General features: G+C 65.0%; 63 protein-coding genes (1 of these 63 cut by a window edge). 41 read left to right on the forward strand and 22 right to left on the reverse strand.

All coding sequences use genetic code 11. The features are described 5' to 3' along the window. The first annotated feature begins 27 nt into the window (after window positions 1–27). Genes PMI02_RS00145 through PMI02_RS00160 form a run of 4 tightly spaced genes read left to right on the forward strand, consistent with a single transcriptional unit; the run spans window position 28 to window position 3117 of the window. Window positions 28–633 (forward strand): CoA pyrophosphatase, encoded by a 606-nt coding sequence (locus tag PMI02_RS00145; RefSeq protein WP_036501613.1) that lies wholly within the window; start codon window positions 28–30, stop codon window positions 631–633. Beyond that, window positions 626–1798, forward strand: a complete 1173-nt coding sequence (locus PMI02_RS00150) for a CCA tRNA nucleotidyltransferase (RefSeq protein ID WP_007677003.1) — start codon at window positions 626–628, stop codon at window positions 1796–1798. The genes PMI02_RS00145 and PMI02_RS00150 overlap by 8 nt, the downstream gene beginning before the upstream one ends. Next, on the forward strand, window positions 1795–2427 hold the full coding sequence (locus PMI02_RS00155) for a TIGR02281 family clan AA aspartic protease (RefSeq protein WP_007677006.1): 633 nt from the start codon (window positions 1795–1797) through the stop codon (window positions 2425–2427). The genes PMI02_RS00150 and PMI02_RS00155 overlap by 4 nt, the downstream gene beginning before the upstream one ends. Window positions 2428–2469: 42 nt before the next feature. Next, window positions 2470–3117: a TIGR02281 family clan AA aspartic protease gene (locus tag PMI02_RS00160; protein WP_007677008.1), complete on the forward strand. Its 648-nt coding sequence runs from the start codon at window positions 2470–2472 to the stop codon at window positions 3115–3117. A 122-nt stretch (window positions 3118–3239) separates the two neighbouring features. On the opposite strand, the gene parC is transcribed toward PMI02_RS00160, so the two are convergent. After that, window positions 3240–5534, reverse strand: coding sequence for a DNA topoisomerase IV subunit A (parC, locus tag PMI02_RS00165; protein ID WP_036501576.1), 2295 nt, complete (start codon window positions 5532–5534; stop codon window positions 3240–3242). A gap of 101 nt (window positions 5535–5635) precedes the next feature. On the opposite strand from parC, the gene PMI02_RS00170 reads away from it, so the two are divergent. After that, entirely contained in the window at window positions 5636–6184 is a 549-nt protein-coding gene (locus tag PMI02_RS00170; RefSeq protein ID WP_007677013.1) for a type 1 glutamine amidotransferase domain-containing protein, read from the forward strand. Between the two features lie 37 nt (window positions 6185–6221). Here PMI02_RS00170 and PMI02_RS00175 read toward each other — a convergent pair whose 3' ends face one another. Genes PMI02_RS00175 through PMI02_RS00185 form a run of 3 tightly spaced genes read right to left on the reverse strand, consistent with a single transcriptional unit; the run spans window position 6222 to window position 8691 of the window. Beyond that, window positions 6222–6560, reverse strand: a complete 339-nt coding sequence (locus PMI02_RS00175) for a 2Fe-2S iron-sulfur cluster-binding protein (protein ID WP_007677014.1) — start codon at window positions 6558–6560, stop codon at window positions 6222–6224. Then, the gene (locus PMI02_RS00180) at window positions 6557–7636 is read right to left on the reverse strand and encodes a cysteine desulfurase family protein (protein ID WP_007677015.1); all 1080 of its coding nucleotides are present in this window, start codon (window positions 7634–7636) and stop codon (window positions 6557–6559) included. Before PMI02_RS00180 ends, PMI02_RS00175 begins: the two co-directional genes overlap by 4 nt. After that, complete coding sequence (locus PMI02_RS00185; RefSeq protein ID WP_007677017.1) at window positions 7633–8691, reverse strand: cysteine desulfurase family protein; 1059 nt, start codon at window positions 8689–8691, stop codon at window positions 7633–7635. Before PMI02_RS00185 ends, PMI02_RS00180 begins: the two co-directional genes overlap by 4 nt. A 113-nt stretch (window positions 8692–8804) precedes the next feature. Here PMI02_RS00185 and PMI02_RS00190 point away from each other — a divergent pair, with 113 nt between their 5' ends. Next, the gene (locus tag PMI02_RS00190) at window positions 8805–9461 is read left to right on the forward strand and encodes an alpha/beta hydrolase (protein WP_007677018.1); all 657 of its coding nucleotides are present in this window, start codon (window positions 8805–8807) and stop codon (window positions 9459–9461) included. Window positions 9462–9498: 37 nt separating this feature from the next. On the opposite strand, the gene PMI02_RS00195 is transcribed toward PMI02_RS00190, so the two are convergent. After that, entirely contained in the window at window positions 9499–9711 is a 213-nt protein-coding gene (locus PMI02_RS00195) for a hypothetical protein (protein ID WP_007677020.1), read from the reverse strand. A gap of 65 nt (window positions 9712–9776) precedes the next feature. Between PMI02_RS00195 and PMI02_RS00200 the strand changes: the two genes are divergently transcribed. After that, entirely contained in the window at window positions 9777–11621 is a 1845-nt protein-coding gene (locus PMI02_RS00200) for a DUF885 family protein (protein WP_036501578.1), read from the forward strand. A gap of 53 nt (window positions 11622–11674) precedes the next feature. On the opposite strand, the gene PMI02_RS00205 is transcribed toward PMI02_RS00200, so the two are convergent. Continuing rightward, window positions 11675–12028, reverse strand: coding sequence for a hypothetical protein (locus PMI02_RS00205; protein ID WP_007677027.1), 354 nt, complete (start codon window positions 12026–12028; stop codon window positions 11675–11677). 289 nt (window positions 12029–12317) lie between these two features. After that, entirely contained in the window at window positions 12318–13919 is a 1602-nt protein-coding gene (locus PMI02_RS00210; RefSeq protein ID WP_007677030.1) for a phosphoenolpyruvate carboxykinase, read from the reverse strand. Window positions 13920–14235: 316 nt separating this feature from the next. Between PMI02_RS00210 and PMI02_RS00215 the strand changes: the two genes are divergently transcribed. The 7 genes from PMI02_RS00215 to PMI02_RS00245 all read left to right on the forward strand — a co-directional run bounded on the left by PMI02_RS00215 (window position 14236) and on the right by PMI02_RS00245 (window position 19639). Further along, window positions 14236–15015, forward strand: coding sequence for a response regulator transcription factor (locus tag PMI02_RS00215; protein WP_007677033.1), 780 nt, complete (start codon window positions 14236–14238; stop codon window positions 15013–15015). Beyond that, a complete protein-coding gene (locus PMI02_RS00220; RefSeq protein WP_007677035.1) occupies window positions 15008–16606 on the forward strand; it encodes an ATP-binding protein in 1599 nt (532 codons plus the stop codon). Before PMI02_RS00215 ends, PMI02_RS00220 begins: the two co-directional genes overlap by 8 nt. Further along, the gene (locus PMI02_RS00225; protein WP_007677038.1) at window positions 16603–17034 is read left to right on the forward strand and encodes an HPr kinase/phosphorylase; all 432 of its coding nucleotides are present in this window, start codon (window positions 16603–16605) and stop codon (window positions 17032–17034) included. Before PMI02_RS00220 ends, PMI02_RS00225 begins: the two co-directional genes overlap by 4 nt. Before the next feature lie 68 nt (window positions 17035–17102). After that, a complete protein-coding gene (rapZ, locus tag PMI02_RS00230; RefSeq protein ID WP_086000095.1) occupies window positions 17103–18059 on the forward strand; it encodes an RNase adapter RapZ in 957 nt (318 codons plus the stop codon). 48 nt (window positions 18060–18107) lie between these two features. Further along, window positions 18108–18512 (forward strand): PTS sugar transporter subunit IIA, encoded by a 405-nt coding sequence (locus tag PMI02_RS00235; RefSeq protein ID WP_007677042.1) that lies wholly within the window; start codon window positions 18108–18110, stop codon window positions 18510–18512. Next, complete coding sequence (locus PMI02_RS00240; protein WP_007677045.1) at window positions 18509–18787, forward strand: HPr family phosphocarrier protein; 279 nt, start codon at window positions 18509–18511, stop codon at window positions 18785–18787. The genes PMI02_RS00235 and PMI02_RS00240 overlap by 4 nt, the downstream gene beginning before the upstream one ends. Before the next feature lie 18 nt (window positions 18788–18805). Next, window positions 18806–19639, forward strand: a complete 834-nt coding sequence (locus PMI02_RS00245; RefSeq protein ID WP_007677053.1) for an RNA methyltransferase — start codon at window positions 18806–18808, stop codon at window positions 19637–19639. Window positions 19640–20092: 453 nt separating this feature from the next. Here PMI02_RS00245 and rmuC read toward each other — a convergent pair whose 3' ends face one another. The 3 genes from rmuC to recR form a co-directional block, all read right to left on the reverse strand. After that, a complete protein-coding gene (gene rmuC / locus PMI02_RS00250; RefSeq protein ID WP_036501584.1) occupies window positions 20093–21643 on the reverse strand; it encodes a DNA recombination protein RmuC in 1551 nt (516 codons plus the stop codon). 79 nt (window positions 21644–21722) lie between these two features. Beyond that, a complete protein-coding gene (gene def / locus PMI02_RS00255) occupies window positions 21723–22292 on the reverse strand; it encodes a peptide deformylase (protein WP_007677057.1) in 570 nt (189 codons plus the stop codon). 63 nt (window positions 22293–22355) lie between these two features. Next, complete coding sequence (gene recR, locus PMI02_RS00260; RefSeq protein WP_007677059.1) at window positions 22356–22952, reverse strand: recombination mediator RecR; 597 nt, start codon at window positions 22950–22952, stop codon at window positions 22356–22358. Between the two features lie 60 nt (window positions 22953–23012). On the opposite strand from recR, the gene fmt reads away from it, so the two are divergent. After that, the gene (gene fmt, locus PMI02_RS00265) at window positions 23013–23921 is read left to right on the forward strand and encodes a methionyl-tRNA formyltransferase (protein WP_007677061.1); all 909 of its coding nucleotides are present in this window, start codon (window positions 23013–23015) and stop codon (window positions 23919–23921) included. Window positions 23922–23924: 3 nt separating this feature from the next. Here the strand turns inward: fmt and PMI02_RS00270 are convergent, their stop codons facing one another. Continuing rightward, window positions 23925–24449 (reverse strand): cupin domain-containing protein, encoded by a 525-nt coding sequence (locus PMI02_RS00270; RefSeq protein ID WP_007677069.1) that lies wholly within the window; start codon window positions 24447–24449, stop codon window positions 23925–23927. Between the two features lie 99 nt (window positions 24450–24548). Between PMI02_RS00270 and truA the strand changes: the two genes are divergently transcribed. Both truA and PMI02_RS26805 read left to right on the forward strand, forming a co-directional pair. After that, window positions 24549–25295 carry a tRNA pseudouridine(38-40) synthase TruA gene (truA, locus tag PMI02_RS00275; RefSeq protein WP_007677070.1) on the forward strand — a complete coding sequence of 249 codons (747 nt, stop codon included), beginning with the start codon at window positions 24549–24551 and terminating at the stop codon, window positions 25293–25295. Between the two features lie 262 nt (window positions 25296–25557). Next, complete coding sequence (locus PMI02_RS26805) at window positions 25558–25713, forward strand: hypothetical protein (protein ID WP_157222298.1); 156 nt, start codon at window positions 25558–25560, stop codon at window positions 25711–25713. Window positions 25714–25733: 20 nt separating this feature from the next. Here PMI02_RS26805 and PMI02_RS28140 read toward each other — a convergent pair whose 3' ends face one another. The 5 genes from PMI02_RS28140 to PMI02_RS00295 all read right to left on the reverse strand — a co-directional run bounded on the left by PMI02_RS28140 (window position 25734) and on the right by PMI02_RS00295 (window position 28865). Continuing rightward, window positions 25734–25865, reverse strand: a complete 132-nt coding sequence (locus PMI02_RS28140) for a hypothetical protein (protein ID WP_007677072.1) — start codon at window positions 25863–25865, stop codon at window positions 25734–25736. Window positions 25866–26012: 147 nt separating this feature from the next. Continuing rightward, a complete protein-coding gene (locus PMI02_RS00280; RefSeq protein ID WP_007677074.1) occupies window positions 26013–26321 on the reverse strand; it encodes a DUF1508 domain-containing protein in 309 nt (102 codons plus the stop codon). Between the two features lie 31 nt (window positions 26322–26352). Then, window positions 26353–26577, reverse strand: a complete 225-nt coding sequence (locus PMI02_RS00285; protein WP_007677077.1) for a hypothetical protein — start codon at window positions 26575–26577, stop codon at window positions 26353–26355. 376 nt (window positions 26578–26953) lie between these two features. Beyond that, window positions 26954–27949, reverse strand: coding sequence for a cobaltochelatase subunit CobS (gene cobS, locus PMI02_RS00290; protein ID WP_007677080.1), 996 nt, complete (start codon window positions 27947–27949; stop codon window positions 26954–26956). A 196-nt stretch (window positions 27950–28145) separates the two neighbouring features. Further along, window positions 28146–28865 carry a winged helix-turn-helix transcriptional regulator gene (locus PMI02_RS00295; RefSeq protein WP_007677083.1) on the reverse strand — a complete coding sequence of 240 codons (720 nt, stop codon included), beginning with the start codon at window positions 28863–28865 and terminating at the stop codon, window positions 28146–28148. A 78-nt stretch (window positions 28866–28943) separates the two neighbouring features. On the opposite strand from PMI02_RS00295, the gene PMI02_RS00300 reads away from it, so the two are divergent. The 10 genes from PMI02_RS00300 (at window position 28944) to PMI02_RS00345 (ending at window position 34470) form a co-directional block, all read left to right on the forward strand. Then, on the forward strand, window positions 28944–29372 hold the full coding sequence (locus tag PMI02_RS00300; RefSeq protein ID WP_007677086.1) for a VOC family protein: 429 nt from the start codon (window positions 28944–28946) through the stop codon (window positions 29370–29372). A 31-nt stretch (window positions 29373–29403) separates the two neighbouring features. Next, complete coding sequence (locus PMI02_RS00305) at window positions 29404–30084, forward strand: glutathione S-transferase family protein (RefSeq protein ID WP_007677088.1); 681 nt, start codon at window positions 29404–29406, stop codon at window positions 30082–30084. A gap of 3 nt (window positions 30085–30087) precedes the next feature. Beyond that, the gene (locus PMI02_RS00310) at window positions 30088–30459 is read left to right on the forward strand and encodes a DUF1428 domain-containing protein (protein ID WP_007677089.1); all 372 of its coding nucleotides are present in this window, start codon (window positions 30088–30090) and stop codon (window positions 30457–30459) included. Window positions 30460–30461: 2 nt separating this feature from the next. After that, window positions 30462–31277: a VOC family protein gene (locus PMI02_RS00315; protein ID WP_007677090.1), complete on the forward strand. Its 816-nt coding sequence runs from the start codon at window positions 30462–30464 to the stop codon at window positions 31275–31277. Window positions 31278–31364: 87 nt separating this feature from the next. Beyond that, a complete protein-coding gene (locus tag PMI02_RS00320; RefSeq protein WP_007677092.1) occupies window positions 31365–31991 on the forward strand; it encodes a glutathione S-transferase family protein in 627 nt (208 codons plus the stop codon). Beyond that, window positions 31988–32476, forward strand: coding sequence for a VOC family protein (locus PMI02_RS00325; RefSeq protein WP_007677094.1), 489 nt, complete (start codon window positions 31988–31990; stop codon window positions 32474–32476). The genes PMI02_RS00320 and PMI02_RS00325 overlap by 4 nt, the downstream gene beginning before the upstream one ends. A 7-nt stretch (window positions 32477–32483) precedes the next feature. Further along, a complete protein-coding gene (locus PMI02_RS00330) occupies window positions 32484–32882 on the forward strand; it encodes a VOC family protein (protein ID WP_007677096.1) in 399 nt (132 codons plus the stop codon). Then, the gene (locus PMI02_RS00335) at window positions 32879–33532 is read left to right on the forward strand and encodes a glutathione S-transferase family protein (RefSeq protein WP_007677098.1); all 654 of its coding nucleotides are present in this window, start codon (window positions 32879–32881) and stop codon (window positions 33530–33532) included. The genes PMI02_RS00330 and PMI02_RS00335 overlap by 4 nt, the downstream gene beginning before the upstream one ends. Window positions 33533–33544: 12 nt before the next feature. Continuing rightward, complete coding sequence (locus PMI02_RS00340; RefSeq protein ID WP_007677100.1) at window positions 33545–33994, forward strand: SRPBCC family protein; 450 nt, start codon at window positions 33545–33547, stop codon at window positions 33992–33994. Then, entirely contained in the window at window positions 33991–34470 is a 480-nt protein-coding gene (locus tag PMI02_RS00345; RefSeq protein WP_007677101.1) for a GFA family protein, read from the forward strand. Before PMI02_RS00340 ends, PMI02_RS00345 begins: the two co-directional genes overlap by 4 nt. 1 nt (window position 34471) lies before the next feature. Here the strand turns inward: PMI02_RS00345 and PMI02_RS00350 are convergent, their stop codons facing one another. Continuing rightward, on the reverse strand, window positions 34472–35062 hold the full coding sequence (locus PMI02_RS00350) for a J domain-containing protein (protein WP_036501622.1): 591 nt from the start codon (window positions 35060–35062) through the stop codon (window positions 34472–34474). Window positions 35063–35102: 40 nt separating this feature from the next. Here PMI02_RS00350 and PMI02_RS00355 point away from each other — a divergent pair, with 40 nt between their 5' ends. From PMI02_RS00355 to PMI02_RS00400, 11 genes are all read left to right on the forward strand, one after another. Beyond that, entirely contained in the window at window positions 35103–35375 is a 273-nt protein-coding gene (locus PMI02_RS00355; protein WP_193372866.1) for a BolA family transcriptional regulator, read from the forward strand. A 308-nt stretch (window positions 35376–35683) separates the two neighbouring features. Then, window positions 35684–36337 (forward strand): ATP phosphoribosyltransferase, encoded by a 654-nt coding sequence (hisG, locus tag PMI02_RS00360; RefSeq protein ID WP_007677110.1) that lies wholly within the window; start codon window positions 35684–35686, stop codon window positions 36335–36337. Continuing rightward, window positions 36337–37626, forward strand: a complete 1290-nt coding sequence (hisD, locus tag PMI02_RS00365) for a histidinol dehydrogenase (RefSeq protein WP_007677113.1) — start codon at window positions 36337–36339, stop codon at window positions 37624–37626. Before hisG ends, hisD begins: the two co-directional genes overlap by 1 nt. Further along, window positions 37626–38069 carry a transcription antitermination factor NusB gene (gene nusB / locus PMI02_RS00370; RefSeq protein WP_007677116.1) on the forward strand — a complete coding sequence of 148 codons (444 nt, stop codon included), beginning with the start codon at window positions 37626–37628 and terminating at the stop codon, window positions 38067–38069. Before hisD ends, nusB begins: the two co-directional genes overlap by 1 nt. A gap of 42 nt (window positions 38070–38111) precedes the next feature. Further along, a complete protein-coding gene (thiL, locus tag PMI02_RS00375; RefSeq protein WP_007677118.1) occupies window positions 38112–39071 on the forward strand; it encodes a thiamine-phosphate kinase in 960 nt (319 codons plus the stop codon). Window positions 39072–39300: 229 nt separating this feature from the next. Beyond that, window positions 39301–41400: a sodium-translocating pyrophosphatase gene (locus PMI02_RS00380; protein ID WP_007677120.1), complete on the forward strand. Its 2100-nt coding sequence runs from the start codon at window positions 39301–39303 to the stop codon at window positions 41398–41400. A gap of 133 nt (window positions 41401–41533) precedes the next feature. Further along, window positions 41534–42703: a GNAT family N-acetyltransferase gene (locus PMI02_RS00385; RefSeq protein WP_238538927.1), complete on the forward strand. Its 1170-nt coding sequence runs from the start codon at window positions 41534–41536 to the stop codon at window positions 42701–42703. Next, window positions 42700–43563 (forward strand): hypothetical protein, encoded by an 864-nt coding sequence (locus PMI02_RS00390; RefSeq protein ID WP_007677124.1) that lies wholly within the window; start codon window positions 42700–42702, stop codon window positions 43561–43563. Before PMI02_RS00385 ends, PMI02_RS00390 begins: the two co-directional genes overlap by 4 nt. A 161-nt stretch (window positions 43564–43724) precedes the next feature. After that, window positions 43725–43877, forward strand: a complete 153-nt coding sequence (locus PMI02_RS26810) for a hypothetical protein (RefSeq protein ID WP_007677125.1) — start codon at window positions 43725–43727, stop codon at window positions 43875–43877. A gap of 708 nt (window positions 43878–44585) precedes the next feature. Continuing rightward, window positions 44586–45110: a hypothetical protein gene (locus PMI02_RS00395; RefSeq protein WP_007677126.1), complete on the forward strand. Its 525-nt coding sequence runs from the start codon at window positions 44586–44588 to the stop codon at window positions 45108–45110. 189 nt (window positions 45111–45299) lie between these two features. After that, window positions 45300–45491, forward strand: a complete 192-nt coding sequence (locus PMI02_RS00400; RefSeq protein ID WP_007677127.1) for a DUF6771 family protein — start codon at window positions 45300–45302, stop codon at window positions 45489–45491. Between the two features lie 120 nt (window positions 45492–45611). Here the strand turns inward: PMI02_RS00400 and PMI02_RS26815 are convergent, their stop codons facing one another. Next, window positions 45612–46043: a hypothetical protein gene (locus tag PMI02_RS26815; protein WP_157222299.1), complete on the reverse strand. Its 432-nt coding sequence runs from the start codon at window positions 46041–46043 to the stop codon at window positions 45612–45614. Window positions 46044–46398: 355 nt separating this feature from the next. Between PMI02_RS26815 and PMI02_RS00405 the strand changes: the two genes are divergently transcribed. Further along, window positions 46399–47133 (forward strand): hypothetical protein, encoded by a 735-nt coding sequence (locus PMI02_RS00405; RefSeq protein WP_007677128.1) that lies wholly within the window; start codon window positions 46399–46401, stop codon window positions 47131–47133. Window positions 47134–47201: 68 nt separating this feature from the next. On the opposite strand, the gene PMI02_RS00410 is transcribed toward PMI02_RS00405, so the two are convergent. Further along, window positions 47202–47723, reverse strand: coding sequence for a hypothetical protein (locus PMI02_RS00410; RefSeq protein WP_007677129.1), 522 nt, complete (start codon window positions 47721–47723; stop codon window positions 47202–47204). Beyond that, a complete protein-coding gene (locus tag PMI02_RS00415; RefSeq protein ID WP_007677130.1) occupies window positions 47720–48532 on the reverse strand; it encodes a hypothetical protein in 813 nt (270 codons plus the stop codon). Before PMI02_RS00415 ends, PMI02_RS00410 begins: the two co-directional genes overlap by 4 nt. A gap of 1180 nt (window positions 48533–49712) precedes the next feature. Here PMI02_RS00415 and PMI02_RS00420 point away from each other — a divergent pair. Next, a complete protein-coding gene (locus PMI02_RS00420; RefSeq protein WP_007677131.1) occupies window positions 49713–50387 on the forward strand; it encodes a recombinase family protein in 675 nt (224 codons plus the stop codon). Between the two features lie 310 nt (window positions 50388–50697). Here PMI02_RS00420 and PMI02_RS26820 read toward each other — a convergent pair whose 3' ends face one another. After that, on the reverse strand, window positions 50698–51033 hold the full coding sequence (locus tag PMI02_RS26820; protein ID WP_157222300.1) for a hypothetical protein: 336 nt from the start codon (window positions 51031–51033) through the stop codon (window positions 50698–50700). A 134-nt stretch (window positions 51034–51167) separates the two neighbouring features. On the opposite strand from PMI02_RS26820, the gene PMI02_RS26825 reads away from it, so the two are divergent. After that, complete coding sequence (locus tag PMI02_RS26825; protein ID WP_157222301.1) at window positions 51168–51452, forward strand: hypothetical protein; 285 nt, start codon at window positions 51168–51170, stop codon at window positions 51450–51452. 647 nt (window positions 51453–52099) lie between these two features. Here the strand turns inward: PMI02_RS26825 and PMI02_RS00425 are convergent. After that, window positions 52100–53851: the 3' portion of a hypothetical protein gene (locus PMI02_RS00425; RefSeq protein WP_157222302.1), read on the reverse strand. Its footprint extends 75 nt past the window's final position; the window shows 1752 of its 1827 coding nt (coding positions 76–1827); the start codon falls outside the window, past its right edge; it ends in the stop codon at window positions 52100–52102.

Consider the following 53851-nt stretch of genomic DNA (forward strand, 5'->3'; position numbering starts at 1 on the left):
CGCCAGCCGCTTCTCGCTGGTTCCTGCATGAGCGATTTGTTCGACGACGTCTCCCGCCGTTTCGAGGCCGGTCATGCCGCCGCGCCTCCGGCGCTCTGGCTCGATCCCCGCATCCACGAGGTCGAGAGCTTCAAGCCCGCTGCCGTGCTCATCGCCATCACTGAGCGAGCGGCGCCGGGCATGCTCCTGCTCCACCGCCCCTCGACGATGCGCGCCCACCCCGGCCAGATCGCCTTCCCCGGCGGGCGCATCGATCCGGGCGAAACCGCCGTAGAGGCCGCCCTGCGCGAAGCCCATGAGGAACTCGGCATCAAGGCCCAGGACGTGCGCGTGATCGGCACCAGCGACCTCTACCGCACCGGCAGCGGCTACGAGATCACCCCGGTGATCGCCGTCATCCCTGCCGATCTCGAAATCCACCCTAACCCCGCCGAAGTCGCGCAGTGGTTCGAGGCCCCGGTCGACTTCGTGCTCGACCGCGCCAATCAGATGACCCGCACCGTCGAGTACGAGGAGCGCCAGCACAGCTTCGTCGAGATCACCTGGAGCGACGGGCGGCAGGACCACGTCATCTGGGGCGTCACCGGCGCCATCCTGCACAACCTAGCCGGAAGGCTGGACTGGCATGGTTGAACGGCTCGAAGCCCCCTGGATGCAGCGCGAGGACCTCGCCGGCCTCGTCGCTGCGTTGGGGCCCGGCAAGGCCCGCCACGTCGGCGGCTCGGTGCGCGACACGTTGCTCGGCCTGCCGGTGAAGGACATCGACATGGCAACGGTGCTGCGGCCCGAGGCGGTGATCGAGCGCCTCAAGGCCGCCGGCATCCGCAGCGTGCCCACCGGCATCGAGCACGGCACCGTCACCGCCGTCCTGCCAGGCGGCCCGGTCGAGATCACCACACTGCGCCACGACGTCTCCACCGACGGGCGCCGCGCGACCGTCGCCTTCGCGGACGACTGGCGCGAGGATGCCGCCCGGCGCGACTTCACGATCAACGCGCTCTACGCCGACCCGCTCACCGGCGAGATCTTCGACTGGTTCGGCGGACGCGACGATCTCGATGCCCGCCGCGTGCGCTTCATCGGCGACGCCCGCCAGCGTATTCGCGAGGACCACCTGCGCATCCTGCGCTACTTCCGCTTCCAGGCCCGCTTCGGCTCGGTCCCGGCCGACGGGGAAGCGGAAAGCGCCTGCGCCGAACTCGCCGCAACGCTAAAGGGGCTGTCGCGCGAACGGGTGGGCATGGAGACGATGAACCTGCTCGGCCTGCCTGATCCCGGGCCAACGGTAATGCGCATGGCGCAGCTCGGCGTCTTGGCGGTGATCCTGCCCGAAGCCGATCCCGAGGGGCTGACGGCGCTTGTCACGGCCGAGACCTCGCAGCGGCACCAAGCCGACGCGATACGCCGCTTGGCCGCACTGCTCCCCGCTCAGCCCGCGCTCGCCGAGCATGTTGCATCGCGCTTCCGCCTTTCCGCCGCCCAGAAGAAGCGGCTGGCGACGGCGGCCGCACGCGACGGCGCTCCGGCCGACCCGCGCGCACTCGCCTACCGCATCGGCCGGGAACCGGCGCTCGACCGCCTGCTGATAGAGGGGGCGGATACTTCGCCGCTCAATGGCTGGGATGTCCCCCGGCTCCCACTCAAGGGCGGCGAGATCGTTGCACGCGGCGTCGGAGCCGGCCCGGAGGTCGCGCGGGTGCTCCGCACGGTCGAGGACGCCTGGATCGCCGAGGGGTTCCCGGGTGCCGCCCGCGTCGATGCCCTGCTCGACGAGGTGCTTTCGGAGGGCTCCGCTTGAACCTGGCCGAGCTGGGCGGGTTCCTGTTCGACCAGCCTCTGATGACGCTGACGATCATCGCCATCCTGCTGGCGGTCGGCGCGGGCATGCTCGCCGCCACCCGGCCCCGGCTGGGACAGGCGATGCGCAATGCCGGCTACCTTGGGCTCGTGGCCGCGCTGCTGCTGACGGTGGCGCAGCTCGCCGGGCACAACAGCCGCTCCGATGCGGCCCTGCTGCTCGACCGCACCCGGCCCGCCGAAATCGTCGGCAGCGAAACCGTCATCGCCATGCGCGCGGATGGCCACTTCTGGGTCGAGGCGCAACTCAACGGCACACCGGTCGAGTTCCTGATCGACACCGGGGCGACCTACACCGGCGTCTCCCGCCGCGTCGCCGAGCGCGTAGGCCTGCGGCCGGACGCGAACGATGCGGGCGTAATCCTCGAAACCGCCAACGGTCCGATCGTCGCCCGCATGGCCGAGGCCGATTCGCTGCGGTTCGGCGGCATCCAGGCCAATGCCCTCCCCGTCGCCATCGGCCCCGACGGCGAGGTCGACACCAACGTCATCGGCATGAACCTGCTCTCGCGGCTGGGCGCCTGGCGCGTCGAGGAGAACCGGCTGATCCTGGTGCCCCGGCAGGGCTGACAGTCAGCGATCCGAAAGCTGGATCGTGCTAGAACCCCGCTCATGGACCTCTCGCAAATCCTGAACTTCCTGGCCGGCCAGCCTCTGCTGGCGCTCGCCGTGGCGGGCATCACCGCCAGCATGCTCGGCGGACTGCTGCGCCGTCCCGCGCCGCTACTGGGCGGATTCGTGCGAGGCCTTGGCAATCTCGGCCTGCTGGCGGCGATGCTGCTGACGATCGCACAGGTCACGCGCCTGACCACCGGCGCCGACTTCGCCTTCCCGCAGCTCGGCATCGAGCGTCAGACGGTCGAGGGCGGTGAGACGCGCGTGCCGATGCAGCCCGATGGCCACTTCTGGATCAGCGCCACGGTCAACGGCGTGAAGCGCGACTTCCTCGTCGATACCGGCGCCACGCTGACGGCCATCTCGCCCGCCACTGCAGAGGCGGCCAAGCTGAAGGCGAACGCGCTCAGCCGCTCGGTGCTGATGCGCACCGCCAACGGCACCGTCGAGGCGCAGCTGGCGACCATCGACGAACTGCGCATTGGCAGCGTGGTGGCGCGCGAACTCGACGCCGTGGTCGCCCCGGGAATGGGCGACACGAACGTCATCGGCATGAACCTGCTCTCGCGCCTCGCCAGCTGGCGGGTGGAGGGCAGGACACTCATCCTGGTGCCGCATCACCCGCAGGAAGTGGACGAGACTTGAATGCCACGTCGTCCTGGCAAACGCTGGGACCGCCGATAATCTTGAAGCGAAAGGCTCGAGAGCGGTGCCTGGAAACCTGCCGGCGATCCCAGCTTTCGCTGGGATGACGGTTCGGCGACCGGTCAGCCTTGGAACTTGTTGTCGCGGGGGAAGCCGACCGGAGGCAGCCTGCCGGCGGCGCCGCGGGCGACTTTCCAGAGCGTCATGTCCTTCTCGGTGCGCGTGCGGGCGCTTTCGCCGCCCATCGTCCATGACAGCCCGTCCTCGAGCTTCAGTGTGATGACATCCGCCATGCCGCCGTCGCGGTAGCGCTGGAGCGTGACGCCCTGCCCCTTGGACATGACGGGGAGTTCCTCGAGGCTGAAGATCACCAGCTTGCGGTTGTCGCCGACAACCGCAACGTGGTCGTGCTCGGCCGGTATTTCACGCACGGTGACGAGGCGAGCGCCGGGCTTGGTGGTCATCACCGCGCGGCCCTTGCGGGTTTCGGCCAGCAATTCGTCCGTCTCCGCTGCGAAACCGCGCCCGATGTTCGAGGCAAGCAGCAGCTGCGTCTTCGGGCGATAGGGCATGGCGGCGACGATGTGCGCCTCGGTGTCGATATCGACCATCGTGCGGATCGGCTCGCCGAAGCCGCGCGCGCCGGGCAGCTTGTCGGCGCCGAGCGTGTAGAAGCGGCCGTTGTCGAGCGCGATGAATACCTTGTCGGTGGTCTGCGCGTGGAAGGCATAGCCGGGGCCGTCGCCTTCCTTGAACTTGAAGTCGCCGTCGAGCGGCACGTGCCCCTTGGCCGCCTTGACCCAGCCCTTGGCCGACAGGATCACCGTCACCGGTTCCTTCTCGATCATCGCGTCCATGCTGAACTCGACGGTCTTCGTCGCCTGCGCGATCGTGGTCCGGCGGCGGCCGAGCACGGTGTCCTCGGCGTAGTCCTTGCGCAGGTTCGAAAGGTCGCGCTTGATGCGGGTGCGCTGGCGGGCCGGGCTTTCGAGCAGCTTGTTGAGGTCGTCCTGCTCCTTGAGCAGGTCGGCGTGCTCCTTGCGAAGCTCCATTTCCTCGAGCTTGCGCAAGGAGCGCAGGCGCATGTTGAGGATCGCCTCGGCCTGGCGGTCCGTCAGGTCGAACTCGGCCATCATCACCGGCTTGGGCTGGTCCTCGGTCCGTATGATCTCGATGATACGGTCGAGATTGAGATAGGCGATGATGTAGCCGGACACGAGTTCCAGCCGCGCCGCGATCTTCTCGAGCCGGTGGCGGGTGCGGCGCAGCAGGATGTCGATCTGGCTGTAGAGCCATTCGGACAGCAGCAGCTTGAGCCCCAACACACCCGGGGTCCGGTGCGAATCCAGCACGTTGAGGTTGAGACTGAACCGGCTTTCGAGGTCGGTCAGCCGGTAGAGGCTTTCCTTGAGCAGTTCCGGATCCACGTTCCGGCTCTTGGGAATGAGGACGAGACGGATTTCCTCGTCGCTCTCGTCGCGCACGTCTTCCAGGATCGGCAGCTTGCGGTCGCCGATGAGCGCGGCGATCTGCTCGATCAGCTTGCCCTTCTGCAGCATGTAGGGGATTTCGGTGACGACGAGCTGCCACTGGCCGGCGGTCAGCTTCTCGATCCCAGTGTTTTCCCAGGTGCCGTCGGCATTACGCCCGGTGGAGAAGCGGCCGCGCACGCGGAAGGCACCCTTGCCGGTTTCATAGGCGTGGCTGATCGCGGCCGGACTATCGACCACGAAGCCGCCGGTCGCGAAGTCGGGGCCGTGGAAGACTTCCATCAGCTGGGCGTGCTCGACGGCGGGATTATCGATCAGCAGCAATGTTGCGTCGATAATCTCGGCTACATTGTGGCTGGGGATCGAGGTCGCCATGCCCACCGCGATGCCGATCGCACCGTTGGCGAGGAGGTTGGGGAAGATGCCGGGGAATATCTCCGGTTCCTCGTCCTCGCCGTTGTAGGTGGGCACCATGTCGACGGTGCCGTCGTCGAGCCCGGCCATGAGCTGGATGGCGGTCTTCGTCAGCCGCGCTTCGGTGTAGCGGTAGGCGGCGGCGTTATCGCCGTCGATGTTGCCGAAGTTGCCCTGCCCCTGCACCAGCGGATAGCGCAGCGAAAAATCCTGCGCGAGGCGGACCATCGCGTCGTAAACCGCGACGTCGCCATGCGGGTGGTACTTACCGATGACGTCACCGACGACGCGCGCGGACTTCTTGTAGGCATTGCCCGGATCCAGCTTGAGCAGCCGCATCGCCCACAGGAGGCGGCGGTGGACCGGCTTCAACCCGTCGCGCAAATCCGGCAGCGAGCGCGCCGTGATGGTGGACAGCGCATAGACGAGATAGCGCTCCGAGAGCGCTGCATCGAAGGGGGCGTCGACGATGGCGTCGAACGGATCGGATTCGTCGTCGGTCGTGGTCACCATGGCGGAACGCACTAGCAACACGATGGCCCGAGTGGAACTGCCGGAACCGAAGTTTTCCGCCGACCATTCCCGTAGCATCCACCAACCCCAGGAGAATTGGCATGGCAAATCGCGTGCTCATCATCGCAACCGACGGCTTCGAACAGTCTGAACTCACCGGCCCGCGTGACGCTTTGAACAAGGCCGGCATCGAAACCGTGGTCGCAAGCCCGGAGGCGGGCGAGATCAAGGGCTGGCAGCACACCGACTGGGGTGACCCTGTCAAAGTGGACCAGACTCTCGATGAGGTGGACGCAGAATCCTTCGACGCGCTGGTGCTACCGGGCGGGCAGATGAACCCCGACGTGCTGCGCATGAACGAAAAGGCCGTGGCGTTGGTGCGCAGCTTCGCGCAGGCAGGCAAGCCCGTCGCGGCAATCTGCCATGGCCCGTGGCTGCTGGTCGAGGCCGACCTTGTCCAAGGGCGCAGGGTCACCAGCTGGCCCTCGATCCGCACCGATCTTCGCAATGCGGGCGCGGACGTGGTCGACCAGGAAGTTGTCGTCGACGGCAATCTCATCACCAGCCGTAAACCGGACGACATCCCGGCGTTTTCGGAAGCGGTAATCAAGGCCGTGAAGGAACAGGTCGCCGCCGTCGCGGCTGCCTGAACGCCGCGTCGTCCCCGGCAGGTCCGGGGGCGACGGTTCAGCCGATCTGCATGTCGCGCACCACGCCCGGGATGCGCACCGCGAGCCCGTCGAGCGCCTCGGTCACCTCGATCTGGCACGACAGGCGGCTGGTGCGTCCCACCCCGGCGGCGAGGTCGAGCATGTCCTCCTCCTCCATCGAGGCGGGGGGCAGCTTGTCGAACCAGTCCGGCGAGACGATGACATGGCAGGTGGAACAGGCCATCTGCCCCTCACACGTCCCTTCCAGCGGCATTCCCACGTTCTGCCCCACTTCGAGCAGCCGTGATCCGGGCTCGGCCTGTGCCGTGACCCGTGATCCATCTATGTTGACGAATAGCACGTTAACCAACGTCATACTCCCTGCGCCGCCGCAGCGGCTTCGATTTTGGCGCAGGCATCCTCGAGTTCCCCGGGATCAGTATATCTCCCAAATCCCAGACGGATAGAGGCTTTGGCCTGCCGATCGGACAGGCCGAGTGCGCGCAGGACGTGGCTGGGCCGGCCCGACCCGCTGGCGCAGGCCGATCCCGCCGAAAAGGCGACGTCCCGCACCTCCGACATCAGACGCGCCACGTCGACGCCGGCAAGGTGCAGGTTGAGATTGCCACGCCAACGCTGCGCGGCCGAACCGTTGAGTTCCCAGCGCGACAGGATCGCTCGCGCCCGGTCCCAGAGGGCGGCGACGTGGGTGGTATCCGCCTCCATGCGCCGTATCGCCAAGGCCGCCGCTGCCCCGAAACCGGCGCAGAGCAGCGGGCTCAGCGTGCCCGAGCGCAGGCCCTGCTCCTGCCCGCCGCCCCGGATCAGCGGCGCGAGGTCGAGCCCGTCGCGCACCCACAGGGCGCCGATGCCCTTGGGGCCGTAGAGCTTGTGTGCGCTCACCGCGATGAGGTCGGCATGGGCGGGCCCGGCGATCTTCCCTGCGCCCTGCACCGCATCGCAGAGGAACAGCGCCCCGGCGGCGTGGGCGCGTTCGGCGAGGGCCTCGACCGGCTGGATCGTGCCGATCTCATTGTTGACTTGCATGACGGCGACGAGCTTCGTGTCCGGCCCGAGCGGAACTGTGGGATCGACGAGGCCTTTGCCGTCGACTGGCAGCACTCTAAACCCAGGGTCGATCGCCCGCGCCGTATCCAGCACGGCGGCATGCTCGATCGCCGAGACCGCCAGGCTGCGCGCCCCGCTACCGAGGATCGCGAGGTTGATCGCTTCGGTCGCGCCCGAGGTGAAGATCACCCGCCCGCCCGGCGGCAGCAGCGCCGCGACCTGTTCCCGCGCCACCTCGACGGCGGCGGCGGCGGCGCGGCCCGGACGGTGCGGGCTGTGCGGATTGGCAAAGCCGCTGGTCTCCGGGCCGCCGAGCCACGGCAGCATCGCCTCGCGCGCCTCGGGCGCCAGCGGGGTCGTGGCCTGGTAGTCGAGGTAGATCATGCGTTCACCCTCGCCCAGACCTCGGCAAAGGCGTCGAGATCGTCGGGCGTGGTGTTCCAGCCCATCGAGACGCGCACGGTGCGCCTGGCAAGGTCGGCATCGATGCCGAAGCCCTGCAGCACCCGGCTCTGCTTGAGCGTGCCCGAGGAACAGGCGCTCCCCGCCGAGATCGCGAAGCCCATCGCGTCCATGCGGATCAGCATCGCCGTCGCGGAGATCTTCGGAGCTGCGACCGCGAAGATGTGCGAGCACTGGATACCGGGCTGAAGCACTTCCCCGTGGTCAAAGAGGCAATTCTTGAAGTCGAAGCGCTGCTCCGCGCTGGTCGCCCAGTTTTCGATCCCGCCCGTCTCCAGCGCCGCCGCGAAGGCCAGCACGCCCGGCAGGTTCTCGGTGCCGGCGCGATAACCGCGCTCCTGCCCGCCGCTGGGCTCCAACATCGCGAAGTCGCGCACCAGCAGCGCGCCGATGCCGACGGGCCCGCCCAGCTTGTGCGCCGAGACGACCACCATGTCGGCGCCCGGCAAGGCGGCCTTGCCCGCAGACTGTGAACAGTCGGCCAGGAACAGCCCGCCGGCCTCGCGGACCTGCGCCACGACGGTGTCGTCCGGCAGCAGCACCGTGCCCGTTTCCGAATTGATCGACTGGACGGCAACTACCGCCCTGCCAGGCTCGCCCAGCGCGGCCGCCAGCGCTTCGCCATCGACCTCGCCGCCAACCACTGGAAGCACCTGCGCATCCGGCGCCGCGCGGAACACCGCGTCGTGCTCCACCGCCGATACCAGCCGGCGCTGTGCCTTCGCGCGGCCCATCCCGATCGCCAGCGCCTCGCTCGCGCCCGAGGTGAACAGCACTTCACCCTCCCAGCCGAGCGCCGCCTTCACCCTCGCCCGCGCATCCTCCAGCGCGGCGCGGGCAGCCCTGCCCGGCGCATGGGGGCTCGACGGATTGGCCCAGATCGCGGCGCCTTCCAGCCACGCACGCTGCGCGGCGGGCAGCATCGGCGTGGTCGCGGCATGGTCGAGATAGATGTGGGAAATGGCGGCGTCCTGCAAAGTTGTCTTCGGAGCAATAGTTTCTATATAGCGGTCGTTCCCTTTTGCACTCCCGCGATGGCCGGCACGATGCCGCCGCGCGGGAGTTTCAACAAGTCAGGCCGCAAACGCACATGCCCGCAGTCATCTTTCCCGGTCCCGAAGGTCGTCTCGAAGGTCGTTTCCAGCCGGCGCCGCGCCCGCGCGCGCCCGTGGCGATGATTCTCCACCCGCACCCGCAGGCGGGCGGCACGATGAACGACCGCATCACCCAGCACCTCTACAAGACCTTCGTGGCGCGCGGCTTCGCGACGCTGCGCTTCAACTTCCGCGGCGTCGGCCGCAGCCAGGGCAGCTTCGACAACGGCATCGGCGAACTCTCCGACGCAGCCGCCGCGCTCGACTGGGTGCAGTCGATCCATCCCGAGGCGCAGACCACCTGGATCGCCGGCGTTTCGTTCGGCGCGCTGATCGGCATGCAGCTGCTGATGCGCCGCCCGGAGATCCGCGGCTTCATCTCGGTCGCCCCGCCGGCCAACATGTACGACTTCAGCTTCCTGGCGCCCTGCCCCGCCTCGGGCATCATCATCCAGGGCACCGGCGACACGGTGGTGACGCCCAACGCCGTGCAGAAGCTGGTCGACAAGCTGCGCACGCAGAAGCACATCACCATCCACCACGACGAGATCCCGCGCGCCAACCACTTCTTCGAGAACGAAGTGCCGGACCTCATGAAGTCGGTCGACAACTATCTCGACATGCGCCTCGCGCCGGATTGCCCGATCAAGTAATCCGCCGGGTTCGAGAGTTAAGGCAGGCGTCGGAGGATCACTCCGGCGCCTTTTCCTTTTGCGCCGCCTCGGAAAGCGAACGGCTGCCGGGCGTCGGCACTGTCCAGATGAAGATGTTCATCACCATCACCGCCGCAAGCACCAGCATCAGCACCGCCTGCTTGCGGTAGCCCCCGCGCCGAAACAGCACGACAGCGCCCAGTACGAGCGCGATGGCGGTCAGCACGAGCAGGGAAAGCGCGATATTCATGCGCACTTCCTAGCGCAGCTCGGCGCCGTTTGACAGTGTCGGCGAGCCCCGCCATCGTCCGCGCCATGCACGACATCTCGCTAGACCACAGCGCTTCGCTCTCCCGGCGCAATGCCCTTCAGTTCCTCGCGGCCGGCACCGCCGCGTTTGCCTTGCCGGCTTATGCGAAGACGGGCAAGGCAGCCCCGGACGCCGGGGCGTTGCTCGACCGCATCGCCTGGAGCCTGCTCGAACATACCCCCGAAGGCGCTACCGGCCTCGGCGTAGATATGGGAGAGCATGCCGGGCTGCGCTCGCGGCTCGAGGATCGTTCGCAGGCCGGGCGCCACGCCTATGCCGCCACCTTACGACAGGGCCTAGCCGCCGTCGAAGGGTTCAATGCCGACGGTCTCGACCACTCCACCCGCACAAGCCTCGCCGTGGTGAAAAGCGCCTTCTCCACCGCGCTCGACGGTTTTGCACTTCCTTACGGGGACGTCGCCGTGGGCGGGTGGCGCAATGCACCCTACGTCGTCATCCAGAACGTGGGCGCCTATCTGGATACGCCAAAGTTCCTCGACGCCGACCACCCAGTGAAGACGCGCGAGGACGCGGACGCCTACATCGCCCGCCTCGGCCAGTTCGACGCCCAGCTCGACGGAGAACTTGGCCGGATCCGCGCGGCTACCGACATGGGGCTCGTTCCCCCCGACTTCCTGCTCGACCGCACCATCGCCCAGATGACCAGTACCATCGCCGAGGCCCGCGCCGACGGCGGCAGCCTGGTAACCTCGATCGCCGGGCGCACGAAGGACATGACCGGCACGTGGACGGCGGACGCCAGGCGCATCGTCGCGGGCGAAGTCGTACCCGCGCTGGAACGCCAGCTTGCCGAACTCCAGCGTCAGCGCGCCCTTGCGAAAAGCGATCCGGGCATGCGCGAACGGCCGCGCGGCGCCGAATTCTACGCATGGGCGCTGCGCGCCAGCACCACCACGCAGGTCCCGGCCGACGAGATCCACCAGCGCGGACTTACCGAACTGGCCGAGCTACACGCCCGCATGGACCCGATCCTCAAGGGACTCGGCTATGCTACCGGCACAGTCGGTGCGCGCATGGCGGCGCTAGGCGAGGACAAGCGCTTCATGTTCGTGGAAGGCGACCCCGGCCGCGCCGAGATCCTCGCTTTCATCCGCACCCGCATCGACTGGATTCGCGCCCAGATGCCGCGCGCGTTCCGCCAGGTCGTGCCCGGCAACGTCGAGGTCCGCCGCCTGCCGCTGTCCGAGGAACCCGGCGCGCCCACGGCCTACGGCGGGGCAGGGTCGAAGGACGGGAACGTGCCCGGCAAGATGTGGCTCAACCTGCGCAGCACCGACCTGCACCGTAAGTACGACTTGCCCACGCTGGTTCACCACGAGGCGATCCCCGGCCACGTCTGGCAGGGCGAGTATGCCAACCGCCTGCCGCTAATCCGCTCGATCCTCGCGTTCAACGCCTATTCCGAAGGTTGGGCGCTCTACGGCGAGCAGTTGGCGGACGAGCTCGGCGCCTACGATGAGGACCCGGTCGGCCGTCTCGGCTACCTGCAGTCGCTGGCGTTCCGCGCCTGCCGCATGGTGGTCGATACAGGGCTCCACGCGAAGGGCTGGAGCCGCGACCAGGCGGTCCGCTTCTTCATGGAGAAGAACGGCAACAAGCGCGAGGAAGTGGTGAACGAGGTGGACCGCTACTGCTCATGGCCGGGGCAGGCCTGTGGCTACAAGATGGGCCACTCGCAGATCGTCAGCCAGCGAGCGCGGGCGCAGGCGGCGCTGGGATCGGCCTACGACCTACGCGACTTCGACCAAGCCGTGGTCGAGGGCGGCAACGTCCCGCTCGACGTGCTGGCCCAGAACGTCGAGGCCTATATCGCGGGGAAGAAGGGCTGAGCCGACCCCGCCGCCGCCGCCCCATGCGGCGACGGCGGGGTCGACGCCAGGTATCAAGACTTGCCGAAAAGACCTTTGGCCATGCCAGTCAGATCGTCAAGGACGCTGCCGTCGCCGTCCTTGTCGAAGAAGCTGGCCGCCTTGCCCGGGTCGGCTGCAACTGCGCTGGCGAACTGAGTCAGCGATCCTTCACCGCCGATTTGGGCGATGATCTGCTGGATGGTACCGACATCCAGCCCGGTACGCTCGGCGGCAAGCTGGGCGGTATCACCATCCTGCTGGTGCGAAATACCCAAGGCGACGATCGCCTTTTCCGCCACGGCCGGGTCGATGCCGAGCTTGCCCGCGAGATTCGCCACGTCCGCGTGTTCGCTGACCTGACCGAGGATGCCGTCGAAAAGTCCCATCTACAGTACTCCATGGTGGATGCCCGAAAGTATGGGACCAAAGCATGACAAGGGAAAGGACGGAATTTCCCGGACCGTCGTGTCGCCGGCGGGCGGGCCCTGAGCGGGCTGGACCGTCGCGCAGCTCGCAGCCCTCACTCACCATCGTACGTTCGCGGCGTTCCTCCCTTCATGAGGAAACGCCGCGCACACGACAGCTCGGCAGCCGACGATCGGCTCGCCATTGCGCAAGAAGAAAGGGCTCCGGAACCCAAGCTCCGGAGCCCTTTCGTGTCAGCTACGCTGTAGTTTACGCCGAGAGCGGAGCCGCCTTGCGGACGCCTTCGTCGACGTGTTCCTCGAACTGTTCGAAGTTGTCGATGAACTGCTTGACCAGGGTCTGAGCAGTTTTGTCGTACTCCGCCGGATCGGCCCAGGCGCCGCGCGGATCGAGCAGTTTGCTCTCGACACCGGCGACCGCAACGGGAACCTCGAAGCCGAAGTTCGGGTCTTCCTTGAACTCGGCGGCGTTGAGGCTGCCGTCGAGCGCCGCGTTGAGCAGGGCGCGGGTGGCCTTGATCGGCATGCGCTTGATGCCTTCCATGGTAGCCTTGCCGCCTGACCAGCCGGTATTGACCAGCCAGCACTTCACGCCGCCCTTGGCGATACGCTCCTTCAGGAGGTTGCCGTAGACGGAAGGGTGGCGCGGCATGAACGGCGCGCCGAAGCAGGTCGAGAAGGTCGCTTCAGGCTCGGTCACGCCGATCTCGGTGCCCGCGACGCGCGCGGTGTAGCCCGAGAGGAAGTGATACATCGCCTGATCCGGGGTCAACCGCGCGATCGGCGGCAGGACGCCGTAAGCGTCGGCGGTCAGGAAGATGATGTTCTGCGGCACCGGCCCGAGGTTCTTCTCCGAGCAGTTCGGGATGAAGTCGATCGGGTAGGAGCCACGGCTGTTCTCTGCGAGCGAGTTGTCCTCGAGGTCGATTTTCCGGGTAACGGGATCGATGACCACGTTTTCCAGCACCGTGCCGAAGCGGCGGGTGGTGGCGTAGATTTCCGGCTCGGCTTCTTCCGAGAGGCGGATCATCTTGGCGTAGCAGCCGCCCTCGAAGTTGAACACGGCGGTGTCCGACCAGCCGTGCTCGTCGTCGCCGATGAGGGTGCGGCTTGCATCGGCCGAAAGCGTGGTTTTGCCAGTGCCCGACAGGCCGAAGAAAACCGCGGTGTCGCCATCAGGCCCGATGTTGGCCGAGCAGTGCATCGGCATGACACCCTTCACCGGCAGCAGGTAGTTGAGAATGCCGAAGACCGACTTCTTCATCTCGCCCGCGTACGATGTGCCGCCGATCAGGATCAGCTTCTCGGAGAAGTTGACCGCGATCACCGTCTCGCTGCGCGAACCGTGACGCTCAGGGTCCGCACGGAAGCTCGGCAGGTCGATGATCGTATATTCGGGCGCGAAGCCGGCGAGTTCATCGGTGGTGGGACGCACGAGCAGGGTGCGGATGAACAGGTTATGCCAGGCGAACTCATTGATCACGCGAACCTTGACGCGGTGCTCGGGCTGCGAACCGCCGAACAGGTCGGCCACGTAGAGCGTGTCCTTCTCGGCTACCGCAGCGAGGAAGTCCTCCTTCAGCGCGGCGAAATGCTCCGGGGTCATGGGCACGTTGGTCTTGCCCCACCACACGGTCGATTCCGTCTCGGCGTCCCTGACGATGAACTTGTCCTTCGCCGAACGTCCGGTGTGCTTGCCGGTAGCGACGACGAAAGGACCGTCAGCCGAAAGCACGCCCTCTCCATTCTTCACTGCCTGCTCGACCAGGGGGGCTGTGCCGAGGTTCGCGAAGATCTGAGCCTTCGTCTCAATGCCCTGTTTCTCGAGCGGATAGCTAAGCGAAGTGGTCAATGTCATCTCCTCCAAAAGATGGCGGCCTACCGGGAAACCCAGTGACCGCAGTCTCGATTCCTGCGCAAGAATCGGGCCGCGAATATGCGACGATATCTTTTCCGTCAATTTGGCAACAATTGGAACCGTCAAGCACCTATCCATGATGGTTTATTCGCCCGGGCGCGATTGACGAAGCCTCCATTTCCGAAAGGTCTTCGCACGCAGCACCCTGCGCATCGTTTGCATAGGGTGAGTGGGAGCATCGATTGCCAGCGATCGACACAGGCGCTAGTCAGCATCGCTCCATGCAGCAAAAGGGAAACTGCGGACGCTCATGGCCGATGCACCCGATCCCACCCTTCCGACAAACGCCTCGCCTGAGCGCCCTTCGACTCATTCTTCGCGGCAGCAGACGATCGCGCTCGTCGACGACGATCGCAACATTCTGACGACGCTTTCGATCAGTCTCCATGCCGAGGGCTTCGCGACGCGCGTCTATGCCGATGGCGAAACCGCACTGAAGGCGCTGCTCGAGAATCCGCCCGATCTGGCTATCTTCGACATCAAGATGCCACGCATGGACGGGCTCGATCTGCTGCAGTCGCTGCGGGCGCATTCGAGCCTCCCCGTCATCTTCCTGACTTCCAAGGACGAAGAACCCGACGAGGCGCTGGGCCTGGCATTGGGAGCCGACGACTACATCGCCAAGCCATTCAGCCAGCGCTTGCTGGTCGCGCGCATCAGGGCGATCCTGCGCCGAAGCGAACTCGCCCGAGCAGAGCCGGAGGAAGCCCCCCACGCCGACCTCCCCGATCCGGTTGTGCGTGGCCGCCTCATGCTCGATCCCGCCCGGCATCAGGTGACCTGGGATGCCGAACCGGTCTCGTTGACGGTGACCGAGTTCCTGATCCTCGAGGCAATGGCGCTGAGGCCGGGCGTCGTAAAAAGCCGCAACCAGTTGATGGATGCGGCCTACAGTGACGACATCTACGTCGACGACCGCACGATAGACAGTCACATCAAACGCCTCCGCCGCAAATTTCGCGCCGTCGACCCGGAGTTCGCTGCGATCGACACCCTCTATGGTGCCGGGTACTCCTTCACCGATGGTTGAAAAGTCCCGCGCCAAGCCTCGCCCGCACCTTGCGGTTCGCTTGGGCCTGTCATGGAGCGTGTCGCTCACCGCCCGCATCCTTGCAGTGAACGTGATTGCGCTCGCGCTGCTCGCCGGAAGCCTGTTCTACATCGACAGCTATCGCCGGGAGTTGCTTGCCGAACGCTATCGGCTCGCCAAGTCGGAAGCCGAGATCACCGCCGATGCGCTGACCGACGAGGACCTGCAGGGGCGTCTGGCGCTCATCGCGAGGATCGGCACCGAGCAGGATCTACGCTTGCGGCTGTTCGATCCCCAAGGCCAGCTGGCCGGCGACAGTTTCGCGCTGGGACGTCCGTCTTACACTCTGATCGACCCCGCGCGCGAACCCTGGTTCCAGGATGCAGCGCGTATTCTCGACCGCGGCATGGATTTCGTATTGGGCGCTCCCCCGATCCCTGCTTATCGCGATCCCCCCGGAGCGGGCGCTTCCGCATGGCCCGAAATCGCGGCCGCACTAGAGGATCGGCAGACGCGGATCAACCACAAGGCCGCGCCCGACCGCACTCCGGTGATCATTGCGGCGACCCCGGTTGGCAGCGACGGCTCGGCCCTTCTCGTCACCCGCAACGCCCGCGACATCACCGAAAATGTGCGCATGGCCAGGCAAACCCTGGCGATCATCGTGGGCGGCGCGTTGGGCGTGTCGATCCTGCTTTCCCTCTTCCTCGCTCGGACGATCGTCGAGCCGCTGCGTAAACTCGTCCGCGCAGCCGTCCGCGTACGCCTGGGGCGCGACCGCAGCGTCGTCGTCCCTCGGCTGCCGGACAGGCGCGACGAGATTGGCCTGCTCGCCCGCGCGATTTCCGACATGAGCGGTGCGCTGCGCCACCGGATCGACGAGGTCGAAAGCTTCGCCGCCGACGTTGCGCACGAACTCAAAAATCCGCTTACGTCCCTGCGCAGCGCGCTCGAAAGCCTCGACCGCGTCGAACAGCCGGAGCTGCGCCGCCAACTTATTGGTATCGCCCAGGACGACGTGCGCCGAATAGACTTCCTGGTCACCGAGATAGCTGACGCCAGCCGTATCGACGCCCAGTTGAGCCGCACGACGTTCGAACCATTCGACATGGCTGACCTCGTGCGCGCGCTCGTCGCGGAACGGGAGCAGCGCGGCGTCAACGGCGGCTGCCCGATCTCGATCCGGCGCGAGGACGACGCGAATAAGGATAGTCCTCCGGGCTTGATGGTCGCCGGCGACGTTCCGCGACTGGAACGCGTCCTTCAGAACCTCTTGGACAACGCCGTGTCCTTTTCGCCGTCCGGCGGGCCTGTCGAGATCACTCTCGGCCGCAGCAACAACCGCGTGAAGGTCTCCGTAGCCGACCACGGACCAGGCATCCCGGCAGCGGCCCGAGAGCGCATATTCGAGCGGTTCCATTCGCTACGCCCCTCGCGCGAGGAATTCGGCAAGCACAGTGGACTGGGTCTGGCCATCGCGCGCACCATTGTCGAGGCTCACTACGGCAAGCTCGTCGCTACCGACCGCACGGATGGCACCCCCGGCGCTCGCCTCGTCCTGTCGCTACCAGCCTGGCAGCCGGAACAATGAACGGTAACGCCATGACATACCAGGCCACCTGTGTTACGATAGACGGCCGGGCTGTCGTGATCCAAGGCCCACCCGGCATCGGCAAGTCCAGCCTCGCGCTTTCGCTCATCGATCGCGGTGCGGTTCTGATCGGCGATGATTCGATCGTTCTCGAAGTAGAGGCTGACCGCGTGATCGCGCGGCCTCATCCCAACACCCGGGAACTGCTGGAAGTGCGTAATCTCGGGCTGCTGCGGTTCCCCTGTGCCGAAGCTCAGCCGGTAGCACTCGTCATCGGTCTCGACCCCGCGGCGCCGCGCTACATCGAGGTACCGCGGAGCTTGGTCCTCTGCGGTACCCAATTGCCTTTCATCGAGCTGCGGCCGGAAGGTGCGACCTTGGCGCTCAAGGCAGAATTGGCCCTGAGGCATTACGGACTGTCCCAATAGGAACCTGCCCCGGCACTATGCTTCTCGCCCCCCTTCCCTTCCGTGCCTACTGCGCGCAGATAAGCGACATGGGGAATGAAGTGGGAATGATCGGCGGCGAGCCGCACGCCGCGCTAGCGCGCCAACGCCTCTTGCTGGTGACCGGGATGCTGGGCGCAGGCAAGACGACTGCGCTGCGGGTGCTGGAAGACCTGGGCTGGGAAATCGTCGACAATTTTCCGATCCGGATGCTCGACGCTCTGATCGATTCGGCTCCGAACGGGGCGGACACCGATCCCCCGCTCCTGGCGATAGGTTTCGATTCACGCACGCGCGGATTCGATCCCGGACGTGTGATCGCACAGGTCAAAGCGCTAACCGAGCGCCGGGACATCGAACTCACCACCCTGTTCCTGGACTGTTCGAGCACCGAACTGGAGCGACGCTACAACGAAACCCGCCGGCGTCATGCGCTGGCCGGCGATGCCCCGGTATCTACGGGCATTCGCGCTGAACGCGAACTTCTCGCCCCGCTCAGGCGCTGGGCCGATCTGCTGATCGACACGACCGAGTACACCTCGAACGACCTGCAGCGCGTGATTCGCGAGAGGTTTGCGTCCAGCGAAACCGGCGAACTGACCCTGACTATCTCTAGCTTCGGCTTTTCTCGCGGGATGCCGCCGGTAGCAGATCTGGTGTTCGACATGCGTTTTCTCGACAACCCGCACTGGGACACGGACCTGCGCCCGTTGACTGGGCAGGATCACGCGGTGGGCGACTACATCCGCAAAGATACGGCATATGATGAGGCGTTTACCCGCATACGCGACCTGCTGCTGCTGCTGCTTCCGCGCTATCGTGCTCAAGGGAAAGCCTACGTCCACATCGCATTTGGTTGCACGGGAGGGCGGCACCGCTCTGTTTTTACTGCGGAGCAAATCGCAGCAGCCTTGCGTCAATCGGGATTTTCCCCCACATTGCTGCACCGCAACCTGGGCTCGCGCGCAGCCGATCTTCTGGAAGGAGGTCTTCGGCGTGAAAAATGAAGAAACCGTCCGGGTGCATCTGCAGGTATTTCGGAGCGCTCTCCCAGCATGATCGGCATGATCCTGGTTACCCACGGCAATCTCGCCGAGGAGTTCGTACACGCGATGGAGCACGTCGTCGGCGACCAGGCCGACGTCGCGACCGTCTGCATCGGGCCGAACGACGACATGGAACGCCGCCGTGCGGAGATCGCCGAGGCTATCGCCAAGGTGGACTCCGGTGAAGGCGTCATCGTCCTCACCGACCTGTTCGGCGGAACTCCTTCGAACCTGGCCATCTCCTTGATGCAGGCCGGCAAGGTCGAAGTCATCGCCGGGATCAACCTGCCCATGCTGATCCGCCTTGCCAAGGCGCGCGGCTGCATGCCGGTCCGCGAGGCGGTCGCCGCCGCGCGCGATGCCGGGCGCAATTATATCACGATCGCGAGCGAGTACTTGGGACAGGACGCATGATCGACGCCTGTGAGACAGTGCTCATAGTGAACAAGCGCGGCCTCCACGCTCGCGCCAGTGCCAAATTTGTCAATCATGTCGCGGAATTGCCGGCTACGGTTTCGGTGACGGTGAGCAAGGATGGCGCCAGCGCCGCCGGGGGATCGATTCTCGGCTTGATGATGCTTGGTGCCGCGAAGGGCGACTCGATCGCCATCAGTTGCTCGGGCGACGGTGCGGAAAATGCGTTGTCCATCCTTGCCGGCCTCGTTCGCGACGGCTTTGGCGAAGAGTGAACAGGGCAGGCTGACACCGTGTCTTCGCAAGACTGGCCGACCGATGGGTCGCGCCGCACCATCACCGGTTTTTCCAATCCTCTCGTCAAGTTCCTGCGGTCGTTGCGGGACAAGAAGCACCGCAAGCGCGAGCGGCGCTTTCTCGCCGAGGGCCTGCGCCTGCTGACCGACGCGCGGGAATGCGGAATCGTACCGGAAATGCTGGTCATGGCGATCGGTCGCGACCCGCACCCGTTGGTCGATGCACTCGAGGACTCCGTCATCGCGGCTGGCGGCGAAATCGTCGAGATGGACGTAGATATCCTTGCCAAGGTCACCGGCAAGGACAACCCCCAGGCCGTCGCCGGTGTCTTTACCGAGTTCGATACCGGTCTCGCAAAGATCGACCGCAATTCGGCCCCGATCTGGCTGGTGGCGCAGGCTCTTCGCGACCCGGGAAACCTGGGCACCATGCTGCGGACCGGCGACGCCGTCGGCGCGGGTGGGTTGATCCTGATCGACGATTGCGCCGACCCCTTCTCCGTCGAAGCCGTAAGAGCTAGCATGGGTGCGATCTTCACGCAGCAGCTTGCCATCGCCCGCTGGGACGAATTCATTTTCTGGCTGCGCGCAGGCGATGGTCAGCTTGTCGCGGCGTCGCTGCGCGACCCGACCGATTATCGCGAGGCCGTGTACGCAGCGCCGTGCTTCCTCATGGTGGGTAACGAATCGCAAGGTTTGCCAGCGGCTTACGAAGAAGCTTGCGACCTACGCCTGACTATCCCGATGTTGGGCAGAGCAGACAGCCTGAACGCCGCTGTGGCTGGGGCCGTCCTTGCCTACGAAGCACTCGCTCACTTGCGCCGGACCTGAGCGCGCGTTCACCGGTCTCTTACCTAGCCCAAGGCAATCCAGGTCCGGTGATACTACGATTCGGTCTTTTCCTGCTCATTCTTGTATTCCTAGGATCTTGCTGCGAATGAGCTGAACATTCGCTCCTCTCCGCAAGCATCTGGCGCTTCGATCGTATCAACGGCGAGCGCCCGGTGGCGCACGCTTCGAGCATCACCTTCGGTTACGGCGGCAGGATCGGGATAGAAGTTACCAGCAGCAGCCTCCGCGGCCCATGGCAAATCAACACGTCTTATCGCCGGACCTCTCGATCTAAGCGAGAAAACGTGCGCTGACCCTTCCTCGCGTCCGGGCAACGCCATCAATACGCTGATTGTTGCCGCGCCCCGAGTGCGATCGACAGTAACCACCTGAGGCTGCGGTCTGGCGGGCATACGGCTGAACTGTTCCGGATTGAGGCCTGCAACTGACCGCTTATTCCGCCGCTTGCGCAGTTTCGTCAGCGTGACCGCCGTCAAGGGGCGCACCTTCCACAAAACGGGGCGCCGATTCGACCAGCGGCACTTCCTCGGAAATTTCACGCCTGCCGATCTTTATATGTTTTTCGCTCAGGCGGCGGGCGCGGCTCATGACGTTGCCTTCGTATGTTCGGGCAAAGTCGTTGAAGCTGTTCACTGCCCGGCCCAAATGCATACCCACTTTGCCGAGATCGTCCTGGGTTTTCGCGAGGCTATCGTAAAGATCGCTGCCCAACTTGCCGATTTCACGTGCCTCCCTTGCGAGCCCTTCCTGCTGCCAGACCTGGGCGATCGTGCGGGCAATCGCGACAAGATTGGTCGGACTTGCAAGCAGCACCTTACGGTCGAAGGCATAATCCCAAAGCCCGGAATCGTGCTCGAGGGCAGCCGCGATAAAGTGCTCCCCCGGGACGAACATGATCACGTAATCCGGCGCGTTCTCGAACTGACTTTGGTAGCTCTTGTTGCCCAACGTCTGGATGTGTTTGCGCATCGACGCCGCATGTTGATCGAGGAATGCGGCGCGGAGCGTTTCGTCCTCCGCCTCGAATGCGTCCTGGTAGGCGTTGAGCGACACCTTGGCATCGATCACCAGTTGCTTGTTGCCGGGAATACGAACGATCGCATCGGGCCGCTGGCGGCCCTCATCGGTGTTGACCGAGTGCTCGGTTACGAAGTCGGTGTGTTCGGTCAATCCGCACTGTTCGAGGACGTTCTTCAGCTGTTGCTCGCCCCAGCGACCTCGTGCCTTGGGTGCATTGCGCAGCGAGTTTCCGAGACGCACCGCTTCGGCGCGCACCTGCTCTTGCCCTACCCGCAGCGCCTCGATTTGGCCATTCAACTGCCCGAAGGCATCCATCCGCTTCGCCTCGAGCCCCGCAACCTGTTCTTCATAGCTTTTCAGGCGGTCGCCCACCGGCGCGAGGATCAGTCGGATACGTTCGGCATTGGCCTTTTCGCTTTCCTCGAACCGCGCGCCCGCGCGACGCAAAAACGCTTCCTGCGCACTTTCGAGCACTTTGGCCCCTGCGTTCTCGAATTCCTTGCGGAGGACTTCCTGCGCTTCGATGAGGAGGCGTTTCTGCTCCTCGAAATTCGCGGATTTCTCGCGCAAGGTCGCCAGTTCCGAGGCCAGTTGGCGATGCTCGCGGCGCAGCCCGTCGATCAACGCCGCGTGGTCTGCGCGAGCCCTGTCCAGAACCGTCGTCAATTCGCTGCGGGTGCGATCGACGGCGAGTGCGCCTTCCTCGCGCAAGCGCTGCGTCGCCATGGCATGCTCACCGCGCTCTCGATCAAGCGCCATTGCGAGTTCATCGGCTCGGCTCGCTCGTTCACGCGCGGCTTCGAGGGCGGCGAACACACGCAAGTACTTTGCATCCCCCTCTCGCGCTTCACGCTCTCGCGCCTCGGCCTGTGCGCGCCACTGAGCAGCAGTTCGAGAGCCGAAGAACCAGCCAGCAGCCAAACCGACAACAAGAGCGAGAATCGTGGCGAATGCTACTTCCATCGCGCCAACTTATCGGAACGAATCGGGAACACCATCCTTAATTTCAATTTTCCCCAACAATGCGGGGAAGCTCTCGACGTCAAGCGGCTTTGCGCAGCTTCTCGAGCTTCTTGAGCGCCATCTGGCGCTTCAGGCGCGAAAGGTGGTCGATGAACAGAATGCCTTCGAGATGGTCTATCTCGTGTTGAAGGCAGATGGCCATCAGGCCTTCCATGTCTTCCTCATGCAATATGCCATCGAGATCCTGCCAACGGGCACGAATGCGCGACGGACGTTCGACGTCAGCATAAATCTCGGGGACAGAAAGACAGCCTTCCTGGTAGACGATATGATCTTCCGACGGATCGAGAATCTCGGGATTGATGAAAATCCGGGGCTCGCGCTTCGTGGGCTGATGTGTGTGGTGGTGGTCACCGTGGGAGTGGCAGACTTCCGGCTCGGCGTCTTCATCCTCCGGCTGGAGATCTATCACCAGCACACGTTGCGGTACGCCCACCTGAATTGCGGCAAGGCCGATGCCAGGCGCGTCGTACATCGTCTCGAACATGTCATCGACGAGCGTACGCAATTCGTCGTCGAATTTGTCTACGGGGACCGAGACCTGCTTCAGGCGGGGGTCGGGAACTTCGAGGATTTCACGGATAGCCATTTGCGCCAGATAATCGCGATGCGCGACTTTCGCAAGAACGTGCAGTCGATCTCTCTGATCGGATCAACTCACGGGCCGGCGGGCCCGAATAGCCTGGGCCAACGTCCCCTCGTCGAGATAGTCGAGTTCGCCGCCAACCGGTAGACCATGCGCCAGTTGCGTGACGCGCACGGGAAAGTTTTCCAGACGTTCCGCGATGTAGTGCGCCGTCGTCTGGCCCTCGAGCGTGGCGTTCATCGCCAGTACGACCTCGTCCACGCCGCCGGCGGCAATGCGGTGAAGCAGACCGTCGAAAGCAAGATCTTCGGGCCGAACGCCATCAAGCGCCGAAAGCCGGCCACCCAGCACGTGGTATTTGCCGGTGAACAGCCGCGCGCGGTCCAACGCCCAGAGATCCGCCACTTCCTCCACCACGCAGAGCGAGCGGGCGTCGCGGCGCGGGTCGGCGCATATGGCGCAAGGGTCGGTGGTATCGACATTACCGCACACGCCGCATTCCACGAGCGCCTCGCGCACTGCGCCGAGTGCGTCCACTAACTGCACCAAGGCGGTTTCCCGGCGCTTGATCAGCCAGAGCACCGCGCGCCGCGCCGAACGCGGACCTAGGCCGGGCAGGCGCGACAGGGCGGCGGTGAGCGTCTCGATCTCTTGCGATGCCATGGATGGGGAGATAGGGCCTGCGCTTGCCCTTAGGAAGAGCCTCGGAGAGTTCCCCACATCATGCGCATCATCTTCATGGGAACGCCTGATTTCGCGGTACCTGCGCTCGTCGCGCTGATCGAGGCGGGACACGAGGTCGTGGCGGCCTACACGCAGCCCCCGCGCCCCGGTGGACGGCGCGGGAAGGAATTGACGCCTTCCCCGGTCCAGCGAGAGGCCGAAGCGCACGGGATCGAGGTGCGCCATCCTATCTCGCTCAAAGGGGCCGATGAGCAGCAAGCCTTCGCGGCCATGGAGGCGGATATCGCGGTGGTCGCCGCCTATGGGCTCATCCTACCTCAGGCGGTGCTCGACGCGCCTCGGCTCGGGTGCCTCAACATTCACGCGTCGATCCTCCCGCGTTGGCGGGGAGCCGCGCCTATTCAACGCGCGATCCTTGCTGGCGACCCGACCACGGGCGTGACCATCATGCAGATGGAGGCCGGGCTCGACACCGGGCCGATGCTGGCGACGCTACGCACCACGATCGAGCGCAAGACGGCCGGCGAATTGACCGCCGAGTTGGCCGATCGGGGAGCCCAGCTGCTGGTCGGCACCTTGCGCGACCTCGCCGTACACAGGGCCGTACGCCAGCCGGAGGACGGCGTCACTTATGCAAAGAAGATCGAGAAGGCAGAGGGCCGGATCGATTTTTCGCAAGAATCCGAAGCGGTCGAACGGCAGGTCCGGGCTTTCACCCCCGCGCCCGGCGCGTTCTTCGAACTGGAAGGCGAACGCTACAGGGTCTTGGCAGCAGACATGGTCGATGGCGGCGCGGAGCCGGGGACGACCCTCGACGATGCGCTTGCAATAGCCTGCGGTTCGGGAGCGATCCGGGTGACTCGCATCCAACGGGCCGGCAAGCCGGCAATGGAGAGCATAGAACTCCTGCGTGGACGCCCGATCCCGGAAGGCACCAAGCTCGGCTGAGGATCAGGCTTTTTCGGGCATGCGGCGCACCGGCGGCGGCTCGTCGGCCCACCGTGCGTGGCCTTCGATTAGGGTGCCGGCGAGTTTCTCCCACGCTGAAACAGGCTTGTCCCTGACCTTGATGTTGAAGCTGTCGGTCGTCCGAAATTCAAGGACTTCGGCGCCTTCCGGTCCTGCGGTGTAGGCATAGGGCACTTCCCTGCCGACGAAGAAGCCGTCGCCCGCCGCCAAGGTTTCGGTGCCCATCCGGATCGAACCGGCGACGACGTAGTACAAGCAGTCGCAATCATGAGTGTGGAGCGGGAGTGGAAAGCCGCTTTTTACCCATAGGCGCGCCAGGCTCATGCCTTCGCGGCGGTAGGGAACGTCGGCATATTCGCCGCGAACCGCCATCGCCTTGGCTAGCTGGGGCTGGACCGCAGCGAGGTTGGGCGTTTCGCCTTCGTAGGCCATGCATGCGCATTCATCGAGCGTGGGAGCATCGGCGCCGCGGAAGATTTCGAAGCGAGGACCCTGCGTTTCGGCCATGTTCGGCTCCTTTCCCGGTCAGAAGCGGACGATGCCACTTGTGCCGCTTGCCGCCAAGCCCATTGCGCGTGGGCACGGGTCCTGTATCGGCTGGGCGGAATGACCCGCTTCGCCCTCACCCTGGAATTCGACGGCGGCCCCTACATGGGCCTGCAACGCCAATCGCACGGCCCCTCGGTGCAGCAGGCAGTGGAGGAGGCGGCCCGCGCGGTGACTGGCGAGACGGTGGCCATGCATGCCGCCGGCCGCACCGACGCCGGGGTCCATGCCCTCGGCATGCGGGCCCATATCGATGTGGAGAAGCCGCTCCCGGCGTTCCGGCTGATGGGGGCGCTCAACGCCCTGCTCCGGCCCCACCCGATCGCGGTGCTGGACTGCATGCCGGTGGAGGACGACTGGCATGCGCGGTTTTCGTGCACCGGCCGGGCCTACGTCTACCGGATCGTCAACCGCCGGGCTCCGCTGACGCTGGAGCGGGGGAAGGCCTGGCAGGTGGGCACGCCGATCGATGCCGAGGCGATGCAGCGGGCGGCGCAGACTCTGGTGGGGCTGCACGATTTCACGACGTTCCGTTCTGCGCATTGCCAGGCGTCGTCGCCGGTGAAGACGCTCGACCGGCTTGAGGTGCGCCGTGAAGGGGACAGCGTGCTCATCGAGGCGGAGGCGCGCAGTTTCCTGCACCATCAGGTCCGCTCGATGGTGGGCTGCCTGGCCCTCGTAGGCATGGGCCGCTGGCGGGAGGAGCAACTGGGCGAAGCGCTGGCGGCGAAGGACCGGCAGGCGCTCGGCCTCAACGCTCCGCCGGACGGACTTTATTTCGTGCGGGCCAACTATCCCGGCGAGTGACCCATCGGCCAGAGGGTTTAGTTGATGAAGTACAAGCACACGGCACCGCTACTTGTAAGCGAAAGGTCCTGCTGGATCGACGGTTTGAAAGAGCCGACGCGAACGTAGCAGCGCTTTGCGATGTAGGAAAACGTGCCGGCCCGCGCTTGTTGCGATTACCGGTCAATACACTTTCGGACAGTTTGGTGCAGCGCCAGCATAGTCGTGCGACAGGTCGGGCGCAGACGGGGATCGTCCGAAACATCGACGAACGGTTCCCCGCATGATCCGACTCCTTCCCGCCTGCGCCGCCCTTGCCGTATGCTGCGGTGTGCTTTCAAGCGTCGCCGCGATGCCTGCAAAGCAGCGGACGGCGGTCATCGGCGCCGACAAGCCGGTCGACCTGGGACGGATGGTCGTGACGGCGACGCCGCTCTGACCCCCGCCCGTTCGTCGGGTTCAGAGCTTTTCGGTCGGCTTGCGGGTCACGGCCATGACGGGCGAAATGCCGATGGCGTTGGGCGCCGGCTTGGTCTTTGTCGCCTTGGGCTTGCGGACTTCGCGGGTGGTGCGCTTCTGTGACTTGGCCATGGTGGTGCTCCTGCTTCAAGCGGGGGCACTTCGCATCCCTCAGCCGCGAGAAGCTTGGTATCCAATCTCGCGATGGACCGCCGTACCACCGATACGTCCCGGCGCCGCATGAATTGTCGGCGCTCCGGATTACAAATCAGCCGGCCGTCAGGCCCGCGTCGAGACCGAGGCCGACCACGCTTCGCTGCGCAGCTGTTCGACCGCGGCCGAGGCGTCGGCCTGTTCACGGTAGCCGCCGCAGTCCACGAGGACGAGGCCTGCACCGGACATGAGGCGCCAATGCCAGTCACCGCCCGCGAAGAGGGTGGACGTCACGCTCACGCATTCGGAGCGGTAGATGTCGAAATGTGCGGACGAGGCATCGTTCTGCGGCTTCGTGCGAGTTGCCTCGACCCGCGCGGACGGCAGGCTGTCGTCCTTCCCGGAACGGATCGTCAGGCGCGATTGTATTCCCATGGCGTTATCCTTTCGTCGGCGGCGGTCGGACTTACCAGGCACCCCTGGCGCGATAGAACGGGAAACGGCGGACGACGCCCTCGACGATGTGGGCCTTCATCTTCACGCGCATCTCTTCGGCACCTTCGCTGCGTGTGCAGACGAGATGGGTCCCGCCCGATGGCAGCGGCTCGATCGCACTGATCGACACGGCGAATTTCTCGCACAGGGCGACCACTTCCGCTTCGGGAAGGTTGACGTTCATGGCGCGGCTCATCGCAGCGCTTCCACGGCATCACAAATATCGAACGAGAAAAAGTCGAGAGTCATCGCATTGCTCCACCGGTAAGCGGGAGCACGAGCGTCTCTCAGTCGAGAGACGGCTTACAAAAGCGGATGTCTTCGATCTTTCGAAGATAGGCACGATCGAGTAATAGTCAAGGGTGCCTTAATATCGCGCACCAGACAGGCTTCCTGCCTGAACTTGAAACGCGACTCGCTCTACACCTTTCGATCCGAGGACAACCCTGCGGTACTAAGTTCCATTTGCCCTGAACATGAGCCATTCTGTGAAGAACGCGGGATGCAGACATGAAAAAGGCGCCTCCGTTGCCGGAAGCGCCTTTTTCAAATCGCAATGAACGCGGAAAGGATCAGGCCTTGCCGACCACGCTTTCGGGCAGGTCCTTGCCGAAGACGCGCTGGTAGTATTCCGCCACCAGCATGCGCTCGGTCTCGTCGCACTTGTTGAGGAACGAGAGGCGGAAGGCGAAACCGACATCGCCCTTGAAAATCACCGCGTTCTGCGCCCAGGTGATGACCGTGCGCGGGCTCATCACCGTCGAGATGTCGCCGTTCATGAAGCCCTGGCGTGAGAAATCGGCTACCTTGACCATGTTGGCAATGGTGCCCGCGTCCATGTCCGGCACCTTGGCGGCGACGATCGCGGTTTCGGTGGCAGCGGGCAGGTAGTTGAGCGCGACCACCAGGTTCCAGCGGTCCATCTGGCCCTGGTTGATCTGCTGGGTCCCATGATAGAGCCCCGAGGTATCGCCAAGGCCCACCGTGTTGGCGGTGGCGAACAGGCGGAAGTGCTTGTCCGGGCGGATCACGCGGTTCTGGTCGAGCAAGGTCAGCTTGCCCTCCGTCTCCAGAATGCGCTGGATCACGAACATCACGTCCGGGCGGCCCGCGTCGTACTCGTCGAAGACCAGCGCCACCGGGTGCTGCAGCGCCCAGGGCAGCAGGCCTTCACGGAACTCGGTGACCTGCATGCCGCCGCGCAGGACGATCGCGTCGCGGCCGATCAGGTCGATGCGGCTGATGTGCGCGTCGAGGTTGATGCGGATGCACGGCCACTTTAGACGCGCGGCGACCTGTTCGATGTGGGTCGACTTGCCGGTGCCGTGGTAGCCCTGCACCATCACGCGGCGGTTGTAGGCAAAGCCCGCCAGGATCGCGAGTGTGGTGTCCGGGTCGAACACGTAAGTCTCGTCGAGGTCGGGCACGCGCTCGTCCGCCACCGAGAAGGCCGGGACCTTCCAGTCGATGTCGATCCCGAAGGTCTCGCGCACGTCGACTTCGGTGTCGGGAGCGGCCAGCACGGTGGCGTCGCGGTTCTCGGCGGTGATGTTCTTGGATTCTGTCATTGCAGGCTCTCGCCTAATGGACGGGGCGCTGCATCGCAATAAGGTTTGGACGGGCCGCTCGTGAAACACCGCCCCCTATCTCTCGCAAACGGTGCCGTCATCCCGGCGAAGGCCGGGACCCAGCCAGACCGAAAAGCCGCGAAGCGACGTTATTCATTGAGCTGGGCCCCGGCCTGCGCCGGGGTGACGGGAACTCCTACTCTGCGCCCACTTTGGGCGGCAGGCTGAACAGGTCGACGAACTTCTGCGCCAGTTCGGCGTCGCCCTCGATGCGCAAGCCGACGTCGGCGGGGGGCCACTTCCCGTAGAACACCGCGAGGAACGGGAAGCCCCCGTCGGCGGCGAAGCGCAGGTCCGGCTCCGGGTCGCCATCGCCGGCGGGATGGATGACGAGTTCGCCGTTTCCGAGTCGCGTGGTGAAGCGGGCGCTTCCCACATCCAGCGCCACCGCCAGCGTGAGGTCGCCGATCCGTTCGGGCACGATCATCGTGCGCATCGAGAGCATCAGCGAGACCGGCGTGATCGGCAGCGTCGGGTCGTGGAGCGTCGAGCGCACCGCCCAGCGGCCCAGTTCCTGCATCACGGGTTCGAGCGCCAGCCCCCACTCGGTCAGCCGGTAGACCTGCACCGAGGCAGGCGGCGGCAGCGTCTCGCGCCGGACGATGCCGGTGCCCTCGAGCGTCTCGAGCCGCTCGGTCAGCGTCTTGGCGCTCAGGCCCGGCAGTTCAGCGCGGATTTCACCGAAACGACGCGGACCCAGCATCATCTCGCGTATGATCGGCAGCGACCAGCGCTCGCCGATCAGTTCCATGGCGAAAGCCGCGCCGCAGGCATCGCCGTACCAGCGGCCATGGGCGCGGACGACTTCACCGTCCGTCGTGGATTTGGCGCGACTCGTTTCTTTTTGTAACTTCATAGTTGCTTTTAGTTACCACTCTCGGCACCGTTGGGCAAGAGGCGATTCGCTGAGGACGCCGACCAAGGAGAGACCGCAATGACCCGCATGCTGTTCGTGAACCTCCCCGTCGCCGACGTCGAACGCGCCAAGGCGTTCTACACCGGGCTCGGCTTCGTCAACGAACCCCGCTTCACCGACGAGACCGCCGCCTGCATGGTCTGGTCCGAGGCGATCTTCGTCATGGTGCTCAGCCACGAGAAGTGGAAGGGCTTCACCGACCGCCCGATCCCGGACTCGGGTTCGAGCGAGGTCATGCTCTGCCTCGCCTGCGACAGCCGCGCCGAAGTCGATGCGATGAACGAACGCGCCGGCCAGCATGGCGGCACCGCCGACGTCGCGCCGCTGTCGGACCACGGCTTCATGATGAGCCGCAGCTTCACCGACCCCGACGGGCATTTCTGGGAAGCGATGTGGATGGACCCGGCGGTGGCCTCCGGGGAAACGCCGATGGAACAGCCGGCCTGACGCGCAGATAACGACAAGCGGGAGAGAGACGATGCCGATCGATCCGAACGCCGAACTGGAGATCACCGCTTTCGAGTGGGTCCCCTCCTTTGCCCAGGGCCACGTGCGGGACCTGCGCCCGCGCTGGGCCTGCGAGGAATGGGGTCTGCCCTACAAGGTGCGCCTCATCTCCGCGCTGGAGCGGCCCGAGTGGTACTTCACCGACCAGCCCTGGGGCCAGGTGCCCTACGTGCTCGACGGCGAGGTCGGCGTGTTCGAAAGCGGCGCCACGCTCATCCACATCGCCGAGAAGGCGGGCGCCCTGCCCCCGATCGGCTCGCAGGAGCGCGCGGCGGTGCTGAGCTGGCTGCTGGCCGCGTTCAACTCCGTCGAGCCTTCCGTGATGGAACTGGTCAATTGCACCATCTCCCGCAAGGAAGAGTGGGCGCAACTGCACAAGCCCTCGCTGATGGAAGAGTTGGGCGGCAGGCTCGACCGGCTGCAGACCGCGCTGGGCGACGACGAATGGCTGGCCGGCGCATTCTCGATCGCCGACATCGCCATGGCCACGATCCTGCGCGGCCTGCCCGACCCGGCGCTGCTCCAGGCGCAGCCCAAGCTCGCCGCCTACGTGGAACGCGCCATCGCCCGCCCCGCATTCCAGCGCGCTCTGGAAGCCCAGCTCGCGCCCTTTGCCGAAAACGAACCCAGCAAGCAGAAGGAAGGAGCCTGAATCATGGCCTATATCGATGGTTTCGTGATCGCCGTCCCCAAGGCGAACAAGGACAAGTTCATCGAGCATGCAAAGATGGGCGACCAGGTCTTCATGGACCACGGCGCCACCCGCATCCTCGAGTGCTGGCAGGACGACGTGTCCAAGGGCAAGCAGACCGACTTCTTCCGCGCGGTCGAGTGCAAGGAAGACGAGGCGGTGGTCCTCAGCTGGATCGAATGGCCCGACAAGGAGACCCGTGAAAAGGGCATGGCGGAGGTCATGGACGTCATGAAGACCGACCCGCGCATGGCCCCCGAGACAAACCCGATGCCCTTCGACGGCATGCGCATGATCTACGGCGGCTTCACGCCCATCGTCACTCTCGGAGAATAGCCATGGGCAATCCTGTCGGCAGTTTCATCTGGTACGAGCTTATGACCAGCGACCCGGACGCGGCTTCCGCGTTCTACGGCAGCGTCGTCGGCTGGAGGATCGGCGCCAACGAGATGCCCCAGGCGGGCATGGACTACCGCATGATCGAGCGGCTGGACGGCGGCGGCGCGGGCTGCGGCTACAATGGCGGCGTCTTCGCTCTCGACGACGAGATGATTGGCCAGGGCGCCTCGCCGGGATGGCTCGGGTACATCTACGTGCCGGACGTCGACGCCAAGGCGGCCGAGATCGTCGCCGAGGGCGGGCAGATCCACGTCCCGGCCACCACCATGGAAGGCGTCGGCCGCTTCGCCATGGTGACCGACCCGCAGGGCGCGGCATTCTACCTCATGACCCCCGAGCCGCCGGCTGACGATCCCGACGCCACCAGCGACGTGTTCTCGGTCGAAAAACCGCAGACAATTCGCTGGAACGAACTCGTCACCCCCGACGACGAGGCCGCCGTCGCCTTTTACAAGAAGCACTTCGGCTGGAAGCAGGAGGGTGGCATGCCGATGGGTCCGCTCGGCGAATACCGCTTCCTCCAGCTCGGCGACATCGGGATAGGCGCGGTGATGAAGAAAGCCGACTTCATGCCGGTCGCGGGCTGGACCTACTACATCGGCGTCGACGACATCGACCGCGCTTTCGCCGCGGTAAAGGACGGCGGCGGCAAGCCGCAAGGCGAGCCCATGCAGATCCCGACCGGCGAGTACACCGTCCACGCCTTCGATCCACAGGGCGCTTACTTCGGATTGGTCGGCCCGCGCGCCGGCTGACATGTTCACGACATGCGAGCGGTGATTGACGCCGCCCGCATGTTCCATCAATGTTCCGCGCATTCACACCCACGAGGGAGAACGCCGATGGCCGACTACACCTTCTTCACGAACCCGATGTCGCGCGGGCAGATCGCTCGCTGGGCCCTGCACGAAGTCGGCGCCGACTACGAGCAGGTGCTGATCGACTGGAAGGACAAGCCGGACGCCTTCCTCAAGGCCAACCCGATGGGCAAGGTGCCCACCATCGTCCACCACGCGGATGGCGGCGACCGCGTGGTGACCGAGGCGGCGGCGATCTGCCTCTACCTCGCCGAGATGCACCCCGAAGCGGGCCTGCTGCCCAACGATGGCGAGATGGCCGACTATTACCGCTGGACGCTCTTCGCCTCCGGCCCGATCGAGCAGTCGATCACCTCTCGCGCGCTCAAGTTCGAGCCCAAGCCAGAGCAGGAGATGCTGGCCGGCTGGGGCAGCTTCGACCGCACCATCCACACCATCGACGAGAAGCTGAGCGCCGACTCTTGGGTCTGCGGGGACCGCTTCACGATGGCGGACGTTTATGTCGGCAGCTCGATCGACTGGGGCCTGACCTTCGGGATCATGCCGCCCCTGCCCTCGCTGGTCGGCTATGCCGAGCGCTGCCAGGCCCGCCCCGGCTACAAGGCCGCAAAGGCCATCGACGGCAAGCTGATAGAGGAGATGAAAAAATGAGCGGAGAGGCAAAGGCCCGCGTCTGCCTGTGGTACAACGGCGACGCGGAGGACGCGGCGAACTTCTACGCAAGCGTATTCCCCGAAACCACGGTGGACTCCCTCCAGCGCGCCCCCGCCGACTACCCCGACGGTTCGGAAGGCAACGTGCTGGTCGTCGAGTTCACGGTCCTGGGCATCGAATGTATCGGCCTCAACGGCGGCGACCAGTTCCCGCAGTCCGAAGCGTTCTCGTTCCAGATCGCCACCGACACGCAGGAAGAGACCGACCGCTACTGGAACGCCATCGTCGGCAATGGCGGCGCGGAAAGCCAGTGCGGCTGGTGCAAGGACAAGTGGGGCCTCAACTGGCAGATCACCCCGCGCGCGCTCACCGACGCGATGTCCGGTCCTGACCGCGCAGCCGCCAAGCGCGCGATGGAAGCGATGATGACGATGCGCAAGATCGACATCGCGGGGATCGAGGCGGCGGTGGCAGCCGCCTGAGCCGCGCATGACGATCGAGCTCAACCACACGATCATCTGGTGCCGCGACCGGCATGTCTCGGCGGACTTCTTCGCGGAAATCTATGGCCTGCCCGAGCCGGTCGATCTGTACCATTTCCGCTTGGTCAAGCTGGGCGACGGCGTCTCGCTCGACTTTGCCGAGCGGGACAAGCCGGTATCGCCGCAGCACTACGCGATGCTGGTCGACGAAACTGCGTTCGACGGCATACTCGCGCGGATCGAGGCGCGCGGCCTGACCTTCTGGGCCGACCCTGCCCGCAGCCGCGCGGGCGAGATCAACCACAACGACGGCGGCCGGGGCCTCTACTTCGAGGACCCTGACGGCCACATCCTCGAAGCGCTGACCGTGCCTTACGGCGGCTTCCCCGGAAAGAACGACGCATGACCCTGGCGCTCTACGGCCACCCCTTCTCGTCCTACACCTGGAAGGCGCAGATTGCGCTTCAGGCTGCGGGGCTCGACTACGAATTCCACATCGTCGATCCCGATCACCCCGAAAATGCGGCGGTGATCCAGTCGGCCGGCCCGCAGGGCAAGTTCCCGGTCCTGCGCGACGGCGAGAACCTGCTGTTCGAGGCCAGCTCGATCATCGAATACCTCTCGCAGCACCACGCCGGCACCGACGTGCTGCTGCCCTCCGAGGCCGACGCGGCGATCGGCATGCGCATGCTCGACCGGGTGTTCGACAACTACGTCATGGGCCCGATGCAGGAGGTCGTGAACGAATACCTGCGCGACGCCGAAAACCCCGACCTCGCCCGCGTCGAGGAAGCCCGCGCGAGGCTCGACCGGAGCTACGCATGGCTCGAGGGCTGGCTGCAGTTCTACCCGGCGCAGGGCCAGATCACCCTGATCGAATGCGCCGCCGCGCCCGCGCTGTTCTACGCCGACTGGGTCCATCCGATTCCCGAGATGCTGCCCCGCCTGCGCGCCTGGCGCGCCCATCTGCTGGACCTGCCTCCGGTCGCATCCTGCGTCGAGGCCGCCCGCCCCTACCGCGCCGGCTTCCCGCTTGGTGCCCCCGACCGCGACTGACAGGAGAGAACGATGTCCAACGAACTGTCCATCACCCGGCTGATTGCCGCCCCTCCCGCCAAAGTCTGGGAAGTCCTGGCCGAGCGGCAGAACGAATGGTGGTGCCCCACCCCCTGGCGCGCCGAAGTGGATGAGCAGGACCGCCGCCCCGGCGGCGTCTGCAAGATGACGATGTTCGGCCCCGACGGCGAAGTCGCGCCGCAGAACGGCATCTACCTCGCCTACGACGAGGGCCGCCGCTTCATCACCACCGACGCGGTGGTGGACGACTTCCAGCCCAACGGCCCCTTCATGATCGGCATCTGGGAAATCGCCCCCGAAGGCGAGGGCACCCGCTACACCGCCACCGCCCGCCACTGGACCGAGGAAACCATGAAGCAGCATGCCGAAATGGGATTCACCGAAGGCTGGCGCGCCTGCGCCGAGCAACTCGCGGCGATCTGCGAGAAGGAAGCGGGGTGATCGCGCTCGAGGGCGGCTGCGCCTGCGGGGAGGTCCGCTACCGGCTGCTGTCAGCGCCGATCGTCGTGAACTGCTGCCATTGCCGCTCGTGCCAGCGCGAGTCGGGCAGCGCCTTCGCGCTGAACGCAGTGATCGAAACCGACCGGGTCGAAACCCTCGGCGCCGCGCCCGAACGGATCGATACGCCTTCCGACAGCGGCAAGGGGCAGGCCATCCTGCGCTGCCCTTCGTGCAAGGTGGCCGTGTGGAGCCACTACGGCGGCGCCGGCAACGCGGCGAGCTTCGTGCGCGTCGGTACCCTCGACGATCCGGCCGCCTACCCGCCCGACGTCCATGTCTTCACGGTGAGCCGCCGGCCTTGGGTCGCGATCCCGCCGGGTTCCGAATCCTTCGAGCAGTTCTATTCCAGGAAGGACGTCCCGCGCATCTACGGCGAGGACGGCGCGGCCCGTTGGGGCTCCCTGATGGGTCGGTAGCTCACGCGAAAGCCGCCGCCTTCTTCAGCACCCCATAGGCCTCGACCACGCCTTGCAGCTTCGCCGCATGGCTGTGGTCGCCGCCGTTGTGGTCCGGGTGATATTGCCGCAGCAGCCGCGAATAGCGCATCCGCAGCGTCTTGCGGTCGATATCCACGCCAAGCCCCAGGTATTCGAGGGCGCGCCGCTCGTCCGGCGAGAACCGCGCGGCCTCCGGCTTCATCTCGGCCCGCCGGCGGTTCACATGCGCCCGGGCACGTGCCTGAATAGCCTCCAGCGGATCGGCGAAATCGGCCCAGCGCGGCACCCCGTCGACGCCGCCGTCCGGGCGGAAGGCGCGCGTCTGCGTTTCCCACCCATGCAGCGGCGACTGCGCGCGCAGGATCTCCTCGGTGTCCATGCCCTCGAAGTAGTCGTAGCCCGAATTGAAGGCGCGAACGTGGTCGAGGCAGAACCAGCGGTAGTCGCCCGGACCGTCGAAACCCGAGGGCCGACCGCCCGGCGCGCGGAACTCGCCCGCCTCCCCGCACCCCGGCCAGGCGCACTGGCGACCGCCGGATTCTACCCTGCCATGAAATCTATGCTGTCTCACCGGCTTCCAGATGGGCGATCGAACGCCTATTGTGAAGCCCATGACCGGACCACTTGCACTCGAAATGCGTCAATTGCTGACTGCTGCCTTCGCCCCCACCGCGCTCGACGTGGTGAACGATTCCGCCACCCACCGCGGCCACAGCGGCGACGACGGCAGCGGCGAATCGCATTTCACCATCGTGATAGAGAGCCCGCAGTTCGTCGGCGTCTCGCGCCTCCAGCGCCAACGCCTGGTCAACGCCGCCCTCGGCGACATCCCCGGCAACCGCGTCCATGCGGTGGCGATCAAGGCGCGCGCTCCGGGGGAGTGATTTAGGGGTTTCAAGCGGAGGCGCGGAAGCGCGGAGAAGAAAAGGGTTGGTTCGCGCAAAGGCGCAAAGAGGGCGCGCTTGCGGCGAAGCCGCTGTTTCATCCAGGCGCTGCTTCAACCGAACGCTCGGATCGTGAGGTGACTTGCGGCGCCGCAAAGCCCCTTCGCGCCCTTGCGCCTTTGCGCGCGCCCTTCCTACTCTTCTCCGCGCCTCCGCGTGAACGGCCTCCTCCCACCGCCGCGTGAAACCGATATCCCCCCCGCCTTCGCCATTGCCCTTTGCGCTTCCCGCGCCTAAATGCGCGCACCATGCCGACACCTCTGACTTTCGCCGTGCCCAAGGGCCGTATTCTCGACGAAGCGCTGCCCTTGATGGCGCGTGCCGGCGTGGTGCCCGAGGCGGAGTTCCACGACAAGAAGTCGCGCGCGCTCTCGTTTGCCTGTGAAAACAGCGACATGCGCCTGATCCGCGTGCGCGCCTTCGACGTGGCGACTTTCGTCGCGCACGGCGCCGCGCAGGTCGGCATCGTCGGTTCGGACGTGGTCGAGGAATTCGCCTACTCCGACCTCTACGCGCCCGTCGACCTCGCGATCGGCCACTGCCGCCTCTCCGTGGCCGAGCCCGTGGGCGAGACCGGCGGCGCACTGCCCTCGCACCTGCGCATCGCCAGCAAGTACCCCAACCTCACCCGCCGCCACTTCGAGAAGCTGGGCGTGCAGGCCGAGGTCGTGAAACTGAACGGCGCGATGGAACTGGCGCCCTCGCTCGGCCTCTCGAGCCGGATCGTCGACCTCGTCTCCACCGGCCGCACGCTCAAGGAGAACGGCCTCGTCGAGACCAGCCGCATCCTCGACATTTCCGCGCGCCTGATCGTCAACCGCGCCGCGCTCAAGACCGACGACCGCGTCGCCGCGCTGGTCGATGCCTTCCGCGCGCTCGTGGCCGAAGCCAAGGCCGCCTGATGCTCCGCCTGTCCAGCAGCGATCCCGGCTTCGCGGAGGCCTTCGCCCGCGTGGTATCGGACCGCCGCGAGAGCGCGGTGGACGTCGCCGCCGACGTCGCCGCGATCATCCAGGCCGTGCGCCAGCGCGGCGATGACGCGCTGGCCGAATACACCACCAAGTTCGACCACCACGACCTCGACCTGACCGGCTGGCAGGTCGGCGCCGAGACCTGCAAGGCCGCGTTCGACGCGCTCGACCCCACCTTGCGCGAGGCCCTCGAACTCGCCGCCACCCGCATCCGCGCCTACCACGAAGCCCAGCTTCCCGAGGACCGCGATTACACCGACTCCGCCGGCGTGCGCCTCGGCGCGACGTGGAACGCGGTGGACGCGGCCGGGCTCTACGTACCGGGCGGCCGCGCCGCCTATCCGTCGTCGCTGCTGATGAACGCGATCCCCGCCAAGGTCGCGGGCGTCGAGCGGCTGGCCGTCGTCACCCCGACCCCGAACGGCGAGGTCAACCCGCTCGTCCTCGCCGCCGCGCACCTTGCCGGCGTGGACGAAGTGTGGCGCGTGGGCGGTGCCCATGCGGTCGCGGCGCTCGCCTACGGCACCGACCGGATCGCGCCCGTGGACGTCGTCACCGGCCCCGGCAACGCCTGGGTGGCCGAGGCCAAGCGCCAGCTCTACGGCGTCGTCGGCATCGACATGGTGGCCGGCCCCAGCGAGATTCTCGTCATCGCCGATGCGAAGAACCAGCCGCGCCGGATTGCCGCCGACCTGCTCAGCCAGGCCGAGCACGACCCGACCTCGCAGTCGATCCTCATCACCGACGACGCGGCCTTTGCCGATGCCGTCGCGGAGGCGGTGGAACTGGAACTGGCCGGCCTCTCGACGCAGGCGACGGCGCGCACCAGCTGGACCGACAACGGCGTCATCATCGCCGTCGCCAGCTTCGACGAGGCCCCTGCCCTCGCCAATGCGCTGGCCGCCGAGCACGTCGAGATCGCCACCGACGCGCCCGAGGCACTGATGCGCCGTATCCGCCATGCCGGCTCGGTGTTCCTCGGCCGCATGACCCCCGAGGCGGTCGGCGATTACGTCGCGGGCCCCAACCACGTCCTGCCCACCGGGCGGCGTGCGCGGTTTTCGTCGGGGCTCTCGGTGCTCGATTTCATGAAGCGCACCAGCTTCATCCAGCTCGACCAGGCGGCGCTGGAGGCCATCGGCCCCGCCGCCGTCGCCCTTGCCGATGCGGAAGGGCTTCCGGCGCACGCGCGCTCCATTTCCATAAGGCTCGGCCAATAATGTCCAATTCCAAGCAAAAGCGGGCAGCCGCCCGTCTCGCCGCCGTTCAGGCGCTCTACCAGTTCGACATGGAAGGCACGCACCTGCCCGTCCTGCTCGACGAGTTCCACCGCCACCGCCTCGGCATGGAAATCGACGACGCCAAGTTCGCGCAGGCCGAAGTCGCGTTCTTCGACGACGTCGTGAAGGGCACGATCGCTCGCCGCGACGAGATCGACGAACTGCTGTCGTCCAAGCTGTCGGAAGGCTGGTCGCTCCCGCGCCTCGACAAGACCATGCTGCAAATCCTGCGCGCCGGCACTTACGAGCTGATGGCCCGCGCAGACGTGCCGACCGGCGCCGCGATCAGCGAGTATCTCGACGTCTGCCACGCCTTCTTCGACCCGCGCGAGGCGAAGTTCCTCAACGGCGTGCTGGATTCGGTGGCGAAGTCGGTTCGCTGAGGCGGACTCGACTTGGACCCATGCTGACGGCATCACCGTGCGATGGCCGGTGAATTCGCCTTCATTGACGCACTGCGCGCGATAGCGACGGCGCCCGGCGCCCGGGCGCTGACGGACGATGCGGCAGTGCTGTCCATCGGCGGTGAGACTCTGGTGCTCACGCTCGATACGCTGGTCGAGGGCGTCCACTACCTGGCCGGCGACCCGGCGGGCGACGTGGCGTGGAAGCTCGTTGCGGTGAACGTCTCCGACCTTTCCGCCAAGGGAGCCACGCCTCTGGGCTGCCTCTATTCGCATGCGCTGGGCGAGGATGACTGGGACCGTGCGTTCCTCGCGGGGCTGGACGCGGCATGCCGTGATTTCGCCATTCCCCTCCTCGGCGGCGACACCGTGCGCATGCCCGATGGCTCGGCGCGCAGCTTCTCGCTGACCGCGCTCGGAACCGGCCGGAAGGATTGCGTGGTGCCCTGTCGCACCGCCGCCCGCGTCGGCGACCGGGTGTGGGTGAGCGGGACGATCGGCGATGCCGGGTTGGGCCTCGCCGCTGCGTCCGGGACGCTCGATGGGCTTGCGGCGCATGTCGCCGCGCTGGCCGCGCGCTATCGCCGGCCGATGCCCGACCCGCGCTTCGGCGCGGCGCTGGCGCCGCTGGTCCATGCGATGATGGACGTGTCGGACGGCTTGCTGGTCGACGCGGGCCGCATCGCGCAGGCGAGCGGCGTGGGGATCACGCTGAACGCCGAGGCGGTGCCGCTATCCCACGCCCTGCGTGCCGTCGCGGGAGGCTCTCTCGAGGCCCGCCTCGCGGCGATGACCGCGGGCGATGACTACGAACTGCTGTTCACCGCCCCGCCCGGCCACACCGCGCTCATCCGCGAAGCCGCCCGCGCCTTGGGCCGTCAGGTGACCGCCATCGGCACGGTCGGCGAGGGCAGCGGGCTGTCGCTGCTCCACGAGGGTCGGCCGGTCCCGCTCCCCGAGCGCCTCGGCTACCAGCACTGAACCTCGTCCCCGGCTCGACCGGGGACCACTGGCAAGGCCGCACCACCTTCAGCGGTGCGCGGCGCTGCAGTGGCCCGGCGCAGGCTCCCGCCTGAAGTGCTCCCGGATCAAGTCCGGACGACGGTGACCGATAGCCGCTTGCCAGCCTCCCGCCTTCACGATAGCCCTTGCCGCCTCGAACGGGAAAAACCCGTCGAGTAACAAAAACCCATTGGGAAGGGGGCGTTCAGTGAATTTGATCACGATCGCAATTGTCTTGGGGCTTCTGGCCATCGTCTATGGCTTCGTCACCAGTCGTCAGGTCCTGAGTTCTCCGGCAGGCACCGAAAAGATGCAGGAGATCGCCGCCGCCATCCAGGAAGGCGCGCAAGCCTACCTCAAGCGGCAGTATTCAACCATCGCGGTAGTCGGCGTCGTCGTCGCGGTCATCCTCGTGGTGACGCTTGGCGCGATCTCGGCAATCGGCTTCGTCATCGGCGCGGTCCTTTCGGGGCTCGCCGGCTTCATCGGCATGAACATATCGGTGCGCGCCAACGTGCGAACCGCCGCCGCCGCGCAGACCGGCCTGCAGGCGGGCCTGACGCTCGCCTTCCGCGCGGGCGCGATCACCGGGATGCTGGTGGCGGGGCTCGCGCTCCTCGCGATCTCGGTGTTCTTCTGGTACCTGACCGCCGTGGCCGGGCATACCGTAGGCGGCACCGACCGCACCGTGGTGGAGGCGCTCACCGCCCTCGCCTTCGGCGCCTCGCTCATCTCGATCTTCGCGCGCCTGGGCGGCGGCATCTTCACCAAGGCCGCCGACGTGGGTGCAGACCTCGTCGGCAAGGTCGAAGCGGGCATCCCCGAGGACGACCCCCGCAACCCCGCTGTCATCGCCGACAACGTGGGCGACAACGTGGGCGACTGCGCCGGCATGGCCGCCGACCTGTTCGAGACTTACGTGGTCACCGTGGGCGCCACGATGGTGCTGACCGCGCTGCTGGTGAAGGGCCTCGGCGCCTACCTCCTCGCGCTGATGACGCTGCCGCTGCTGATCGGCGGCGTCTGCATCGTGACCTCGATCATCGGCACGTATTTCGTCCGCCTGGGCTCCTCCAACAACATCATGGGCGCCATGTACAAGGGCTTCCTGGTGACGGCGGTGCTGTCGGTCCCGGCGATCTACGGGTGCATCTGGTTCGTCCAGCGAGGCGACATGGCCGCTCCCATCGGCGAGCTCGGCTTCGCCGGCGTGGACCTGTTCTGGTGCGCGCTGCTGGGCCTTGTCATCACCGGCCTCATCATCTGGATCACCGAGTATTACACCAGCACCGCCTACCGCCCGGTCCGCTCGATCGCCAAGGCCTCGGAGACGGGCCACGGCACCAACGTGATCCAGGGCCTCGCGATCAGCCTCGAGTCGACGGCGCTGCCCACCATCGTCATCGTCGCGGGCATCATCATCGCCTACCAGCTCGCCGGGCTGCTGGGCATCGCCTATGCGGCCACCGCGATGCTGGCACTGGCGGGAATGGTCGTCGCGCTCGACGCCTATGGTCCCGTCACCGACAACGCCGGGGGCATCGCCGAGATGGCCGGCCTCGACGACGAGGTGCGCGCCAAGACCGACGCGCTCGACGCGGTCGGCAACACCACCAAGGCCGTCACCAAGGGCTATGCCATCGGTTCGGCGGGCCTTGCCGCACTGGTGCTGTTCGCCGCCTACACCACCGACCTGCGCGAGTTCTTCCCCGAACTCGACGTGAACTTCAGCCTCGAAAACCCCTACGTCATCGTCGGGCTGCTGCTCGGCGCGCTGCTGCCCTACCTGTTCGGGGCCATGGGCATGACGGCGGTGGGCCGCGCGGCGGGCGACGTCGTTCTCGACGTGCGCGCGCAGTTCCGTGAAAAGCCGGGCATCATGACCTACGAGGAAAAGCCCGACTACGCGCGCACGGTCGACCTAGTGACCAAGGCCGCGATCAAGGAGATGATCGTGCCCTCGCTGCTGCCGGTGCTGGCGCCGATCGCGGTCTACTACGTGATCGGCTGGGTCGGCGGCCGCGCCAACGGCTTCGCGGCGCTCGGCGCGCTGCTGCTCGGGGTGATCGTAAGCGGCCTTTTCGTGGCGCTCTCGATGACCTCGGGCGGCGGCGCGTGGGACAACGCCAAGAAGTACATCGAGGACGGCCACCACGGCGGCAAGGGCTCCGAGGCCCACAAGGCGGCCGTCACCGGCGACACCGTTGGCGATCCCTACAAGGACACCGCGGGCCCGGCGGTGAACCCGATGATCAAGATCACCAACATCGTCGCGCTCCTCCTGCTCGCGGCGCTGGCGGCGGGGTGATCGACCGAAGCGTCGTCCCAGTCTCCGCCGGGACGACGCTTCACCATTAGCATTTCCTTGATGGATGCCCGCTATGCCGGCTGCGAACCGGCAACCGGCCCGCAATCGGCCCCGCATTCGGACATCCGCCCTGGTGGCACTCAAGGCTCACGATCAGATCGCGCTTGCGGCACATGCCCATGCCGCATCCGCGCGCGCGGCCACCGGCCGCCTGACCTGCGTCGCCTGGCGCGATCTCGAGCATGAGGTCGACGCGTGGGACCGCCTCGCCCTTGTCGCAAGCGAGCCCAACCCGTTCTTCGAGAGCTGGTATCTCCTGCCGTCCCTGCGACACCTGCCCGACACCGACCGCGTCATGGTGCTGCGTTACGAGCAGGACGGCGAACTGGCAGGGTTGCTACCGGTGATCCGTGCAGGCCGTTACTACCGTTGGCCGGTGCCGCAGATTTCGAGCTGGCTCCACGCGAACTGCTTCTGCGGTGTCCCGCTCGTCGCCGAGGGCGCCGAAATGCCGTTCTGGCGGGCAGTCCTGCGCTGGGCGGACGCCGAGCCGGGCGCCGCGTTGTTCATGCACTTTCGAGGCATGGTGCTGGGCGGAGCCTTGCACGCGGCTCTGGAATCCGTCGCAGCCAGCGAGGCGCGGCAGGTCGAGGTCGTCCACAGCGAGGCACGCGCCATGCTCGCCTCCGACATGACGCCGGACGCGTACCTGGAAGCCTCTCTGTCGGGCAAGAAGCGCAAGGAACTGCGTCGCCAGTCGAGCCGCCTCGCCGAGGAAGGCCTGGTGTCATTCGAACGCAGGATCGACGGCGAAAGTGTTGCGTCATGGTGCGATGATTTTCTCGCGCTGGAAAAGGCCGGCTGGAAAGGCAAGGCCGGCTCCGCTCTCGCCTGCGAAGAGAGGACTGCGCGGATGTTCCGTGACTGCCTTAGGGGCGCTGCCGAGCAAGGGCGGCTCGAGCGCCTGACGTTGACGCTGAACGGGCGCCCGTTGGCGATGCTGGCGACGTTCCTTACTCCGCCCGGCGCCTATTCGTACAAGACCGCATTCGCCGAAGAGTTCGCCCGCTTCTCGCCCGGCGTGCTGCTCCAGCGCGAGAATCTGGCCGTGCTCGCGCGTCACGGCATCGCGTGGACCGACAGCTGCGCCAGCGCCGACCACCCGATGATCGACCATCTGTGGCGGGAGCGGCGCGCCATCGGCCGGCTCTCGATCGCCATTGGCGGCACGCTCCGCCGGGCCGCCTTCCGCCGCTTCGTCCGCGCCGAGATGGCGCGCAACCCCTCCGGACCCCTACCATGAACGCGCCTGTCGACCTCTCTCCCGCCGCCGTGTTCCCGGATTCTGCGCGCGCCGCTTTCGCCGCCGGCTATCCTGAAATGCCGCATAAGCTGACCCATGCTTTGGGGGCGCATCCCCTCATGGAACTGGACGCCCTCGCTCGCCTGGCCGAGGCGCTCCCTGCCGCATCGATCGAATACAATGCCGCCGACCAGCCCATCGGCATCGACGGCAAGCCCGCGCCCACCGGCATCCCGATCGGCGAGACGATCCGGCACATCGAGACGACGCGGTCGTGGGCAGTCCTCAAGAATATCGAGCAGGATCCAGCCTATGCTGGACTGCTCGCAGACCTGCTGGCCGAAATCCAGCCCGCCATCGAGGCACGGACCGGACGGATGCTCAAGACGCAGGGATTTGTCTTCGTGACCTCCGCGGGCGGCGTGACGCCCTACCATTTCGACCCCGAGCACAACATCCTGATGCAGGTGCGCGGGTCCAAAGTCATGACGCAGTTTCCGGCCGGAGACACGGCTTACGCACCGGACGAGGTCCACGAGACCTACCACACCGGAGGCGGCCGCGAATTGAGGTGGCACGAGGGCCTGCTCCCCGGCGGCCGCGACTTCGCCCTGAAGGCGGGGGAAGCCCTGTTCGTCCCGGTCATGGCGCCCCATTTCGTGCGCAACGGTCCGGAGCCCTCGGTGTCCCTCTCGATCACCTGGCGTTCGGAATGGAGCTTCGCCGAGGCGGACGCGCGCGCATTCAACGGACTGCTGCGAAAGCTGGGCCTTGCGCCCTCGCCTCCCGGGCGATGGCCCGCGCGCAATCGCGCGAAGGCCCTCGGCTGGCGCATCGCAAGGAAGCTGGGCGCCGCCTGACGAGCCGACCGCCGAATTGGTGCCCCTGGCCCGACTAAGCCGCCGATAGGGACAAACCGCAGAAATCCGCCACTCTTTGTGTTTAGGATGGATCAGTATGTACCCCATTCCTGTACCACCTTCAAGCCGCGAACGGCGCTGAGGCAAAGAGTGACACGACGATGAAGACCGAGATCAAACTGAACGACGGGGAAGCGCAGCACATGGGCCATGGCGTCTTCGTTCTCCTACAGCGCGACGAATACGGGCGAGCGCAAAACGTGGTGGTGACCGAGGACGACTTGCGCCGCCTCCTGGGCAGCCGGTCTCGCTGATGAGCACATGCGGCGACATGACGCAGGCAAGCGACGGGCTTGGTGGACGAGGTGAAGTCAATATGTGAGACTTTTTGCTTCCGTACTATCGAGTACTTGGAGGGCAGATCATGGCGAGGTCGCGCAGAAAACCACCAACATTTGAGGTTCCACTCGATGATGGAAGCATCGGAGAGTTGATCGACAAAGGCCTTGTTTCTATATGGCAAAAAGACGAGGCGGGCCATTTACACCATATCATTCTTTCTGAGGCTGACCTTCGGATTCTCTTGGACTTAGTATTCAACGGAAAAAGCGAATGGCAGCCTAAGCACCCTCCGTTCGCAAGGCCTCTCTAAAACAAAGCTGGCAGTTTTAAGACTGCCTGCCGTACCCTCTGGACCCTGGCGCCGCCGTGTGCCATTTCATTTCGACCATCAACGGCTCCGGGTGTCCCAGCGGCATCACGCGCACCATAAAGGGAGCGCGAGCTGTGGCCGTCTCACTTCAAGAACTTCGATATCGTGCACGTCAGCCCCGCCTGGGCCGCTGGTGGCGACTGTGGATCGCCTGTAGCTCCTGGCTGTCGGCCCTTGCCTTGGTCATTGCGACCCGCGAGAGCGGTTGGAGCGATGGCGGCATTCGGGTGCTGACGGTCTGCGCGGTCTGCTCGGTTCTAGCCCTCGCGCTCGGCCTGACGATTGCCTGGGTTAGGAACGGGAAGCGGGCATGATCGAGGTGACGCCCGGCCCTCTGCCCATCCACTTCTTCACCATCGTGGTGAAGGCGACCGCCGTCGACAGGTCATTCCCTGGGGGACGTAAAGCATTCATTGGCGCCCACGATGCTGGGTCGTACAACGGCTCCATCTTCTGCCTGTCCTCCATGGGGCCTGACAGTGTCGATTGGCACCTGACGCGCCTGGAGTCAGCTGGCATCGTCCTGGGGATGGACGCGGCGTTGGCGGACATGACAGACGGCCCCCAGGTCGATTGTCCGGGATTGCTGTTCAAGTGCGAGGGCGACTGGTTTGGCGCTCGGTGGAGTGTTGCCGCCTGCGCCGGATCGGGTCAGCAGCAGGCGCAGGCCCGAGAGGTCGTCGTAGCGCCCATACAGCGCGTTCCCGCAGATACACAGGTTTCGCGGCCATTGGGCGATCAAAGCTCTCCAGGAGAGTCGGGAACAGCTTGGAAGCGAGTGATGGGCCCAATGGGTCGATGCTTTTGGACGGGCGGCGAGGACGATGAAGATTGACTTAAGGTGGGGAGCCTGAGGGGCAGGGCCCTCCGGGAGCGGGCCGAACGCTTTGATGCGCTTCGCCTGATGGCGTAGGTCCTCCCAACAGATGCACGATTAAGACCCTTGAGCGCCGATGGGCTCTCGGGGGTTTTTCATGCCGTCGCCACTTGCCGTTCGTTCCCTTTTCGTTCTACAGTGCCGCGCATGGAACGCATCGACCCTCACCAGCTCACCGAGGTCATCCTCTCCGCTCCTGCCTGGGCCCGTGTGGGCATCACCATGCCGGACGAGCGCATGCGCAAACGGGCCGCTCAGGAGCTGGCAGCGACGATCGTCGAGCAGCTGGGGATTGAGGACGGCGAAGGGGACGAGGGGCAGCTTAGGCTGCCTATGTAACCGGAACAGGGCGGATGAGGCCCGAAGGGGACTTTCTGATGACGCCCCATAGCCGCCGTTGATGCCCGCTAGGGTCGCCCGCCTCAAACATCAGCGATGCTTGATCAGAAAGCCCGCACTTTATTGTTTTGGGAACTTAAATGGCCAAAAAAGGCAGCAAAGTACGCCGAAAGTCGGCCCGGCAACGCCGCTCCGATCCCAAGGGCCCATGCCCGTGTTGCCCTGCAGCCAGCCAAAAGAAATCCAACTTCCTAAAAGATATCCCAAAACACCAAGCAGGGCTGACGCCAATACCTTATGACCGCCAATCCAGCGGCGAAATGGCCAAGTTATTGGCAGAACAATAAAAATCATTGCTATAGTGGAAAATATGAGACCTATCATAAAAACGAACGGCCAGAAAAACATGACGGTCGGTATCAGCCATATCGCGTCATTTTTTAACTGACCAAAAAAGAATTCCAGAGTTGGACAAATGACCGCCGCTATCGCGCTTCCTCCGACAGCTGATATAAACGCCGCTTTGATGTGCGACCTGCCTGCTAATTCCATTGGTAAAACCACAATCTTCGGGACAATCTAGGAAGTTGCGTGATTGGTAATGGTTGGAGCCGTTTCGTCAACGATTACGGCCTTTCGACTGCTTCCCACCCAACTCAGCCATAGCCCCTCTCCCGGCCAGCTCCCGAAACCGGACGCCCCGCCAGCCCTCCACGAAAAGAAACCCCGCGGCGCCAGAAGGCACCTTGGGGGTTTATCGTAACTCAGGGATAGGCCCAAGTTAGAGCGCGGGCGAAGTCAGCCACGTTCTTCTCCAGGTCCGCCAGGGACCCACCGTTGTCGATAAGCTCATCGTTTTGGACCTTAGAGGATACCGCATCGCCTCGCCAAGATGTACGCATCATAAATGAGACAGATTGTCATTTCTCTGATCGAGTTCTTGCGCAACCTGTGGCTGCCCATCCTGTTTGTTTTTGGGGCCATTCAGGACCCCCTGGATATAGGGAAGGTGGCTGGGCTCGTCCCCCAAGACACGACGTGGCCTTTTGTCAACGCGCCGATAATGAGATACGCGTTCGCCTTCGCTGCGGCAGTTTGGCTGTTCGTTTGGTTTCACCGCAAGCGGCTCCGTTTCGAGGGGGTGGTCCTCAAGCAAGACTTGCCCCTGCACAACGCCATTTGGTACATTGCCCGTAAGACGCGATGGGCAGCCAGTCAGCTTCCAGACGAAGACGATGACTGGCCCCTGGAGGCGGGCCACGAACTATTTCGAAAACTGGCGGAGAATAGACTTCAAGCGTTCGGCCGGAAAAAAATAAACGGAACCGTCGATTTGGCGTTCACCCAGATACCGCCGGATGCTTTCAACACCGCGCAATGGGATGCCCACCTGATGGTTTCTAAAATCCCGCCAGCCATCGTCAGGACATCAGGCGGCGACTTGTGGCACCGCGTCCATCTCGACCGAAGCCAAGTCCATGACGTTTGGCCGAACCGGCGGCTCTGGGACCGGTTTAGAAAAAAGTCCCCGATTGACAGGATCGATGCGCTTGCAGCTCCGCAAACGTACCTTGAGATACAGGCCGATCAGGACCGCAACTATTTCCGCGATCCTCATCTCGCAAACGTGTTCGACGCCTGACTGAGTGCGGCTCCTCGAAAAGAAATCCCCCAGGGCCCGAATGGGGCCGAGGGGGACTTGAGGTAGCGTCAGGGCACGGTAGCGGCGTGCGGGCCATCGCAAGGGCCAGAGGCGGGCACCAAATATCCATGGCGTTCCCGCAGGCCGATCCACTCAGATTTCCGGCCCGAGTAACGCGAGGGGTAGGGAGGCAGACAACCGTCCTGCTGGAGCTGGAGGTAGACCGCCGGGTCTGTCAGCGCTGCGTCGGGCGCCAGTCGCAAGGCCTGCTTCTTGGCCCAGGCGGCAAGCTGTTGGCCCTTGAAAGGATCGGTTAGGTGGGTCCACCACCAGACGCCGACAGGGGATACCATGATGACGTCCTCCGGCTCTCCGGGCACATCGTCGTCGGGCAACTCGGTGCTCGTTAACCGGGCGGCGACAGGGAAGCGGGGGTCGTCCACCAGAGCCATGGCTTGCCGATCATAGCCGAGGGCGTCGCACAGGTCCGGCAAGGCGAACCAGGGGACCCCGTGCACGGGCAGTATGCGTATCGAGCGACGGAAGAACTTCAGCGTGTCGCCTTCGCCGTAAATCGTCGACGTGGTCACCGGATGACGTTTCCGTCGATGTCTATCGTGACCGTTCCGCCAGTGGTCTTTCGGCTCGGCGGCGGCTTCGGGAGGCCGCGTTTGCGTTCGGACTGCAGTTCGGCGAAGCGCTCACCATATCGGCGTTCGCCTCGTGTCAGGTAGCCCTCGAAGGTCTCCCCCTTCGGCGACTTGGCGGTCAACGAACCGTTGTTGCCGATCCACTGGGAAGTTAGCTGGGCTCGCAGCCCCTCAAGCTTCGACTGGTATATGGCGTCATTAATGATGCGCCGGTTCTCGCCTTCGGTCTTGTAGGGGCTGACGCCTGCCATGCGGATCATCGCCATGTCCTTGTCGGACGCGGCCCCCTTCAGCTGGCTGGTGCGGCTAAGGGCGGCGTTGGCAGCCACCGTGTTCAGCTGGTCCCGTGCTTGCCAGGTCTGCCCATCCTGAAGGTGGCGTAGGGCTGCACCGATCGGGGTTGCGATCGTGCCGACCGCCCCCGCAGCAAGGTCAGCCAGCGTTCGCCCGCCGCGCTCGCCTTCCACAGGTGTTATGGTGTCCATCCAGGCCGCCTTTACCGGCCCGGTCCCCATTTTGGACACGGCTCTGCTCGCACCAAGATACTGCCGGACGGCGTCCCGTTCTGCGGAGGCCTTGCCCTGCGCGGCTATCAGCGCCTTGCGATCGTCGGGCGTCGTCGTGGCGTGGCTCGCGGCGGCCGGAGGCTGGTAGGTGATATCCTTGACCCACTGCCCCCCGTGGAAGACCACACGGGCTTTGCCGTCCTTGGAAGTGGCCGTCTGGCCCTCTTTGATTTGTTCGGGCAAGGTCAGTCCAGTACGTAGCCATTGGGGACAGCCGGGGAATGAGGGAAGCCCGCAGTGGACCGCTGCAAGCTCATCGCTTGTGGTCTTGAGGCAGCTGCCCAAGCGGTCCCTTCGGCATCTCGTGAGACTTGGTCGGTCGCCCTGCGGCGAAGGCGCACTATCGCAAGCCACACGGAGGAGGCGGCGATGAGAACGATCGAAGCGATCAGCATTTAGCCCCTCGCAAGGCGAGCGGTCGAGTTGGTATGGTCATGTTAAAGTTCCCGGCCAGGAATGTTTGTGGAGGCGCGTGCGGTGAGGACGCGCAGACGATGAATGGCTGGTCCAAGCGATCGGCGAAACCGAGGGTCGCGACAGCGGCGCACGACAGTAATCGGCAGGCGAGCCCTATAGGCGGCGTTCGGCAAGCCAATCAGTGAGGAGGACACTCCTTCCACCTGCTTGGGCTGGCGGCGTTTCGCCGGGCCTATAGGGGACTAAATGCAGCCTTTAGGTATGGATGGTTGTCACCATCTCCATCCCCCTTTGGGGCCTTTAGGTAGGCGTTCGGTGTCGTTCGCCCCCCTACCCCCCAGGGTCCTCTGCAAGCATGTCATGCATAGGTCGGCACTAATGGTCGTGCTTTAGGTGGCACTAATGGCAAGTTCTTGAAAACAAAGGGCGTTAGGCCTTCGGCTCTCTTTCGCTATATATGGGGGTGAGTGCGGGCTGTCGGGGGCGGGTGACGAGCGGAGGAGCCAAAAGGCGCCTGGAGGGACCCAGAAGAATAATCGGGGAGCGTGTCCTCCAAAACCCGCAGAGAACCGTGCGTGGTGGTGAAGGTCCGAGTAGCAGCAGCGGCGGCCTAGCGAAGCGCCGATTTTCGATTTGCATTGGCCCTGAAACGCTGTGGGACCACCTGAGGGCGGCGGGGGGACCCGTGATATCGTCATTCGGTTCATTTCGGGCACGGGGCTTCTGCTGGCGTCAGCGGCCATCGCCCGCCACATGCCTACCGAAAGGCGGGACGCGGCGGAGGTGGCCATTCCCTTCTCGACATTGTCGGCTTAGGCTCGGGCAGTCGGCAGCGATTGTGGGCATTTGCTCCTACGGTCCATCGCGGCTCCGGGAGCGACGTTGACAAGGCCTTACACAATAGCCTAACCAGCGTCAGTCAATCTTGTATGAACACGGACGAGCCATGAAGACCATCACCTACTACCGTGTGTCCACCGCCGCCCAAGGCCGCTCGGGGCTCGGCCTGGAGGCCCAGCGGGACGCGGTCGGACGCTTCTGCCAAACCAGGGGCTGCGAGGTGCTGGCCGAATACACCGAGGTCGAGAGCGGCAAGCGGAATGATAGGCCAGAGCTGGCGAAGGCGATGCACCATGCCAAGGTGACGGGGGCTACGCTGGTGATCGCCAAGCTGGACCGCCTGAGCCGTAATGCCGCGTTCCTGCTCCAGCTTCAGGAGAGCGGTGTCCGGTTCATTGCGGCGGACATGCCCGAGGCCTGCAACCTGACAGTGGGCATCCTGGCCCTCGTGGCCCAACAGGAGCGGGAGGCCATCTCGGCAAGGACCAAGGCCGCCCTGGCGGCAGCGAAGGCCCGTGGGCAGCGCCTTGGCAACCCCAACGGCGCCGCTCCTCTGCGTAAGGCTGCGAAGGGCAACACGGCGGCGGTCATCGCCCTGAAGGCTGCTGCGGACGGACATGCGGCCAACCTCCGCCCGATCGTCGATAACCTGCGAGGCCGAGGCCTGACATCGCTGCCTGCCATCGCCAATGCCTTGAACGAGATGCAGATGCAGACGCCGCGTGGAGGCAAGTGGCACCCGTCGTCCGTTCGCAACCTTCTGACGCGGCTGGAAGCGTGATTGCAGGCGGCCAGAAATATTCGGGTGGTGATGGGCGTCGAACGCGGCCTGAGCCGGGCTTTGAATGTAATATCATATCATAAAGCAGTGGAGCTGCCAGGCTCTGCAGCTAGTGGCAATGTCAGGACCTCAGGGACCTAGGCGCGTCGTCAGCCCGCTTCGGCCAACATCTGCCATACACTGGGATAGATACAACGGGCCACGGTGAGCACCTTCCGTTTCCGATCGGCGCCGATCGCTTGCGTCTGGTTTTGGAGGGCGCTCAAATCGTTCGTTACGACCGGGAAGGGTGGATTGCAGAAAGGCCGCTTCAGATGTTTAACAGGTTACTATCGGACCACACATCCTCGAATCCCGGCGCGACTAAGAACCTCCATCCCGGTGGCAGTGCTAGATACGGCAGAACAGCAGGACAATCCTCTCGCAGATGATAGAGGTGGACGGGCTTGAAGAAATCGTCTGCTTCCGAATAATCGCCTGACCAGATGAACCACCCCGTTGATCCGCTCTTAAATGGATGACGCAGGCCATGGAGCGGCATTTGTCCGCGCAGCGCGCTTTCGGAGATGCCGACTGTAAAGCTATCTTCTGGGGGCGTAAAATGAACGCCGAGTCGCTCGCAGACGCTTTGTTGTGCTTCGATCATCCGGGTAGTCTAATCCGCAAAATTGATGTCGGCTATCGGGAAGCTGATTTCGGCTCACCAGTGTCGCCGATGGGTGGAGAGCCGACATAGCCATGTTAAGTTGAAGCCCAATCCGTCGAGGAAACCATTACACTATGCTCCTTATTATCGCCCTTATGGCTGGTGGGACGCCAGCAACCCCAGTGAAACCTGACGATGATTGCTACACCGTCTGGGGTGGAACTGGTGGCAGACATCCGATCTCGGAAGTTTGTCCGGAAAGGCAGAAGCAGCTTGTCGAAACCATTCGAATTATGGCTGAAAACGGTAGTAAAGTTGGGGTGAAATGCGCGAATGGGATGGCATATCTGCGAAACGGCGGGCGACTTAATCGCCTAGAAGATTATTACTGTAATGATCTCGTTTCACCCCAAAAATGAACTGATCTCTGTCGTATCTACAGAGCTAGCGGTTCCGCATGGCGAAATTCCACGCTCGGCACCCTAAGGGGGTAACTGTGGGAACGGCGGGAATGGGGCGCGAACCGCCAGACCGCTTTTCCTGTCACGCGGCGGTAAGCTGCCCTTCAGCTGACAGATGGCCGTAGCCGCGTCGGGAGAGGCCGGAAGGGGTGGAAAGCTGCCGAATTAACGACCTGCTCGATTACGCGATCGGGCTTGCCGTTGAGCCCGCCTTTTTTTTCGCCTTTCGGCATCTGGCGAAGGCACAGCGGCCTCGGCACGTTTCGCTTTATCTCCACGGAGTTTTCGGGCGAAATGTTGCCCGACATCGCCCGCAAAGGATGCCAGAATTTCTTTCACAACGTCTTGAATCATCCACGGAGGATATGCCGCCAGAATGCGGCAAGCAAGCACGCCTCCCGCGTCCGCTATGGGGCGAAACCGGAAAGTCCCCTTTCTGCCACCCATAGCCCCTATGCTGCCGTAGCCCCCATCGCCAACTACCGCCTCGCCACGCCATCTTGAATGCGGATGAGAGCGGCGATGAGCCTGAGTGGGAAAAGGCGCCGGGGACTTGTGCGGGCGGGCGATCGACATCTGATAGGCGTGTGGTGAAGGCCCATCGCTTACGCCGGGCGCCGCCACCTAGGCACAAGGTCAAGGACATTCACCTTAAACTGCAGCCGGTCCACTTGGTCCCCCAAGCCATCCCGGTCCCCATAGCCCTCGTTCGCGCTACCGCCGCCCTGGGCCTTGTGGCCTTGAATGTACTCCATGGCCTCTCGATAGATGCCGGAGGAACGTGCCGCCGTGCTCCAAGTGTGTCGAAAGCCGCGCACGGGCTGTCGGCCACTTCCGCGCCGGAATACGCCCTGGTCATAGACATAGTCGCACATCCACTCTCCGAAGCTGGCGTAGATGCCGCGCCGCTTGCCCTTCCTTCGCAGCAGGGGGAAAAGCGCCAACTCGCCCTCCCCCTTCAGGAATGCCAGATAATCGAGCAAGCCCAGGTCCAGTAGTGGTTGCGGCAAGGGAAAGGCCCGTCGACCGCTTTCCTGCCCCTCGGTCTTCAGACTCTGCTGGCCCTTCACGGGGTGCAGGCCCTCGTCGGTGAACTTGATTACCCATCGACTATCCCATTCATGTTGGTGGATGTCTGACACCAGCAACTGGGCCACTTCCTCAGGGCGGGCCCCCGTGAACATGGCGATGAGCGGCAGCCAATAGACGGCTTCACCCTTCCCTCCCTTCGGACGGACCCCTTCAATAAATACAGGCATCGCGAAGTAAGCCTTTAACTCGTCGGGACTATAGCCCTTCTCGGTATTTCCGCTTGTCCCTCGGCGGAACTGCCGATCACTGAAGGGGCTAGTCAGCGCCTTGGGTATAGTGCCTTCCGATTGGGCGTTATTCCATCGTGCATTCAACGCCAGGATGTAAGCCTCCTGGGTCTTTTCCGTAATGCGCCTGACGTCCTCCCGCCCTGCGTAGCGCTTTGCCAAGTTGGGCAGGGTCATGTGGAAATCGGCTTTAGGGAGCTTGGAGGGCCGCTGTGCCAACAGGTCAAGGAAGGAAGTTACCTTCTCCCGCGTCAGCTCCGAGGGCGTCAGGTCGCCTACCGCCTCCTTCAGAAAGCGAAGGGCGCCACGGACTCGCTCCTTCGTCGGTTCGTTAAACTTCCACCGTGGCTTCTCGATCAGTTCCATCGTGATCGCAGCGAAGGTACGCTCGGCAACGGCAGGAGCCTTGCGACGTTCCGGGGACATCACAGGCGTCGGCGAGGCGGGAGTGGGAACCACCCTGCCCTCCCACCGCTGTAGCTCGGCCTCGTGCACCTCTATTGCCGTTTCGTTCAACCGGATGCACAAGACGCGGAAATCGTCCGCCGTTTCATCAACGAGATACCCACATGAGGACGTGAGGTCGAGCGCGGGACCTCGCCACGCCGACAAGATGCCATCGACATCGCCGTCTGCCGCAAAGTCCCTATAGCAGCGAAGCGCCACTTCTGTGGCCTCCTTAACGGCGACCGTCCAGCGAGCGGTGGGCCGATGCGGCGGCACTTCGAGGCCTGTCGCTGCCATGCGCTCTGTGAGCCATTCGGCCCGAGCCTTTGAGACCGGATCGAGACGGCGGTGAGCATCCTGAGCGAGTTGCTGGCTGCGATAGGTCTCGGAAAGGAATGCGATTTCGGGCGCCCCCAGGCAGTCGAAGCGCTTTTCTCTCCGCTTCTTCGCTCGCGCCGCCATCGCCTCGAACCGCCGAGCCGCCGCCTGAAAGCGCTCCATCGCGCCTGCTTCGGAGATGGACCGAGCGCCAAGGGATACCTTCAACTCGGTGAGAGACTCGCCGTGGTCTCCTGCAAATGGGACCAACGG

Source organism: Novosphingobium sp. AP12, from assembly GCF_000281975.1.
In the GTDB taxonomy this organism is placed as follows: Bacteria; Pseudomonadota; Alphaproteobacteria; order Sphingomonadales; family Sphingomonadaceae; genus Novosphingobium.

Bases quoted from the DNA above. Each gene is read 5' to 3' on its own strand.
- thiL (WP_007677118.1), top strand. From the start codon at position 38,112: ATGGCCGGTGAATTCGCCTTCATTGACGCACTGCGCGCGATAGCGACG.
- PMI02_RS00225 (WP_007677038.1), top strand. From the start codon at position 16,603: ATGAACGGTAACGCCATGACATACCAGGCCACCTGTGTTACGATAGAC.
- PMI02_RS26825 (WP_157222301.1), top strand. From the start codon at position 51,168: ATGCTCCTTATTATCGCCCTTATGGCTGGTGGGACGCCAGCAACCCCA.
- hisG (WP_007677110.1), top strand. From the start codon at position 35,684: ATGCCGACACCTCTGACTTTCGCCGTGCCCAAGGGCCGTATTCTCGAC.
- PMI02_RS00420 (WP_007677131.1), top strand. From the start codon at position 49,713: ATGAAGACCATCACCTACTACCGTGTGTCCACCGCCGCCCAAGGCCGC.
- PMI02_RS00195 (WP_007677020.1), bottom strand. From the start codon at position 9,711: ATGAATATCGCGCTTTCCCTGCTCGTGCTGACCGCCATCGCGCTCGTA.
- truA (WP_007677070.1), top strand. From the start codon at position 24,549: ATGACCCGCTTCGCCCTCACCCTGGAATTCGACGGCGGCCCCTACATG.
- PMI02_RS26820 (WP_157222300.1), bottom strand. From the start codon at position 51,033: ATGATCGAAGCACAACAAAGCGTCTGCGAGCGACTCGGCGTTCATTTT.
- PMI02_RS00240 (WP_007677045.1), top strand. From the start codon at position 18,509: ATGATCGACGCCTGTGAGACAGTGCTCATAGTGAACAAGCGCGGCCTC.
- def (WP_007677057.1), bottom strand. From the start codon at position 22,292: ATGGCTATCCGTGAAATCCTCGAAGTTCCCGACCCCCGCCTGAAGCAG.
- PMI02_RS00220 (WP_007677035.1), top strand. From the start codon at position 15,008: ATGGTTGAAAAGTCCCGCGCCAAGCCTCGCCCGCACCTTGCGGTTCGC.
- PMI02_RS00145 (WP_036501613.1), top strand. From the start codon at position 28: ATGAGCGATTTGTTCGACGACGTCTCCCGCCGTTTCGAGGCCGGTCAT.
- PMI02_RS00270 (WP_007677069.1), bottom strand. From the start codon at position 24,449: ATGGCCGAAACGCAGGGTCCTCGCTTCGAAATCTTCCGCGGCGCCGAT.
- PMI02_RS00285 (WP_007677077.1), bottom strand. From the start codon at position 26,577: ATGAGCCGCGCCATGAACGTCAACCTTCCCGAAGCGGAAGTGGTCGCC.
- cobS (WP_007677080.1), bottom strand. From the start codon at position 27,949: ATGACAGAATCCAAGAACATCACCGCCGAGAACCGCGACGCCACCGTG.
- hisD (WP_007677113.1), top strand. From the start codon at position 36,337: ATGCTCCGCCTGTCCAGCAGCGATCCCGGCTTCGCGGAGGCCTTCGCC.
- PMI02_RS00400 (WP_007677127.1), top strand. From the start codon at position 45,300: ATGGAACGCATCGACCCTCACCAGCTCACCGAGGTCATCCTCTCCGCT.
- PMI02_RS00310 (WP_007677089.1), top strand. From the start codon at position 30,088: ATGGCCTATATCGATGGTTTCGTGATCGCCGTCCCCAAGGCGAACAAG.
- fmt (WP_007677061.1), top strand. From the start codon at position 23,013: ATGCGCATCATCTTCATGGGAACGCCTGATTTCGCGGTACCTGCGCTC.
- parC (WP_036501576.1), bottom strand. From the start codon at position 5,534: ATGGTGACCACGACCGACGACGAATCCGATCCGTTCGACGCCATCGTC.
- PMI02_RS00215 (WP_007677033.1), top strand. From the start codon at position 14,236: ATGGCCGATGCACCCGATCCCACCCTTCCGACAAACGCCTCGCCTGAG.
- PMI02_RS00180 (WP_007677015.1), bottom strand. From the start codon at position 7,636: ATGATCTACCTCGACTACCAGGCCACGACCCCGCTGGCGCCCGAGGCG.
- PMI02_RS26815 (WP_157222299.1), bottom strand. From the start codon at position 46,043: ATGGAATTAGCAGGCAGGTCGCACATCAAAGCGGCGTTTATATCAGCT.
- PMI02_RS28140 (WP_007677072.1), bottom strand. From the start codon at position 25,865: ATGGCCAAGTCACAGAAGCGCACCACCCGCGAAGTCCGCAAGCCCAAG.
- PMI02_RS00295 (WP_007677083.1), bottom strand. From the start codon at position 28,865: ATGAAGTTACAAAAAGAAACGAGTCGCGCCAAATCCACGACGGACGGT.
- PMI02_RS00330 (WP_007677096.1), top strand. From the start codon at position 32,484: ATGACGATCGAGCTCAACCACACGATCATCTGGTGCCGCGACCGGCAT.
- PMI02_RS00170 (WP_007677013.1), top strand. From the start codon at position 5,636: ATGGCAAATCGCGTGCTCATCATCGCAACCGACGGCTTCGAACAGTCT.
- PMI02_RS00320 (WP_007677092.1), top strand. From the start codon at position 31,365: ATGGCCGACTACACCTTCTTCACGAACCCGATGTCGCGCGGGCAGATC.
- PMI02_RS00205 (WP_007677027.1), bottom strand. From the start codon at position 12,028: ATGGGACTTTTCGACGGCATCCTCGGTCAGGTCAGCGAACACGCGGAC.
- PMI02_RS26805 (WP_157222298.1), top strand. From the start codon at position 25,558: ATGATCCGACTCCTTCCCGCCTGCGCCGCCCTTGCCGTATGCTGCGGT.
- PMI02_RS00150 (WP_007677003.1), top strand. From the start codon at position 626: ATGGTTGAACGGCTCGAAGCCCCCTGGATGCAGCGCGAGGACCTCGCC.
- recR (WP_007677059.1), bottom strand. From the start codon at position 22,952: ATGGCATCGCAAGAGATCGAGACGCTCACCGCCGCCCTGTCGCGCCTG.
- rmuC (WP_036501584.1), bottom strand. From the start codon at position 21,643: ATGGAAGTAGCATTCGCCACGATTCTCGCTCTTGTTGTCGGTTTGGCT.
- PMI02_RS00355 (WP_193372866.1), top strand. From the start codon at position 35,103: ATGACCGGACCACTTGCACTCGAAATGCGTCAATTGCTGACTGCTGCC.
- PMI02_RS00160 (WP_007677008.1), top strand. From the start codon at position 2,470: ATGGACCTCTCGCAAATCCTGAACTTCCTGGCCGGCCAGCCTCTGCTG.
- PMI02_RS00405 (WP_007677128.1), top strand. From the start codon at position 46,399: ATGAGACAGATTGTCATTTCTCTGATCGAGTTCTTGCGCAACCTGTGG.
- PMI02_RS00305 (WP_007677088.1), top strand. From the start codon at position 29,404: ATGCCGATCGATCCGAACGCCGAACTGGAGATCACCGCTTTCGAGTGG.
- PMI02_RS00280 (WP_007677074.1), bottom strand. From the start codon at position 26,321: ATGGGAATACAATCGCGCCTGACGATCCGTTCCGGGAAGGACGACAGC.
- PMI02_RS00340 (WP_007677100.1), top strand. From the start codon at position 33,545: ATGTCCAACGAACTGTCCATCACCCGGCTGATTGCCGCCCCTCCCGCC.
- PMI02_RS00300 (WP_007677086.1), top strand. From the start codon at position 28,944: ATGACCCGCATGCTGTTCGTGAACCTCCCCGTCGCCGACGTCGAACGC.
- PMI02_RS00395 (WP_007677126.1), top strand. From the start codon at position 44,586: ATGATCGAGGTGACGCCCGGCCCTCTGCCCATCCACTTCTTCACCATC.
- PMI02_RS26810 (WP_007677125.1), top strand. From the start codon at position 43,725: ATGAAGACCGAGATCAAACTGAACGACGGGGAAGCGCAGCACATGGGC.
- PMI02_RS00335 (WP_007677098.1), top strand. From the start codon at position 32,879: ATGACCCTGGCGCTCTACGGCCACCCCTTCTCGTCCTACACCTGGAAG.
- PMI02_RS00315 (WP_007677090.1), top strand. From the start codon at position 30,462: ATGGGCAATCCTGTCGGCAGTTTCATCTGGTACGAGCTTATGACCAGC.
- nusB (WP_007677116.1), top strand. From the start codon at position 37,626: ATGTCCAATTCCAAGCAAAAGCGGGCAGCCGCCCGTCTCGCCGCCGTT.
- PMI02_RS00175 (WP_007677014.1), bottom strand. From the start codon at position 6,560: ATGACGTTGGTTAACGTGCTATTCGTCAACATAGATGGATCACGGGTC.
- PMI02_RS00190 (WP_007677018.1), top strand. From the start codon at position 8,805: ATGCCCGCAGTCATCTTTCCCGGTCCCGAAGGTCGTCTCGAAGGTCGT.
- PMI02_RS00390 (WP_007677124.1), top strand. From the start codon at position 42,700: ATGAACGCGCCTGTCGACCTCTCTCCCGCCGCCGTGTTCCCGGATTCT.
- PMI02_RS00235 (WP_007677042.1), top strand. From the start codon at position 18,108: ATGATCGGCATGATCCTGGTTACCCACGGCAATCTCGCCGAGGAGTTC.
- PMI02_RS00325 (WP_007677094.1), top strand. From the start codon at position 31,988: ATGAGCGGAGAGGCAAAGGCCCGCGTCTGCCTGTGGTACAACGGCGAC.
- PMI02_RS00200 (WP_036501578.1), top strand. From the start codon at position 9,777: ATGCACGACATCTCGCTAGACCACAGCGCTTCGCTCTCCCGGCGCAAT.
- rapZ (WP_086000095.1), top strand. From the start codon at position 17,103: ATGGGGAATGAAGTGGGAATGATCGGCGGCGAGCCGCACGCCGCGCTA.